General features: G+C 41.4%; 62 protein-coding genes and 5 pseudogenes (1 of these 67 cut by a window edge). 55 read left to right on the plus strand and 12 right to left on the minus strand.

The window, feature by feature from the left end:
- Positions 1-713, minus strand: partial view of an iron-containing alcohol dehydrogenase gene (locus M5V91_RS03450; protein ID WP_251174974.1) — the 5' portion only. 487 nt of this gene lie to the left of the window's left edge; only the first 713 of its 1,200 coding nucleotides appear in the window; it begins with the start codon at positions 711-713; the stop codon falls past the left edge of the window.
- A gap of 279 nt (positions 714-992) precedes the next feature.
- Here M5V91_RS03450 and M5V91_RS03455 point away from each other — a divergent pair, with 279 nt between their 5' ends.
- The 9 genes and pseudogenes from M5V91_RS03455 to zupT all read left to right on the plus strand — a co-directional run bounded on the left by M5V91_RS03455 (position 993) and on the right by zupT (position 7,805).
- Entirely contained in the window at positions 993-1,421 is a 429-nt protein-coding gene (locus M5V91_RS03455) for a MarR family winged helix-turn-helix transcriptional regulator (RefSeq protein WP_009333587.1), read from the plus strand.
- Between the two features lie 87 nt (positions 1,422-1,508).
- Positions 1,509-2,446 (plus strand): annotated as a pseudogene (locus M5V91_RS03460) (ring-cleaving dioxygenase).
- Between the two features lie 20 nt (positions 2,447-2,466).
- Positions 2,467-3,069, plus strand: a complete 603-nt coding sequence (locus M5V91_RS03465) for an alpha/beta hydrolase (RefSeq protein WP_009333589.1) — start codon at positions 2,467-2,469, stop codon at positions 3,067-3,069.
- A 111-nt stretch (positions 3,070-3,180) separates the two neighbouring features.
- Positions 3,181-3,792: an NAD(P)H:quinone oxidoreductase gene (wrbA, locus tag M5V91_RS03470; protein WP_019382520.1), complete on the plus strand. Its 612-nt coding sequence runs from the start codon at positions 3,181-3,183 to the stop codon at positions 3,790-3,792.
- 64 nt (positions 3,793-3,856) lie between these two features.
- Positions 3,857-4,702, plus strand: coding sequence for a pirin family protein (locus tag M5V91_RS03475; protein WP_019382521.1), 846 nt, complete (start codon positions 3,857-3,859; stop codon positions 4,700-4,702).
- 119 nt (positions 4,703-4,821) lie between these two features.
- Positions 4,822-5,241 (plus strand): DUF1801 domain-containing protein, encoded by a 420-nt coding sequence (locus tag M5V91_RS03480; protein WP_019382522.1) that lies wholly within the window; start codon positions 4,822-4,824, stop codon positions 5,239-5,241.
- Between the two features lie 382 nt (positions 5,242-5,623).
- Positions 5,624-5,866 carry a glycosyltransferase family 2 protein gene (locus tag M5V91_RS30880; RefSeq protein WP_439649957.1) on the plus strand — a complete coding sequence of 81 codons (243 nt, stop codon included), beginning with the start codon at positions 5,624-5,626 and terminating at the stop codon, positions 5,864-5,866.
- The gene (locus tag M5V91_RS03485; protein WP_439649972.1) at positions 5,854-6,738 is read left to right on the plus strand and encodes a glycosyltransferase family 2 protein; all 885 of its coding nucleotides are present in this window, start codon (positions 5,854-5,856) and stop codon (positions 6,736-6,738) included. The genes M5V91_RS30880 and M5V91_RS03485 overlap by 13 nt, the downstream gene beginning before the upstream one ends.
- A gap of 257 nt (positions 6,739-6,995) precedes the next feature.
- Positions 6,996-7,805 (plus strand): zinc transporter ZupT, encoded by an 810-nt coding sequence (gene zupT, locus M5V91_RS03490; protein ID WP_009333594.1) that lies wholly within the window; start codon positions 6,996-6,998, stop codon positions 7,803-7,805.
- Between the two features lie 51 nt (positions 7,806-7,856).
- Here zupT and M5V91_RS03495 read toward each other — a convergent pair whose 3' ends face one another.
- Entirely contained in the window at positions 7,857-8,723 is an 867-nt protein-coding gene (locus M5V91_RS03495) for a YitT family protein (RefSeq protein WP_034296760.1), read from the minus strand.
- A gap of 149 nt (positions 8,724-8,872) precedes the next feature.
- On the opposite strand from M5V91_RS03495, the gene M5V91_RS03500 reads away from it, so the two are divergent.
- Complete coding sequence (locus tag M5V91_RS03500; protein ID WP_251174972.1) at positions 8,873-9,376, plus strand: NUDIX hydrolase; 504 nt, start codon at positions 8,873-8,875, stop codon at positions 9,374-9,376.
- Here the strand turns inward: M5V91_RS03500 and M5V91_RS03505 are convergent.
- Positions 9,371-10,432 carry a DUF3231 family protein gene (locus M5V91_RS03505; RefSeq protein WP_284521719.1) on the minus strand — a complete coding sequence of 354 codons (1,062 nt, stop codon included), beginning with the start codon at positions 10,430-10,432 and terminating at the stop codon, positions 9,371-9,373. The two genes, M5V91_RS03500 and M5V91_RS03505, sit on opposite strands and share 6 nt — an antisense overlap.
- 116 nt (positions 10,433-10,548) lie before the next feature.
- Between M5V91_RS03505 and M5V91_RS03510 the strand changes: the two genes are divergently transcribed.
- Positions 10,549-11,082, plus strand: coding sequence for a DNA topology modulation protein (locus tag M5V91_RS03510; protein WP_019382527.1), 534 nt, complete (start codon positions 10,549-10,551; stop codon positions 11,080-11,082).
- 30 nt (positions 11,083-11,112) lie between these two features.
- On the opposite strand, the gene M5V91_RS03515 is transcribed toward M5V91_RS03510, so the two are convergent.
- Complete coding sequence (locus M5V91_RS03515) at positions 11,113-13,161, minus strand: molybdopterin-containing oxidoreductase family protein (protein ID WP_251267118.1); 2,049 nt, start codon at positions 13,159-13,161, stop codon at positions 11,113-11,115.
- A 189-nt stretch (positions 13,162-13,350) separates the two neighbouring features.
- On the opposite strand from M5V91_RS03515, the gene M5V91_RS03520 reads away from it, so the two are divergent.
- The 3 genes from M5V91_RS03520 to M5V91_RS03530 all read left to right on the plus strand — a co-directional run bounded on the left by M5V91_RS03520 (position 13,351) and on the right by M5V91_RS03530 (position 15,783).
- On the plus strand, positions 13,351-13,557 hold the full coding sequence (locus M5V91_RS03520; protein ID WP_251174970.1) for a response regulator: 207 nt from the start codon (positions 13,351-13,353) through the stop codon (positions 13,555-13,557).
- Positions 13,558-13,808: 251 nt separating this feature from the next.
- A complete protein-coding gene (locus tag M5V91_RS03525; protein ID WP_009333602.1) occupies positions 13,809-14,576 on the plus strand; it encodes a hypothetical protein in 768 nt (255 codons plus the stop codon).
- 145 nt (positions 14,577-14,721) lie between these two features.
- Positions 14,722-15,783 (plus strand): SDR family oxidoreductase, encoded by a 1,062-nt coding sequence (locus tag M5V91_RS03530; protein ID WP_009333603.1) that lies wholly within the window; start codon positions 14,722-14,724, stop codon positions 15,781-15,783.
- Positions 15,784-15,823: 40 nt separating this feature from the next.
- Here M5V91_RS03530 and M5V91_RS03535 read toward each other — a convergent pair whose 3' ends face one another.
- On the minus strand, positions 15,824-16,930 hold the full coding sequence (locus M5V91_RS03535; protein ID WP_284521720.1) for an aromatic acid exporter family protein: 1,107 nt from the start codon (positions 16,928-16,930) through the stop codon (positions 15,824-15,826).
- Between the two features lie 199 nt (positions 16,931-17,129).
- On the opposite strand from M5V91_RS03535, the gene M5V91_RS03540 reads away from it, so the two are divergent.
- Positions 17,130-17,645 (plus strand): YbaK/EbsC family protein, encoded by a 516-nt coding sequence (locus tag M5V91_RS03540; protein WP_251174968.1) that lies wholly within the window; start codon positions 17,130-17,132, stop codon positions 17,643-17,645.
- Positions 17,646-17,742: 97 nt separating this feature from the next.
- Complete coding sequence (locus M5V91_RS03545; protein ID WP_251174967.1) at positions 17,743-18,921, plus strand: M20 family metallopeptidase; 1,179 nt, start codon at positions 17,743-17,745, stop codon at positions 18,919-18,921.
- Between the two features lie 53 nt (positions 18,922-18,974).
- Here the strand turns inward: M5V91_RS03545 and M5V91_RS03550 are convergent, their stop codons facing one another.
- Entirely contained in the window at positions 18,975-19,184 is a 210-nt protein-coding gene (locus M5V91_RS03550) for a hypothetical protein (RefSeq protein WP_009333607.1), read from the minus strand.
- Positions 19,185-19,305: 121 nt separating this feature from the next.
- Entirely contained in the window at positions 19,306-20,205 is a 900-nt protein-coding gene (locus M5V91_RS03555; RefSeq protein WP_019382535.1) for a LysR family transcriptional regulator, read from the minus strand.
- 195 nt (positions 20,206-20,400) lie between these two features.
- Here M5V91_RS03555 and M5V91_RS03560 point away from each other — a divergent pair, with 195 nt between their 5' ends.
- The 16 genes and pseudogenes from M5V91_RS03560 (at position 20,401) to M5V91_RS03630 (ending at position 34,371) form a co-directional block, all read left to right on the plus strand.
- Positions 20,401-22,212: an assimilatory sulfite reductase (NADPH) flavoprotein subunit gene (locus M5V91_RS03560; protein ID WP_251175014.1), complete on the plus strand. Its 1,812-nt coding sequence runs from the start codon at positions 20,401-20,403 to the stop codon at positions 22,210-22,212.
- 25 nt (positions 22,213-22,237) lie between these two features.
- Complete coding sequence (cysI, locus tag M5V91_RS03565; protein WP_217025517.1) at positions 22,238-23,959, plus strand: assimilatory sulfite reductase (NADPH) hemoprotein subunit; 1,722 nt, start codon at positions 22,238-22,240, stop codon at positions 23,957-23,959.
- 229 nt (positions 23,960-24,188) lie between these two features.
- Entirely contained in the window at positions 24,189-25,193 is a 1,005-nt protein-coding gene (locus tag M5V91_RS03570; RefSeq protein WP_009333611.1) for a nuclease-related domain-containing protein, read from the plus strand.
- A gap of 53 nt (positions 25,194-25,246) precedes the next feature.
- Positions 25,247-26,407 carry a pyridoxal-phosphate-dependent aminotransferase family protein gene (locus M5V91_RS03575; protein WP_251174966.1) on the plus strand — a complete coding sequence of 387 codons (1,161 nt, stop codon included), beginning with the start codon at positions 25,247-25,249 and terminating at the stop codon, positions 26,405-26,407.
- A 14-nt stretch (positions 26,408-26,421) separates the two neighbouring features.
- A complete protein-coding gene (locus tag M5V91_RS03580; protein ID WP_251174965.1) occupies positions 26,422-26,895 on the plus strand; it encodes a GyrI-like domain-containing protein in 474 nt (157 codons plus the stop codon).
- 62 nt (positions 26,896-26,957) lie between these two features.
- Complete coding sequence (locus M5V91_RS03585) at positions 26,958-27,479, plus strand: DinB family protein (protein ID WP_009333614.1); 522 nt, start codon at positions 26,958-26,960, stop codon at positions 27,477-27,479.
- A gap of 125 nt (positions 27,480-27,604) precedes the next feature.
- A complete protein-coding gene (locus M5V91_RS31075; protein ID WP_500797316.1) occupies positions 27,605-27,721 on the plus strand; it encodes a glycine zipper domain-containing protein in 117 nt (38 codons plus the stop codon).
- Between the two features lie 13 nt (positions 27,722-27,734).
- Positions 27,735-28,379, plus strand: coding sequence for a hypothetical protein (locus M5V91_RS03590; protein ID WP_251174963.1), 645 nt, complete (start codon positions 27,735-27,737; stop codon positions 28,377-28,379).
- Between the two features lie 30 nt (positions 28,380-28,409).
- Positions 28,410-28,886 (plus strand): GNAT family N-acetyltransferase, encoded by a 477-nt coding sequence (locus M5V91_RS03595; RefSeq protein ID WP_019382542.1) that lies wholly within the window; start codon positions 28,410-28,412, stop codon positions 28,884-28,886.
- Positions 28,879-29,625 (plus strand): class I SAM-dependent methyltransferase, encoded by a 747-nt coding sequence (locus tag M5V91_RS03600; protein ID WP_019382543.1) that lies wholly within the window; start codon positions 28,879-28,881, stop codon positions 29,623-29,625. The genes M5V91_RS03595 and M5V91_RS03600 overlap by 8 nt, the downstream gene beginning before the upstream one ends.
- A gap of 22 nt (positions 29,626-29,647) precedes the next feature.
- Positions 29,648-30,136, plus strand: coding sequence for an NUDIX domain-containing protein (locus M5V91_RS03605; RefSeq protein ID WP_251174961.1), 489 nt, complete (start codon positions 29,648-29,650; stop codon positions 30,134-30,136).
- Entirely contained in the window at positions 30,133-30,882 is a 750-nt protein-coding gene (locus M5V91_RS03610; protein ID WP_284521721.1) for a GNAT family N-acetyltransferase, read from the plus strand. Before M5V91_RS03605 ends, M5V91_RS03610 begins: the two co-directional genes overlap by 4 nt.
- A gap of 81 nt (positions 30,883-30,963) precedes the next feature.
- Positions 30,964-31,527, plus strand: a complete 564-nt coding sequence (locus M5V91_RS03615) for a histidine phosphatase family protein (protein WP_019382547.1) — start codon at positions 30,964-30,966, stop codon at positions 31,525-31,527.
- A 15-nt stretch (positions 31,528-31,542) separates the two neighbouring features.
- Positions 31,543-32,568: a DUF2332 domain-containing protein gene (locus tag M5V91_RS03620; RefSeq protein ID WP_009333623.1), complete on the plus strand. Its 1,026-nt coding sequence runs from the start codon at positions 31,543-31,545 to the stop codon at positions 32,566-32,568.
- A 134-nt stretch (positions 32,569-32,702) separates the two neighbouring features.
- A pseudogene (gene trhO, locus M5V91_RS03625) lies at positions 32,703-33,651 on the plus strand (oxygen-dependent tRNA uridine(34) hydroxylase TrhO).
- A 100-nt stretch (positions 33,652-33,751) separates the two neighbouring features.
- Positions 33,752-34,371: pseudogene (locus M5V91_RS03630) on the plus strand (LysE family translocator).
- A gap of 75 nt (positions 34,372-34,446) precedes the next feature.
- Here M5V91_RS03630 and M5V91_RS03635 read toward each other — a convergent pair.
- The gene (locus M5V91_RS03635; protein ID WP_251174957.1) at positions 34,447-35,193 is read right to left on the minus strand and encodes a uracil-DNA glycosylase family protein; all 747 of its coding nucleotides are present in this window, start codon (positions 35,191-35,193) and stop codon (positions 34,447-34,449) included.
- A gap of 102 nt (positions 35,194-35,295) precedes the next feature.
- Here M5V91_RS03635 and M5V91_RS03640 point away from each other — a divergent pair, with 102 nt between their 5' ends.
- The 4 genes from M5V91_RS03640 to M5V91_RS03655 all read left to right on the plus strand — a co-directional run bounded on the left by M5V91_RS03640 (position 35,296) and on the right by M5V91_RS03655 (position 40,116).
- Positions 35,296-35,760 carry a hypothetical protein gene (locus tag M5V91_RS03640; protein WP_009333627.1) on the plus strand — a complete coding sequence of 155 codons (465 nt, stop codon included), beginning with the start codon at positions 35,296-35,298 and terminating at the stop codon, positions 35,758-35,760.
- 119 nt (positions 35,761-35,879) lie between these two features.
- Positions 35,880-39,098 carry a DEAD/DEAH box helicase gene (locus tag M5V91_RS03645; RefSeq protein ID WP_284521722.1) on the plus strand — a complete coding sequence of 1,073 codons (3,219 nt, stop codon included), beginning with the start codon at positions 35,880-35,882 and terminating at the stop codon, positions 39,096-39,098.
- 13 nt (positions 39,099-39,111) lie between these two features.
- Entirely contained in the window at positions 39,112-39,321 is a 210-nt protein-coding gene (locus M5V91_RS03650; protein ID WP_217032161.1) for a helix-hairpin-helix domain-containing protein, read from the plus strand.
- Positions 39,322-39,669: 348 nt separating this feature from the next.
- Positions 39,670-40,116 (plus strand): GyrI-like domain-containing protein, encoded by a 447-nt coding sequence (locus M5V91_RS03655; protein ID WP_217032159.1) that lies wholly within the window; start codon positions 39,670-39,672, stop codon positions 40,114-40,116.
- Positions 40,117-40,144: 28 nt separating this feature from the next.
- Here M5V91_RS03655 and M5V91_RS03660 read toward each other — a convergent pair whose 3' ends face one another.
- Positions 40,145-40,771 carry a metal-dependent hydrolase gene (locus M5V91_RS03660; RefSeq protein WP_019382551.1) on the minus strand — a complete coding sequence of 209 codons (627 nt, stop codon included), beginning with the start codon at positions 40,769-40,771 and terminating at the stop codon, positions 40,145-40,147.
- Positions 40,772-40,994: 223 nt separating this feature from the next.
- Here M5V91_RS03660 and M5V91_RS03665 point away from each other — a divergent pair, with 223 nt between their 5' ends.
- Positions 40,995-42,161 (plus strand): TraB/GumN family protein, encoded by a 1,167-nt coding sequence (locus tag M5V91_RS03665; RefSeq protein ID WP_019382552.1) that lies wholly within the window; start codon positions 40,995-40,997, stop codon positions 42,159-42,161.
- Positions 42,162-42,286: 125 nt separating this feature from the next.
- Here the strand turns inward: M5V91_RS03665 and M5V91_RS03670 are convergent, their stop codons facing one another.
- Positions 42,287-43,450: an ABC transporter permease gene (locus M5V91_RS03670; RefSeq protein WP_251156832.1), complete on the minus strand. Its 1,164-nt coding sequence runs from the start codon at positions 43,448-43,450 to the stop codon at positions 42,287-42,289.
- A complete protein-coding gene (locus tag M5V91_RS03675) occupies positions 43,410-44,339 on the minus strand; it encodes an ABC transporter ATP-binding protein (protein ID WP_251174955.1) in 930 nt (309 codons plus the stop codon). The genes M5V91_RS03670 and M5V91_RS03675 overlap by 41 nt, the downstream gene beginning before the upstream one ends.
- A gap of 224 nt (positions 44,340-44,563) precedes the next feature.
- On the opposite strand from M5V91_RS03675, the gene M5V91_RS03680 reads away from it, so the two are divergent.
- Together M5V91_RS03680 and M5V91_RS03685 are read left to right on the plus strand one after the other, a co-directional pair.
- The gene (locus M5V91_RS03680; protein WP_251174954.1) at positions 44,564-45,010 is read left to right on the plus strand and encodes a nucleotidyltransferase domain-containing protein; all 447 of its coding nucleotides are present in this window, start codon (positions 44,564-44,566) and stop codon (positions 45,008-45,010) included.
- Positions 45,007-45,351: an aminoglycoside adenylyltransferase domain-containing protein gene (locus M5V91_RS03685; protein ID WP_251174953.1), complete on the plus strand. Its 345-nt coding sequence runs from the start codon at positions 45,007-45,009 to the stop codon at positions 45,349-45,351. Before M5V91_RS03680 ends, M5V91_RS03685 begins: the two co-directional genes overlap by 4 nt.
- 37 nt (positions 45,352-45,388) lie before the next feature.
- Here M5V91_RS03685 and M5V91_RS03690 read toward each other — a convergent pair whose 3' ends face one another.
- Positions 45,389-45,730, minus strand: coding sequence for a hypothetical protein (locus M5V91_RS03690; protein WP_009333636.1), 342 nt, complete (start codon positions 45,728-45,730; stop codon positions 45,389-45,391).
- A gap of 159 nt (positions 45,731-45,889) precedes the next feature.
- Between M5V91_RS03690 and M5V91_RS03695 the strand changes: the two genes are divergently transcribed.
- The 16 genes and pseudogenes from M5V91_RS03695 (at position 45,890) to M5V91_RS03765 (ending at position 57,402) form a co-directional block, all read left to right on the plus strand.
- Positions 45,890-46,702, plus strand: coding sequence for a pentapeptide repeat-containing protein (locus tag M5V91_RS03695; RefSeq protein WP_251175013.1), 813 nt, complete (start codon positions 45,890-45,892; stop codon positions 46,700-46,702).
- Positions 46,703-46,722: 20 nt separating this feature from the next.
- Complete coding sequence (locus tag M5V91_RS03700; protein ID WP_251174952.1) at positions 46,723-46,878, plus strand: NUDIX hydrolase; 156 nt, start codon at positions 46,723-46,725, stop codon at positions 46,876-46,878.
- A 364-nt stretch (positions 46,879-47,242) separates the two neighbouring features.
- Positions 47,243-48,370 (plus strand): DNA polymerase III subunit beta, encoded by a 1,128-nt coding sequence (dnaN, locus tag M5V91_RS03705; RefSeq protein ID WP_251174951.1) that lies wholly within the window; start codon positions 47,243-47,245, stop codon positions 48,368-48,370.
- A gap of 266 nt (positions 48,371-48,636) precedes the next feature.
- A complete protein-coding gene (locus M5V91_RS03710; protein ID WP_009333640.1) occupies positions 48,637-49,329 on the plus strand; it encodes a response regulator transcription factor in 693 nt (230 codons plus the stop codon).
- Positions 49,307-50,014 (plus strand): hypothetical protein, encoded by a 708-nt coding sequence (locus M5V91_RS03715; RefSeq protein WP_284521723.1) that lies wholly within the window; start codon positions 49,307-49,309, stop codon positions 50,012-50,014. The genes M5V91_RS03710 and M5V91_RS03715 overlap by 23 nt, the downstream gene beginning before the upstream one ends.
- A 62-nt stretch (positions 50,015-50,076) precedes the next feature.
- Positions 50,077-51,525, plus strand: a complete 1,449-nt coding sequence (locus M5V91_RS03720) for a sensor histidine kinase (protein WP_284521724.1) — start codon at positions 50,077-50,079, stop codon at positions 51,523-51,525.
- A 16-nt stretch (positions 51,526-51,541) separates the two neighbouring features.
- Positions 51,542-52,042, plus strand: coding sequence for an RNA polymerase sigma factor (locus M5V91_RS03725; protein ID WP_019382559.1), 501 nt, complete (start codon positions 51,542-51,544; stop codon positions 52,040-52,042).
- Between the two features lie 204 nt (positions 52,043-52,246).
- On the plus strand, positions 52,247-52,726 hold the full coding sequence (locus M5V91_RS03730) for a hypothetical protein (protein ID WP_019382560.1): 480 nt from the start codon (positions 52,247-52,249) through the stop codon (positions 52,724-52,726).
- Positions 52,727-53,496: 770 nt separating this feature from the next.
- Positions 53,497-53,862: a DUF805 domain-containing protein gene (locus M5V91_RS03735; RefSeq protein WP_009333644.1), complete on the plus strand. Its 366-nt coding sequence runs from the start codon at positions 53,497-53,499 to the stop codon at positions 53,860-53,862.
- Positions 53,863-53,965: 103 nt separating this feature from the next.
- Positions 53,966-54,510, plus strand: a pseudogene (locus M5V91_RS03740) (general stress protein).
- A 20-nt stretch (positions 54,511-54,530) separates the two neighbouring features.
- Positions 54,531-54,916, plus strand: a pseudogene (locus tag M5V91_RS03745) (cytidine deaminase).
- 24 nt (positions 54,917-54,940) lie between these two features.
- Positions 54,941-55,510: a hypothetical protein gene (locus tag M5V91_RS03750; RefSeq protein ID WP_369425928.1), complete on the plus strand. Its 570-nt coding sequence runs from the start codon at positions 54,941-54,943 to the stop codon at positions 55,508-55,510.
- Positions 55,511-55,524: 14 nt separating this feature from the next.
- Positions 55,525-55,776 carry a hypothetical protein gene (locus M5V91_RS30260; RefSeq protein ID WP_369425929.1) on the plus strand — a complete coding sequence of 84 codons (252 nt, stop codon included), beginning with the start codon at positions 55,525-55,527 and terminating at the stop codon, positions 55,774-55,776.
- Between the two features lie 23 nt (positions 55,777-55,799).
- The gene (locus M5V91_RS03755) at positions 55,800-56,153 is read left to right on the plus strand and encodes a VOC family protein (protein ID WP_251174949.1); all 354 of its coding nucleotides are present in this window, start codon (positions 55,800-55,802) and stop codon (positions 56,151-56,153) included.
- A gap of 13 nt (positions 56,154-56,166) precedes the next feature.
- A complete protein-coding gene (locus M5V91_RS03760) occupies positions 56,167-56,376 on the plus strand; it encodes a hypothetical protein (protein WP_251174948.1) in 210 nt (69 codons plus the stop codon).
- 483 nt (positions 56,377-56,859) lie between these two features.
- On the plus strand, positions 56,860-57,402 hold the full coding sequence (locus tag M5V91_RS03765; RefSeq protein ID WP_009333649.1) for a DUF1572 family protein: 543 nt from the start codon (positions 56,860-56,862) through the stop codon (positions 57,400-57,402).
- The last annotated feature ends 39 nt before the right edge of the window (positions 57,403-57,441 follow it).

A 57,441-nucleotide genomic window follows, 5' to 3' on the forward strand; every position in this document is an offset into this window, starting at 1 on the left:
AGGCGGACTGCATTTATGCTGAATTTTCTAGTCTCTGCTGTATTGCTTCTGCCAATGTAGGCTTCGATGGCATGGGTTAGTGCATCCATACCGGTTGCAGCTGTTATATGAGGAGGCATTTTTAATGTAATCAACGGGTCAAGAACTGCATAATGCGGGATTAAGTTCAAATCAATAATCGCATATTTCTCGTGTGAGCTGCTGTCAGTAATGACCGCTGCAACGGTGGCTTCACTTCCAGTACCTGCCGTGGTCGGGACTGCAAAAATGGGAGGGAGCTCTTTTCTAACCTTAAATTGGCCTTTCATTTGTGAAATGCTTTTCTCTGGCCTCATAACTCTTGCACCAACTCCTTTGGCACAATCCATCGGAGAACCCCCGCCAAAAGCAATAATCCCCTGGCAGTCATTCTTTTTATATACCTCAAGTGCTTCTTCTATATTCGTATTTGTAGGATTTGGAATGGTTTTATCATATATATAAAACTCAATGTTCTTTTTCTGTAAATTTGAAAGCAAACCATCCATTAGGCCAAGACCACTGATGCCGCTGTCAGTTACAATCAGAATTCTGCTGATCTCATTCTTCTTAATAACATCAGGAAGCTTGTCCAGGCTATTGGGACCTTCTAATAATTCCGGTTTCCGCCATGGCAGAAAAGGCGATGCCAGCTTGAAGGTTTTTTGAACCATTCGGCAGTATGTTTTATACATTCCCTCACCCCTAAACTTATCGGAAAATTCTAATATTATAAATCATATATACCTTTATGTTAAAGAAGAAGTCAATATGCTGAATGATGTAAAATAATCAGTGATTAAAAATGAGTTAAAACACTTGGCTAAATTAATTCAGCTTTCTTCCCTGCCTTTCTCGTTTTCAATGCGGAATGATGAAAGAGTTCAATCCGGATGATTGACACAATCATAAATGTATTTTATAATTATCTCGAAATCAAGATAAATTAATTCGAAGTATTGGCAGGTGATAATATGAAAAGGCCTTGCCCTAACCCGGCATTCCTGATTCTCATGCAGACATCCAAATCCATTCATGAATGCATAAAGGACAGTATCACCAATTATAGCCTTAGCATGACCGAGTTTTCAGTGCTGGAAGCTCTATACCACAATGATATGCAGACGATACACGAAATTGGAAAGAGGATATTAATTACGAGCGGCTCGATGACTTATGTAATTGATAAGCTTGTGGAAAAGGGATATGCCAAAAGAATCGCATGTCCGAATGACCGCCGGGCGATTCATATTGGTTTAACTGACAAAGGAAATAAGTTATTGGAAGAGATTATGCCGAAACACCAGCAAAAGGTGAATACTTTTTTTGAAGAACTGAATTCAGATGAGCTGGATGATTTAATAAATTTACTTGAAAAAGTTAAAAAGCGGACAGAGATTTAAATTAATATCTTGAATTAAAAATATTTGAATTGAAATGAGTTTTATTGGCTGAATTTAGGATACATTAAATAGGAAGAGGTGTTTACAGTGGGCAGAAAAACTAGCGGGATCCATCATATCACTGCCATCGTCGGCCATCCGCAGGATAATGTCGATTTTTATGCAGGTGTACTAGGTTTGAGAATGGTCAAGCAGACCGTAAATTTTGATGACCCCGGCACTTATCATCTGTACTTTGGCAATCAAGAAGGAAAGCCGGGGACAATCATTACTTTCTTTCCATGGGCAAATGCTTTCCAGGGAGTTATAGGGGATGGCCAGGTTGGGGTCACCTCCTATGCCATTCCCAAAGGTGCCCTTGGATTTTGGCAAGACAGATTTAAGAAATTTAATATTTCTTACACAAGGGAAAAAGATTCGGAGAAGAATTGATAAAGCTTCTTGATCCACATGGCCTTGTATTAGAGTTGGTAGAAAGAGATGAGGGAGAAATAAATACATGGTCTTTTGGAGGCATCACTCCAGATGCTGCAATAAAGGGATTTGCTGGGGCGACTCTTTATTCATCCCAGCCTGAACAAACGGCAAACCTGCTTGAAAGGGTAATGGGCCTTGAACGTATTGGGGAAGAGGAAGAAATGATCCGGTTCCAATCCACTGCCCAAATCGGCAATGTCATAGACCTGAAAAAGGTTTCCGGCAAGCGCGGCCAGATGGGTGTCGGTACAGTCCATCATATCGCCTGGCGGGCAGAAGATGATGAGGATCAATTGGAGTGGCAGGAGTATGTGAGGTCAAATGGATATAGTGTGACGCCAGTCAGGGATCGGAATTATTTTAATGCCATTTATTTTCGGGAGCAAGGGGAAATTCTGTTTGAGATTGCAACCGACCCTCCTGGATTTGCGCATGACGAATCACCTGGGAAAATGGGAGAGAAGCTGATGCTTCCTGAACAATATGAGGATATGAGAAATCGCATCGAGCGGAAATTAATCCCAATTGAAGTTAGGGAACTGGATTAAAACGAAGAGGGGAAGATACTATGAAACATATTTTTCAACAAGGAAAAGATCCTTCTAAACCTGTATTATTGCTGCTTCACGGAACAGGAGGTACAGAAACTGACCTGCTTCCGCTTGCAGGGCATATTGATCCGGAGGCCTCTGTTCTAAGTGTGCGCGGAAATGTGCTGGAAAATGGTATGCCGAGATTTTTCCGCAGACTGGCAGAAGGTGTCTTTGATGAAGAGGATTTGATTTTTCGCACTAAAGAATTAAACGGATTTTTAGATGAAGCTGCACAGAAATACAAATTTAAGCGTGAAAACATAGTGGCAATTGGCTATTCCAATGGAGCTAATATTGCAGGAAGCTTATTATTCCATCATGAAAACTCCTTAAGAGCAGCGATTCTGCACCATCCGATGGTTCCAAGGCGTGGTGCTGAATTGCCTGATCTTAGCGGAACATCAGTATTTATCGCTGCAGGAACCAATGACCCGATTTGTCCCGCAGAAGAATCTACTGATTTACAGTCTTTATTGGAAAGTGCAGGAGCGAAAGTCGAGCTTCACTGGGAAAGTTTTGGACACCAATTAACCATGGGTGAGGTTCAAGCTGCAGCCCGCTGGTATAAACAAATATAAAATTAGTTAATGCAATGAATTAATAGGGAAGACTATGAAAGAATAGGCGGTGCTGATATGGGTATCCTATCAAGGTTATTTGGAAATTCAACTAAAAAGGAGACGATTAATATGGAAAATGTGAAATTGGCCGTAATTTTTTACAGCATGGGCGGAACAAACTATCAATTGTCTAAATGGGCGGAGGAAGGCGGCAAAGAAGCTGGTGCGGAAGTCAGGGTTTTTAAGGTTCCAGAATTGGCACCGCAATCTGCAATTGAAGGCAATCCTGTATGGAAAGCAACTGTCGAGGCAACAAAGGATGTGCCTGAAATCAAGCCGGACGATCTTGAATGGGCAGATGCCATTATATTCAGCGTGCCGACCCGTTTCGGCAATATGCCTTCCCAAATGAAGCAGTTCCTTGATACAACTGGCGGTCTTTGGGCGAAAGGAAAGCTTGCGAATAAGGCAGTAAGTGCAATGACATCAGCCCAAAATCCTCATGGGGGGCAGGAAGCAACAATTCTTTCCCTTTATACAACAATGTATCATTGGGGAGCGATTGTCGCTGCTCCTGGATATACAGATCCGGTTCTCTTCGGAGCAGGAGGCAATCCGTATGGAACTAGCGTAACAGTTGACCAGGATGGAAAAATGATTGAAGATGTGAAGGAAGCTGTTAAGCATCAGGCGAAAAGAACCGTCACAGTTGCCGGGTGGATAAAAAAAGGTAATCAGTAAACATAATAGATGGAGCAATTGTTATTCAATTGCTCCCTTTACATGTAAAGGGGAGAAATGGCGTATGGAAAATGAGGAGATTACTAAGCGGGAAATTGCTTCAATCAGGAAAGTATATCTGCAGGAGCATAGCCCCATTCATGCAGCAGGCCCTGTGATAGAACCAGGGAATTGGGAGAAGTTTGACCCATTCCTTCTGATGATGGAGGATAAATTTCAAAAAGGTGCGTTTGACATCCATCCCCATCGCGGTATAGAAACCGTAACTTATGTTATTGAAGGGGCTATTGAACATTTCGATAGTCATTCCGGTGAAGGAGGCGTGTTAGGGCCAGGAGATGTTCAATGGATGACAGCAGGCAGCGGTGTCGTTCATAACGAAGTGCCATCAGAAGGAATAACTGCCCATTCGCTGCAGCTGTGGATCAATCTGCCCAGCGGGAAGAAAATGACAGCGCCTAGATATCAAAATCTTAAAGGCAGTGAAGTTCCTGTCAGAGAGGAAGATGGCGTTATTTTTAAAGTCTTCTCCGGATCCTCAAAGGGGGTTGTATCTCCTGCCTTAAATCATGTGCCTGTAACGATGGTTGAAGCTAACATGAAAAAAGGAGCGGAAGCCTCGCAAGATCTGCCTGGAAGCTACAAGGGCTTCATCTATATTATAGAAGGCAGCGGGGTTTTTGGAGAAAATGAAGCATATGCAGCAAAAGGCCAGGTTCTTGAATTGGGAGATGGCGGGGACGCTGGAAGCGAAATTTTCATCAAAGCCGAAGAGCCTTTGCGCTTTTTACTATATGCAGGCGAGCCAGTCAAAGAACAGGTTGTTGCCCGTGGACCGTTTGTTATGAACACGGAAGAAGAAATACGAACCGCATATAAGGAGTATATGGAAGGTACCTTTCTAAAATAAGAAGAGGGTGAGGAGCAATCATATGGTTGCTCTTTTTTTGCCGGGAGTATTGGTTTTCAGAAACATTACCTGTATTTTAGAGAAGTACTAATCAAATCCAAATAAGGAGTTGGCCTATAATGTATGAAGTTAAAACCAAAGAGAACGATAACAGTGTATTTGAATTCATAGAAAAAGTTGAGAGTCCTAAAAAGAGGGAGGATGCATATAGGCTGCTGGATATCTTTACAGAAACGACAGGCTATCAGGCAAAAATGTGGGGACCAAGCATCATTGGCTTTGGTTCGTATCATTATAAATATGCAACTGGTCATGAAGGGGATGCACCACTTGTTGGCTTTTCGCCAAGAAAGGCAAAAATTAGCCTTTATTTTGCACCCGGGGATAGAAAAAGAGATGAATTGCTTGAAAGGTTTGGGAAACATACCACCGGAAAAGCTTGTGTTTACATAAATAAGATTGCAGATATCGATGTAGAAGTGCTAAAGGAATTAATTGTTCAATCAATTGATTTTTTAAGAGAGACTTACCCGGAGTAATAGGAAGTCCAGTATGTAAATACTCTCGGATCCATGAGGCAGAAACACTTATTCATCCGCCCGGAGATCTGGTGTTATTTACCAGGTTACTTGACTCTCAGAATGATATATTTTTTAATTAAGTATATCATTTTGAAGGTGAGCCTATGAAGCCAAGTCTAACACCCATCGAGCCGGCAGCAAGACACGGAAGAAAAAATTATATGTCTCCATTAATAAAAAGTTTGTACTCAGCCACCTCTCTTCAGCAGTATGGCTGACTTTTTCTATATATCTATCGCTGCCATGGCTGAAGGACTTATCGGAAATTGTCACACTCCCGATCAGTATTCTTATTATTGGCGGTATTGCCTATTTACCTGGCTATATGAATGCCTTTCTGGTGATGAGCCTGCTTTTGGACAGGCAGCCTTCATTTAAAAATCCGGATCCTGATAAGGAAGTGACATTGCTGGTAGCTGCCTTCAATGAAGAGAATACAATCTTTCAGACGTTAAGCTATGTGGCAAGCCAGGATTATAAAGGCAAAATTAAAGCTATTGTCATAGACAATCGTTCTTCAGACAATACCTATTGTGAATTAGTAAGGGCTCAAAAGAGCTTAACCTTGAAATCAAGGTTTTAAAGGAATCTAAGCCGGGAAAATTCCATGCGTTAAACAAAGGGCTGCAGCATGTGACAACAGAGTATGTTATCTCGCTTGATGCCGATACCCTGCTTCATCCTTCAGCGGTCCGCTTTTTAGTGGCACGCATGGAAAGCAGTCCTGAAGAAGTGTGTGCCGTAGCAGGCTCCATGCTTGTGCGCAATAGCCGTGAAAACCTATTGACTAAAATACAGGAGTGGGATTATTATCTGGGGATTGCTTCAATAAAGAGGCTGCAGGGGTTATATCAGGGAACACTGGTTGCTCAAGGGGCCTTCAGTTTGTACAAAACAAATTCCGTCCGCCAGGTAAATGGCTGGCCCGATGCCATTGGCGAAGATATTGTCTTGACATGGAGACTTCTTCAGAAAGAATGGAAAGTGTATTTTGAGCCGCTGGCTGCAGCATTTACGGATGTTCCTTCCAATCTATCACACTTTGCAAAGCAAAGGTCCAGGTGGGCAAGGGGAATGATTGAAGGCCTGAATGAAATTAAACCATGGAATCAGCCCCAAATTTACACAAAATACTTAACGGGCGTTAACCTTGTTATGCCATATCTGGACATGGTGTATACTTTCTTCTGGATCCCTGGATTAATACTGGCATTCTTCGGTTATTTCTGGATAGTTGGTCCAATGACCTTATTTGTCCTGCCGCTTACAATTCTAAGTTACGGTATCTTATATATGTATCAAAAGCATTATGTTTTTAAAAATCTTAATTTGAAAGTAAGAAAAAATATATTAGGTTTTTTTGCATTTATCCTTTTTTATCAAATGATTATGTCGCCCATATCTGTATGGGGATACTTTCAGGAACTTTTCAAGTTAAAGCGTGTCTGGGATTGATCTTCGCTGTGGCAAGTAGCGGAGGTTTTTTTGATTTTTTTAATGCACATTTTCCTCAATCATTCTTATAATATTGAAGAAAAAGAATTGCGGAGTCATTTTTATTGCTTTTGGTTTGCGTTGGAGATAAAATGTTTACCAAAGTAAACTTTTTAAGTTAGGCGCATATACTTTTAGTAATCTAGGATATATATTTTTTTAACGCAAAAGTTGCCCCAGTGAAACTTTTTGGCAACAGTGAAAAAGGAGAGAGTGAAATGTCGCAGGAAGTATTATTTGCATTAGGTCTCACATTGTTTGCCGGCTTAGCGACAGGTATTGGCAGTTTAATGGCTTTTTTTACTTCTAGAACGAATACGAAGTTTTTATCATTGGCACTTGGATTTTCGGCAGGTGTAATGATTTATGTCTCCATGATTGAAATATTTGTAAAAGCAAAAGATGCACTTGTAGGAGCATTAGGTCAAGTAAACGGCAATTGGGCAACAGTTGGAGGTTTTTTTGGGGGGATAGTCCTTATTGCACTAATAGATCGGTTTATTCCTAAAAAGGATAACCCGCATGAAGTAAGAACAGTTGAAGAGATGAATGATGCAGGCAAGGTTGTCGAAGATCCGGCCCTCTTAAAAATGGGGACCTTTGCCGCTTTGGCGATTGCGATTCATAACTTCCCGGAAGGAATTGCAACTTTTACATCTGCACTTCAGGACCCATCGCTTGGAATCGCCATTGCGGCGGCTATCGCGATCCATAATATCCCAGAGGGGATTGCTGTCTCAGTTCCTGTCTATTATGCCACTGGGAGCAAGAAGAAGGCTTTTAAGCTCTCATTTTTATCAGGGCTCTCAGAGCCAATTGGCGCATTTGTCGCATACTTGATTTTAATGCCATATTTAAACGATGTAATGTTTGGAGTCATTTTTGCTGCAGTTGCCGGAATAATGGTGTTCATTTCTCTAGATGAATTATTGCCGGCTGCCAAGAAGTATGATGAAGCCCATACTTCCATTTATGGACTTGTGGCAGGAATGGCCGTCATGGCGCTCAGCTTGCTGCTGTTTTTATAACAAAGAAAGCAGTCTCCTATTGTGCAGGAGGCTGCTTTCTTCATTTCACAATTAATGAGCTGTGCCTTTGTCAAAGTTGCTGCCGCTGACATCGGCAATATTTTCTATAGCCACTAATGCATTCGGATCGATATCTTCCACAATCGAACGGAGCGTAGATAATTCAATCCGTGTTACAATGGTATAAATGATTTTTTTCGGCTCCCCGGTAAAAACACCCTGGCCCTGAATATAGGTCATCCCCCGCCCTAATTGCTTCATAAGCTCTGCAGAGATTTCTTCAGGCATATCGGAAATGATCGTAACCGACTTCAGCTCTTCCATACCTTCCACAACGATATCAATCATTTTATATGCAATATAATAGGTGATAATGGAGTACATGGCAGTTTCCCAGCTGAAAACGAGGAAGGCCGCAAGAATAAATATAAATACGTTGACAATCATGATGAATTGGCCGACAGACACTGGGCGCTTCTTGCTGACTAGGATGGCGATAATTTCTGAACCGTCCAAAGCTCCGCCAGTCCTGATCACAAGGCCGACCCCTGTACCGAGAATGACAGCTCCAATGACCGTCGCTAAAAATAAATCATTGGTTACCGGCTCAAAATGATGCAGATAAGCGGTACTGGCAGATAAAACAATAACACCGTATAACGTATGTATCGTAAATTTCATTCCTATTTTACGGAAGCCAATATAGAGAAATGGCAGATTTAAAACAATCAGGAATATACTCATGGTTAACCCGGTCAGTTCAGCAGCGATAATGGAAAGACCGATAACCCCGCCATCGAGAATATTATTGGGAACAAGGAAAAACTCAAGTCCTGCCGCTGCAATCACCGCACCTAGCGTAATCATGATGAGCTGCCTTATCTCTTTTATTATCCGTTTTTTCTTTGTCATTGCCAATATGATCAAGCCCTTCTTTTTTAAATACTTTCATATTATAGCACTTATATAGAAAAATCTTTAAGCAGGAACCACTTAGCTGCAAAAAAGGAAATAATACGGGAAGCGTTGAATGTAATTAATTGGATTAAAAAAAGCGAGGTAAATATATGACTGCTGCTAACGTGGATTGGGGCGGAGCAAGGATAAAATTAACCTGGAAGGAGGCAGCCTATCTTCCGGAGAGAGAATTTATTACGAGCGCTCATGGGTTTTGCTTTTTAGAGGGAAAGGTTTTATTAGTGAATTTGCAGAACCGGGGGTGGGATATTCCCGGCGGCCACATAGAAAAGGGTGAAAGCCCGAAGCAATGTTTTAAGAGAGAAGCCATGGAAGAAGGCTATGCCGAAGGGCAGTGCGCACAATTGGGATATATTATCGTAGACCATAGCGAGAATCTGCAGTGGACTGAAAGCAGCGTATATCCCAAAATAGGCTATCAGGTTTTTTATCATATGGAAATAGAAAGAATGTATGACTTTGAAGCCCGGTATGAGTCATCAGAAAGGAAGCTGGTCGATCCTCTGCAAATAACTGAGTTTTGCAAGGGATGGCATGAAACACTTGCTGAGGCTTTAAACTCAGCAATGAAAAGGAGCTCCTCCATTTTATGAACCAAAACGAAATAGAGCATGACTGCTCCTTTTTCCATTATGATCCGTTTTTATTCTGGGCCAATTTTTTCGGTCTTTTGTGCCGGGCGGCTTTTCCATCCAATGATGTTTAATCATAATGTCTGCTCCCGTTTTGGCATATTTGGCAATCTCAATGGACAAGCGTTCATAATTCATGGCCAGGTCGCTGCGCTGGCTGGCAGCTGCTGCCGTAGCATAATTTCCGGTTCCTGCTGCACTTATTAAACTCATATGGAACATGATCAGCTTATCTGAAAAAGTCTGTGTAACCGAATTGCTGACACTGACATCAGGCAGACGGGGTGTTGGAATATCATTTTGCAGCAGAATATCTGAGAAGATTTTAATATGTTTGTTGGCTATTTCTGCACCTCTAAGCATAAAATCTGAGACCTCTTTTGTCGATGAGGTCTGAGCAAAACTGAGGCTTAAGTTTACCCCCATGGCATTGGTCATGACATTCATATACAAATGAGATATTTCTATTGCATTTAACGGCCTTTTATTCGCCAAAGGATTCAGCCCGCTTAAATAATTTTTGCTATCTATATATTCAGTCACATCCGGAGTTTCAATATAAGGGTGCCTTGCAAGCAGGCCTTTGCTGAGGGCAATCCGGGTTGATTTATTATATAAAACGGAAGTTTCATGAAGCCCATTTGTAAAGTATTCACACATGTCTTCCCTTGAACTCATGGAAAGAAAGCCGCCATAAGAAATAAGACCTGTCCGAGCCATATGGTTAATATACGTTAAACAGAACATATCGGAAAAGAGCCATGGGGCAGACATAATGACGTCGTTATCAGAAAAACCATTAGGCACCGGCATCTCATTCTGCTGAAAAAACTTGACAAGTTTTTTTAAATGGGTGGTGGTCAAATTATATGCGTATTGGACCACTCCCTTAATTTCTTTGTCATCGAGATCTTTAAGCATAAACCCTAAAATGCACTTAGCCATGCTGTCATTCATATAGGAAGTCCACAAAGATGCAATTTCAGCGGCTGTGAGACGTGTCTTATTCTTTTGCATTGGATTGCCTCCATTATACGATTATTGACTATGGTTGATATTTTTTCCTTTAAAGTGGTTCTTATTCTTTTTCCGTATTAAGTCATCAATCAGCATTTTGAAAGGGGCCTGATTATTTGAGAAGAATTATGGTGATTGGGATTTCAGCGGGCGCAGGAAAATCAACCTTTGCCAGAAAGTTGGGAGAAAAAACAGGCATTGAGGTACATCATCTGGATGCTGTGTTCTGGAAGCCCGGCTGGGTGGAAAGCAGACTTTCGGAATTTTCGGATGCCCAGCGTGAACTTGTGAAAAAACAGCAGTGGATTATTGAAGGCAATTACAGCAATACTTTTGAAATCAGGGCAGCTGCTTGTGATACAGTCATATATCTGGAACTTCCCCTGTATCTCTGCCTATACAGGGTATTAAAGAGGTGGCTGACCAATCTTGGTAAAACACGTCCGGATATGGCAGCCGGGTGCAAGGAGAAAATGGACTGGAAATTTATTAAATTCATACTGACAACATACAGAACCCGCAAAAAGAAAATGGCTGAACGGCTTGACAGATTTGCAGCAGAAGGTAAAAAAGTCATTGTACTGAAAAATAAACCGGATATTGATTCATTCATAGAAGATTTTGATGTTAAGACTAACAATGCTTCATAGAAACAAAAACCCCTGCATTTTTTGCAGGGGTTATTCTTTCCTGAATTTCGAAACATTTACCCGGCCTGAAAAGAACACGGCACCGCCGCCCATATCGGAAAGCCGGTCCGGAGTCAGCGAATTGACCAGATGTTTTGTTCCTGGGGCGTCAGCCCATAACCCCTGTGAAACAACTGTACCAGGAAGGACAAGTTCTCCGACAGCCGCTTTGAGTTCGCATTCTCCTCGTTCATTCCAAATACGAACCAAGTCACCATCTTTAATTTCAGCATTTGCAGCATCCCTTGTATTTATGTGAAGACGCGGTTCCTTCTCCATCGCTGCATGTTTTGTATTATTTGAAAAAGTTGAATTCAAAAAGTTATGGTTCGGTGCAGGCACAAACAGAAAAGGGAATTTATTTTCTTCCTTCAGCGGTATGTATGCCGGCAGAGGAGGATACCCATCATCTTTCATTCTCTGCGAGTATAATTCTATTTTTCCGCTAGGCGTAGGCAGCCTGCCAGGAAAAAGCGGTTTTACCCTCGCTTTGATAAACTTGTTTTTCTTCAGAGATTCAGCATTGATTTCTTTGATTAGGGGGTTAGCTGGAAAATCTAGTGCGGCATCAATCATTTCTTCTTCTGTTTCTTTAAATACGGCATCATGAAAGCCCATTCCTTCTGCAAGAAGCCGAAACACTTCGACATTGGATTTTGACTCGCCGTATGGTTCTATGACTGGCTCCTGAATTTGCATGTAGTGGTGCCAATAGGATGAATAGATGTCCGTATTCTCAAAAGAAGAAGCTGCCGGCAGAACAATATCGGCATACTTGGCCGTTTCGGTTAAGAACAGATCATGGACAACAAGGAACAAATCCTCCCTCTGCAGCCCTTGACGGACTTTATTCCCCTCTGGTGCAACAACAGCAGGGTTGGTTCCATAGACATACATAGATTTAATCGGTTTTTCCAGTTCAAGGAGTGCCGAACCGATCTGATTCATATTAATGATGCGTGTATCCTTTTTGTGCAGGAGGTCAGGCCTTTGAAGGGCTCCAGTATTAAAAGCAAGATAGCCGGAGTTTCCCTTGATGGCACCGCCGCCCTTTAAGAGCCAGTGTCCTGTAATTGCAGGAAGACATGAAATGGTGCGGATGCACATTCCGCCATTGTCGTGATGCTGTGGCCCGTTGCCGATTCGGATAAAAGCAGGGGAAGTCTTTCCATACATACGGGCTAATTTCAAAATATCATCTTTGGGCACACCTGTTATGCCGGCTACTGTTTCAGGATCATACTCCTTCACATGTTCACGAAGTTCCTGGTGGCCAACCGTATACTTTTTCAGAAAGTTCTCGTCGGCCAGATTTTCGGCAAACAAGACATGCATCATGCCAAGGGCCAGAGCAGCATCAGTGCCGGGAGTAATCGGTATAAACCAGTCGGCCATTTTTCCAGTCTGGTTTTTATGGACATCAATCACAACGATTTTCGCACCGCTCTTTCTTGCTTTTTGTGCGAGAATCATTTGATGCATGTTCGTGCTGACTGCATTAATGCCCCATAGAATAATGAGCTTTGAATGGATGGTATCTTCTGGATCTATTCCAAAGCTACCGCCCATTGTGTACGTATATCCAGCTGTACCGGCAGATTGGCAAATCGTCCTCTCAAGGCGTGATGCTCCGACTTTATGGAAGAAACGGCGGTCCATTCCTTCTGCGTTTAATCTGCCCATATTTCCGTAGAAACTATATGGCAGGATGCTTTCAGGGCCATTATTGACAATTAGCTCCTTCCATCTGGAGGTAATTGTGTCTATCGCCTCTTTCCACCCAATCCGTTCAAAATGACCATCACCTTTGGTGCCAGTACGCTTCATTGGATATTTTAGGCGATCCTTATCATAGATCCTTGAAGGCATGCTGCGGACCTTATTGCATATATTCCCCTGTGTTACGGGGTGATTGGGATCTCCTTCAACTTTTACGATTCTTCCTTCTTTTTTATGAATGAGAAGGCCGCATTGATCGGGGCAATCCAGGGAGCAAACGGATGGGAAAACACCATTTAATATTTTGCTGTAAGAGTTCATGTCCACATACTCCTTCATCATAGTATTTCGATCATAACATAAAATTCAGATTATTTGATGGGTGTCTGGGGGCATCCATCAAATTTTTATAGTGAAACACCAAGCCTCATATTTGAAATTATTCTTTGTAAAAAATTTTATAAAATAGGTTGGTAGATTCAGAATACATCCGGGCAGGTGAACAGAGAAATGGCGATAAAAATTGCGATTGCAGATGATCATAAGCTCTTCAGAGAAGGGGTCAAACGGATACTGGAAATGGAAGAGGACCTTGAAGCAGCTGCTGAAGGGGAAGATGGCCGTGATGCTCTCATAATTGATAAGAATTATAGGCCTGACGTTATGATTATGAATATTCGATATGCCTATTATGAATGGCATCTAAGCAGTGGATAAGCTGAATGAATACAGTCATTAGTTTATTTTTTTATGATGATGAGAATTATGCACGAGGGTGCCTGGATAAAGAGATGATCTCTCCCTATGAAAAGCAGGATGAGTCGTACACATAAGGAGACGCCTTCAAGCTGGAGGTGTTTTTTTAATTTAAAAAACTTGTTGATTTTGATAATCATTATCAATTAAAATGAAGATAGGTGATAATCGTTTTCAATCATACATAGTTTTGATTTTAAGGAGGCGAGGAGTTGATCAAAAACCCTCAAGTATCCGTCCGCACAATGACTGACCAGAATTTAACGGATTTTATCCGGTGTCCTTATAAATTTTATTACGCACATATTGAAAAGAAAAAACATCCTCTTGGCTGGCGTCAGGCCATTCAGCATATTATCAATAAAGTTGTTTCATCCTATTTTCAGCTGCCGCAAAGCCATCGGACCCCTGCAAACGTTTTGATGCTGATCGATCAATATTGGGGAAGGCTGGAGCTGCGTATGTTTGATTCCCAGCTCCAATATTATATGGCTGCAGCAGCTATAACTGATGGTTTAATGAGAAACTTAAGCAGTGAATCTGAAATAGCACAGCCGCTGTTTTTGTATGAAAAGTTCAGAATGAATCTTAAAGAACTGAATGCAGATCTTTCTTTAACTTTTGATGTCGCGGAATGGCAGCAGGATTCTTTTATAGTGAAGAAATTCCTGGTAGATGCTGATGAGCAAATGCTTGAGCTTTATTGTCACTTAACAGTGGTTTTTTCAGAAAAGGTATTTGGAATAAGTCCGGCCAGAATTGAGGTCGTGACATTAATGGATGGTGAGAGGCATGTATTCAATCCAAATAAAGATAGCCTTGAAGCGGGATTAAACTATCTGCAGATGATGAAGACGCTTCTTGAAGACACAAAGCAGTTTTCGGATTTATACAATATGAATGAGTGTCCAGCCTGTCCTTTTCAGGGAGTCTGTGACAGGGATGAAAAGAACGAGAGAAAACCAAAATACTTATCTTAAAAAAGGCGCCTGGGGAAAACCAGGCGCTTCTGTTGTTTATGAATATGCACAACCGATTTAGGGTGAATGTATTTCCATTGCTTTTAATTGAATTTCCCGCTAAAGTTTTTACAGGGATGTTAGATAGAAAGGTTGAGATTCTTCTTTGAATATACTAATTACAGGTGCAAACGGTTTTTTAGGGAAAAAGCTTTCATTAAAGCTTTTGGAACAGGGGCATGAACTTTATTTATTAGTCAGGAGCAGAAAGCGGCTGGATGCCTTCATGCAAGGCGAAGGAAGCGATTTTTCCAGACAGATTCATATATTGGAAGGCGATGTTACCGAAGAACATCTTGGATTAAATAGAGAACTTATGAATTCATTAAAAGGAAAGTTGGATGCCTTATACCATAGTGCAGCACTTCTATCATTTGATGAAAAGGATCGGGATAAGACTTATAAAGTGAATGTGGGAGGAACAGAAAATGTTCTGAATCTTGCTTTGGAAATAAATTGTCCAAAAGTTTTATATATCAGTACCGCCTATACGGTTGGGACAGATACTCAGGGGGCGGAGGCTCTTTACTCTGTGGACAGGCGTTTTGTAAATCCCTATGAAGCTTCCAAGTGCGAGGCAGAACACCTCGTATATACATTCCGGGATAAACTGGATATTGTTATTCTCCGTCCCGGTATTATCATCGGTGATTCCAGAACAGGTGAAGCTGATACAAACTTCGGCTTATATGGATTTCTAAAAGGCATCAAGATCTTGAAAAAACGGGCCATGCGAAGACAAGACGGCCAAACGTGCAGAATCTATTTGGATCCTGAAGTTGCCCAGAATTTTGTGCCGGTGAATTATGTTATAGATACACTGGATGCCGCCCTGATTCATGCAGAAAATGGCGGGATCTTCAACATTACAAATCCTAATCCGCCTCTGCAATCAGATGTATATGAAATAGTAAGAGAGGTACTGAATTTTCCGCAATTGGAGATGTGTATCCCAGGATCATCTGCAGAAATGACTAGTGAGGAAAAGGCTTTTCATAATTCAATGAGCATTTTCCACAGTTATTTCCAGCGGACCATTGATTTTCCATCAGACAATACGGAAAGGATGCTTGCAGATGCAGGAGTTCACATGCTGCAAATGGACCGTGATGTATTAACAAGAATAATAGCAGGATATTTACTCGATGAAGCGGGTATACCTTCCTGACGAAAGAAAGACCGGGGATTGAATTCCCGGTCTTTCTTTATCATTCATGTCTGTTCCCCGTCTTTTTGGGCACCTGCTTCAAGGGGGCTTTTAAAAGCTTCCTGTGCTTAATTTCCATAGTCTGAATTTGATTCAATTCCTCAATTAAGTCATGGATGGAGAGAACCTCATATAGAATGGCAGTTTCGGGCTGGACATGGTGGTGTGTGCGCGGTTTTAAGCCCCCCGCAGGGTTCAGCTGTTTTTGGTCAATAAACCACTGTGTTACCTCGCTGATTTTTTTATGATGGCTTTCTGTAATAAGAAAGACCGGGTCATATAGGCTGTTTTTTATATCCTCAAGAACAGCAGCGGCAGCCTTTTTCCTGTCTTCCTCCAGCTCCGGAAGGCCAGTTGGCAGAAAGATCAAGTTCCCCACGTGATAGGTAATCTGCCTTAAAATAGTCAATTTTTTATATTCATAATGAAAGTCGCGCATGTCTTCACGGCTAAATCGGTGATACCTATATTCAGCTTTTTGATAATGGCATAAAGTTTCCGTTTTATCGATATCTTTAATAAGTCTTTGAAAATCAGAACGGACAGTGCCATCAGATCCCTGTGAATTGAAAATTTCAAGTCCTCTTTTATGTAAAATGTCACCGGATCGTCTGTAAAGGGCATGTATGTTTTTTATGATGGATGTTGAGTAATTGGGCGGCATGACAAAAAAGTTAACTGCTGTGGAAACGACAATTCCGGTAGTGGTAGTCCCCAATCGAATGAAAAAAGAGGACAGATAATGGTCCTGTACCGTTGAAATCATAGCGACACCTGTTAATGTAGCCACCAGCATCCCATCATGAAGCTTCAGCTTATGGCAGACTATGATTGTCGTAAGCGAAACGGCAGCATAACTGTATGGGCTGTCCCCGAAAATGAACGTAAATAATACAGCAAAGCCCGCACCAATGGCTGCCGCAGGAAATCTGACATATGCTTTCCGAATGGAGTCCGCAACAGTAGGTTCAATCGTTACGATGGCCGTAATCACAGCAAACATGGCTGGCCAATCCAGCATATGGCAAATAAAAGCTGTTATAAAAACAGCCAGTCCGGTTTTGGCGATTCTTCCTCCAATAAAATTATATGGAATAGTCTGTTTCATACATAATCCTTCTTTAAATCGTGGTTTCAATATTAAATTTATATTAGTGCAAGAAACCAATAAGAGCAAATGCGAATCTTCTGACAAAAAGAAATTATCCCGGTGACATCATCTGATAGTATGTTAAAATAGACAACTATAAAGTATAAATACTGAATATATATAAGATTTTACGGACTTAGAGGAAGGGTGAGTTTGAATGTCAATTAAAAGTGTGAAAGCCCATTTCAAAAAATGGGATCGGGAACAGGATGTAATGGAGTTTGATTCTTTAAGCGCAACAGTGGAACAGGCTGCTGAAACAATCGGTGTCAGCCCTGCACAAATTGCCAAGACTCTTTCCTTCAGGGGTGATGGGGATGAAGCAATTCTTGTGGTGGCAGCAGGCGACGCCAAAGTGGATAACAAGAAGTTCCGGAAAACGTTCGGTCTCAAAGCCCGGATGCTTTCAGCTGAGGAAGTCCTCGAACAGACGGGCCATGCCGTAGGCGGAGTGTGTCCATTTGGACTGAAAAATAATCTGGATGTATATCTGGATGAATCTATGAAAAGATTCGAGACCCTTTTCCCTGCATGCGGAAGCAGCAATTCCGCCATTGAACTGACACCTGCTGAAATTAATACATATTCAGATGCAAAAGCCTGGGTGGATGTGTGCAAGGACTGGGAAGAGGCGCTGATCATTGAACGGCCACTGGAAAAAATAACGAAATAGAAGTGATATTTACGTGCCGAAATCAAAAATGTGTTGTATGATTATAATTATTAATGAATAAATATATAGATTTGCGGATTAGGAGAGCAGATAATTCATGGGAAAGAATCTGATTATTAAACATATTGATGAACTTCAGGATGACTTTAATAGAATAAGCACTTATATCGGCGAGAATCCCGAATTGGGCCATGAAGAGTACAAGGCATGCAAAGTATTGACAGAGGAGCTTGAAAAGCATGGCTTTTCTGTAGAAATCGGCATATGCGGTTTACCGACTGCTTTTACCGGAACTTATGACAGCGGAAAAGAAGGTCCTGTGATTGGATACATGTCTGAATACGACGCATTGCCTGAAGTGGGGCATGCATGCGGTCATAATCTAATCGGGACAATGGGGATTGCTGCAGGAATAGGACTAAGTAAAGTGATTCGTGAAACTGGAGGAAAGGTTATTGTCTTTGGCACGCCTGCAGAGGAGACGAAGGGCGGTAAGGTGACCATGGCTGAAGCTGGTATTTTTGATGTTTTGGATGCAGCGATCATGGTTCATCCCCTTGACAATTTTGTGAAAAGCGGGACATCACTGGCAATGGATGCTATACAGTTTGAGTTTTTTGGCAAATCAGCACATGCAGCTGCCAGCCCTCATTTAGGAATTAATGCGTTGGACGCTGTCCTGCAAACGTTCAACAGCATAAACGCTCTGCGTCAGCATATCAAACCTGATGCCAGAATCCATGGCATTATTACGGAAGGTGGCAAAGCCGCAAACGTGGTTCCGGACTATGCGGTTGCCCAATTTTATGTTCGTGCATCCAAACGTGAGTATGTGAATGAACTTGTAGAAAAGGTCAAGAAATGTGCAGAAGGGGCAGCTTTGCAGACTGGTGCCGAAATGAAGTGGTCATTTTATGAGTTTTCTTATGATGATATGGTTACGAACAGCCCTTTATCAGAAGCATTCAATAAAGAACTGCTTTCTCTTGGTGTGAATGAGGAGGAAATTCTGGAACAGAAGAATGGGTCAGGTTCTCTTGACATGGGGAATGTCAGCCAGGCAGCCCCTTCCATCCATCCTTATATTAAAATATGCAATGAGGCATATGCTTGCCACACCCATGAATTCCGGGAAGCTGCTATGAGTGAGCAGGCTAAAGAAGCCATGATCCTCGGGGCCAAGGCAATGGCACTTACGGGGTATGAAGTGTTAACCAATCAGGAGCTTTTAAAACAGATTAAAGAAGAATTCAAGTCAAACAAGGCATTAGCTTAAAATCCAAAATAAGGCCATGATCCATAAGAAACATACGGATCATGGCCATTATATTATGATAAACTATCCCATTCTGAATACAGTCCGGTTCCATTGCAGCCCTGGCAGTCAAATTGGTTGGCATGATAAGCGAATTCATTCCCCGGATAGAGTGAAAAACCCCTGCCGTAACAGTCAGGACACTTGTTTTCTTCCTTCATGCGATTGACATGATTTTGATATCTGCTTTCGCGCCATTCATTAAAGGCATTCAATAATCCCATCTTTTTCACCTCAGCCATTTTTTCCTTATTTTGAATAAAATGGGCAGATTTTATACACTTCGGTACTATAGTATATGAATAAAGTGGGACTAGTGTGAAAAAAAGCTTGTTCTAAAAATGACTATTTTCCCTTAGGGTGCTTCCATTTTTCGCCGAGTGCTTCGATAAAAATGCTGACATTCTTTTTTTCCTGCATGATGGGGGATAGAACATAGGAAAGAGTGCGTTTGAATTCCTGATTTTTCACTTTGATTATAGACAGGTTATTTTGTTTAACGTCCCTTTCGACGACGCTTCCGGAAAGAATGCTTATTCCCAGCCCGTTGATGAGTGTTTCTTTTATCCCCTGGTTGCTGCTGATCGTTAAAAGTGATTTCACCTTAAGGCCATTTGATCTGACTACATGGTTAAAATACTCACGTGTCCCTGACCCGTTTTCCCTCATGATCCATTGCTGATTTTGAAGGTCAGCAATGGTTGTTTCCTCTTTTTGTACCAATGGATGCTGGTTGGAAGTCACAATAAATAATTCATCCTCTAAAAAGGGAGTCACGATAAGCTCTCTTTCATTTGTCTGGCCTTCTATTAACCCTATATCCACATGATGGGACCGTGTTGACTGAACAACTTCCTCTGTGTTGGCAATCGTCACCTGGAGATTAAGCTCAGGATACTGATTCTGCAAATCAAGCAGGAGGGGAGGCAGGATGTACTCCCCTATAGTGAAACTGGCCGCAATTTTCAAGTCTCCTTTAATGGTGTTTTGCTGCTCTAAAATTTCCTGCCTGGTTTGCTCGTAAATGGTAATCATCTGCTTGGCCCGGTCATATAATATTTCACCGCTGGGCGTAATTTTCAAGTATTTTGGAGAGCGTTGAAATAGTTTGGTCTGAAATTCCTTTTCCAGATTTTTAATATGCAGGCTGACACTGGGCTGTGACATTAGAAGGAGCTCGGCCGTCTTCGTAAAATTTTTAACTTCAGCCAATGTGACGAATGTTTTTAACGCATCATAGTACAAAATATCACCCTTTCTATAATTAATAATATTAATAGCTGCGATAATTAATATTTATTTTACTAATGGAATATCATTCGGTAAAGTAATAGATATATATTTTTTGTGTATAAAACCGACTTTTTTTATAGGAAAAGAGGAAATTTAAAGAAATACTATAAAACCAGCCTTTTGCGCTGGTTTGCGAGGTGGATCATGTTGCAACTTCAGGTAATGAACAGTCCGTTTAATCAGGAGCAGACAGAGCTCCTTAATCGTCTTCTTCCGACTCTGACAGAGACACAATCTCTCTGGCTGAGCGGGTATCTTGCCGCAATACAGTCTTCATCATTACAGGCTGCCCCAGCAGTGGAAGAACGTCCCGCACCTGCAGCGGTAAGGGCCATTCCAAAAGAAGTGACCATCTTATTTGGATCACAAACCGGGAATGCGCAGAATCTGGCAAAGAAAGCTGGAAAAACGCTTGAGGAGAGAGGTTTTCAAGTAACGGTTTCAGCAATGAGTGACTTTAAGCCCAATAATCTTAAAAAGGTCAAAAACCTGTTAATTGTCGTAAGTACCCATGGTGAGGGAGATCCGCCTGACAACGCTTTGACATTCCATGAATTTGTTCACGGAAAAAGGGCGCCCAAACTGGAAGACTTCCGATACTCAGTTTTGGCACTTGGCGACAGCTCATATGAATTCTTCTGCCAAACGGGAAAAGATTTTGATAAACGTCTGGAGGAACTTGGCGGAACAAGAATAACGCCAAGAGTGGACTGTGATCTTGATTTCGAGGAGCCTGCAGCAGAGTGGACGGAAGCAGTTTTAGCCGGATTGAGCGAAGGGGAAAGCAGCAATCCTTCTCCTGCAGCAGCAGCTTCAGTTTCAGCCTCAGCACCTGCTGAGTCAGTCTATTCCCGGTCCAATCCTTTCCGGGCAGAAGTTCTGGAAAATCTGAATCTTAATGGACGCGGCTCCAATAAAGAAACCCGCCATCTCGAGATTTCTTTAGAAGGTTCCGGTCTGACTTATCAGCCTGGTGACAGCCTTGGGGTATACCCTGAAAACGATCCTGAATTGGTTGACCTGCTTTTAGCTGAGATGAGCTGGGATCCAGAGGAAACAGTCAGAGTGAAGGAGGAAACAGTAACGTTAAAAGAAGCGCTTACGGCTCACTTTGAGATTACTGTCCTGACTAAACCGCTTGTTGAAAAGGCTGCAAAGTTTTCTGGAAATGAAGAACTGCAACAGCTAGTGTCAGACAGCAATCAACTGAAATCTTATATGGTTGGGCGGGACTTAATTGATTTAGTCCGTGACTTTAAACCATGGAACGGTTCGGCACAGGAGTTTGTTTCTATACTGCGTAAGATGCCTGCGCGTCTTTATTCCATTTCCAGCAGCTTCAAGGCGAATCCCGATGAAGTCCATTTAACAATCGGTGCTGTCCGCTATGATGCCCATGGCCGTGAACGCAAAGGTGTCTGCTCCATATTATGTGCAGAGCGTCTCCAGCCTGGCGATACACTGCCAGTATTTATTCAGCACAACGAAAACTTTAAACTGCCTGAGAATCCGGACACACCAATCATTATGGTTGGTCCTGGAACCGGAATTGCACCGTTCCGATCATTTATGCAGGAGCGTGAAGAAAGCGGCGCTGATGGGAAATCATGGCTATTCTTTGGCGACCAGCATTTTGTGACTGATTTTCTTTATCAGACTGAATGGCAAAAGTGGCTCAAGGATGGAGTCTTGACGAAGCTGGATGTCGCTTTTTCCCGTGATGGTGATGAGAAGGTTTATGTTCAGCATAGAATGCAGGAAAATAGCAAGGAATTATTCCAGTGGCTTCAGGAAGGAGCAGCCATCTATATCTGCGGCGATGAGAAAAACATGGCGCATGATGTCCATAATGCACTTATAGATATTATTGAAAAAGAAGGCGGTATAAGCCGCGACCAGGCTTCTGAATATCTTGCCGATATGCAGAAAAATAAACGCTACCAGCGCGACGTATATTGATTTGGAAGGAAAGGAGTTTTACAGCATGGTAAACCCAAACTTAAAAGCACCGGATGGCCCTCCGAGTGATGTTGAGGGAATTAAGGATCGAAGCAACTATTTGCGCGGAACGCTGGCGGAAGTTATGCAGGACAGGATCAGCGCCGGAATTCCCGATGATGATAATAGATTAATGAAGCACCACGGGAGCTATCTGCAGGATGACCGGGATCTGCGGAATGAACGCCAGAAACAAAAGCTTGAGCCTGCCTACCAGTTTATGCTCCGGCTGCGCCTTCCTGGAGGGGTCGCAACACCTGAACAATGGCTTGTGGTGGATGATTTAGCTGAGAAATATGGGAACGGCACATTAAAACTGACAACACGCCAGACCTTCCAGATGCATGGAATCTTAAAATGGAATATGAAAAAGACAATTCAGGCAATCCATTCGACGATGCTTGATACGATAGCGGCATGCGGCGATGTGAACCGTAATGTAATGTGTATCTCAAATCCCGATCAATCGGAAATTCATTCAGAAGTGTATGAGCTGGCAAAGATGCTAAGTGACGACCTCCTGCCCCGCACACGTGCCTATCATGAAATTTGGCTGGATGAAGAAAAAGTAGCGGGCTCTCCTGAAGTGGATGAAGAGGTTGAGCCGATGTATGGCCCGCTTTATTTGCCCCGTAAATTTAAAATCGGGATTGCTGTACCGCCTTCCAATGACATAGATGTCTTTTCCCAGGATCTCGGCTTCATTGCCATTGTGGAAAACGGCAAGCTGTCAGGCTTTAACGTGGCAATCGGCGGCGGAATGGGCTTCTCCCATGGAGATAAGGCGACCTATCCGCAGCTTTCGAAAGTGATCGGCTTTGTGACACCTGATAAGATTTACGAAGTGGCTGAGAAGGTCATAACGATTCAGCGTGATTACGGCAACCGCTCAGTCCGGAAAAATGCCCGTTTTAAATATACGGTAGACCGCCTTGGTCTGGAAACAGTTATTGTAGAGCTGGAGAACCGTCTGGGCTGGAAGCTGGATGAAGCTCGGGGATTCAAGTTTGATTCCAACGGAGACCGCTACGGATGGGTAAAGGGTGTCCGCGGAAAATGGCATTTTACGATGTTCATAGAAGGCGGCCGTGTGGCAGACTTCGACGGATATAAATTGAAGACAGCATTGCGTGAGATTGCCAAAGTTCATAAAGGCGATTTCAGGCTGACCGCCAATCAGAACCTCATTATCGGAAGTGTATCAACTAAAGATAAGGCAAAGATCGAGGCGCTGATTAAGGAGTATGGCTTAACAGACGGAAGCCGCTATAGTGCATTGCGCCGCGGATCCATGGCCTGCGTGGCCCTTCCGACATGCGGTCTGGCGATGGCCGAGGCAGAACGCTATCTTCCTGTATTGGTCGATAAAATTGATGAGATTGTTGACGAAGCAGGCTTGCGGAACGAAGAAATCACTATCCGCATGACGGGCTGCCCGAACGGCTGCGCCCGTCACGCACTCGGCGAAATCGGATTTATCGGCAAGGCGGTCGGCAAGTACAATATGTATCTCGGGGCAGCATTTGACGGAAGCCGCCTCAGCAAAATGTACCGCGAAAACATTGGCGAAGAAGAAATCCTGAACGAGCTGCGTGCCATTCTGCCGCGCTACGCCCGTGAACGTCAGGACGGCGAGCATTTTGGCGATTTCGTGGTCCGGGCAGGGATTATTGAAGCGACAACGGACGGGACTAATTTTCATGATTGAGCTGAAGAAAGATGGGGCGGGGGCCCTGTCTTTTTTTGTTTGTGTGCGGGGCCGAATGCACGTAAATATTTCTATCCGCACATATTTTCTGTCTATAAGCACACAAAATTGTCTATCCGCACATAAATTTTGGCTATCCGCACATAAACATTCCCTTCGGATTTTTTCTTAGAGGATTTGAAGGAGTATTGCAGAATTTTTTAGTATAAAACAAGAATGGAGTGAAAAAATGATCCTCAAAGAACGAAAAGTTCCTCTTTTAATCCGTAAAACAGAAGCTCTCCTCCGCAGGCTTCCAGCTCATCACCCAAAAATTCCTATCATTAACGAAGAACTGAATAAAAGACTTGCAGGCTATAAAGGAGAAGTTTCATTGGATTTTCCTCTTGATTTTCTAGATAATAAGGTATATTTTATCCTTCATGATCTCCGCCTGCCAGATAATGATCGATTTTTCCAAATCGATACTCTTATACTTACAAAAAAGTTTGCTCTAGTAATTGAAGTGAAAAATATAACAGGTATCCTGCATTTTGATACGGTATATAATCAATTGATTCGTATAAAGAATGGAAAAGAGCAAGTTTTTCCCTGCCCTTTAATTCAGGTGAATAGACAGGCATCGCAGCTTAGAAGTTGGATTAATGCCAATGTCAGTATTGAAAATTTACCGGTCTATTCATTTGTAGTCATAAGTAATCCGCATACAGGAATTAAAGTCATTCCTCCTCATATTGACCTCAGCCATAAAGTTATACACCGAAATACTCTTCCTATAAAAATTGAGCAAATAGAAAAATCCATTAATAGAGAAATCAGTGATAAACTCCTTAAAAAGGTCATTCGTTTATTTAAAAAGCAAAATACAGAACAGGAAAGTTCAATACTATCAAGATTCCAGATTAATCAATCTGAAATTCTTACGGGCGTATTCTGCCCTTCTTGCACCTATCTGCCTCTTGAAAGAGTGATTCGCACCTGGAGATGTCCTAAATGCAAGATAACCAGCAAAGAAGCGCATATCAAAGCATTGCATGACTATAGCCTTCTGCTGGGGGATACCATCACGAACAAGGAGCTCAGAAACTTTCTGCATATTCCTTCTTCCTATACCGCAACCCGACTCCTCCAATCCCTCAACCTCCCGCAAACCGGCGCTCATAAAAATAGAAGATATACACTGATTTTCTCCGAAGGAAACACCAATCAAAAGGTAATTAAAAGAGGTATTTGATAGTAAATGTCGAAACATTTAGATATCTATAAACCTATCAAGGAGGAATATTCATGCCAAACGAGGAAATGCTTTTGATTCCAGGGCCGACACCTGTTGCGGATTCGATTTATGAGGCAATGGCACAAGAGACACGGGGGCATACGGATCCCAGGTTTGCAGCAATTTATAAAAGTGCGATTGAGAAGACCAGGGAGATGCTGAAGACGGATGGGGAAGTGTTTGTAATCTCTGGCTCAGGAACGATAGCAATGGAAATGGCTCTGGTCAACACGGTTGCAGCTGGAGAAAGGCTTTTGATTATAAGTCAGGGCTTCTTTGGTGATCGTTTTCAGCAGTTAGCCAAGGCGTTCGGAATCCAGGCAGAAATCATTCAGTCCGAATGGGGAAAGCAGGTGGATCCCGCAGCTGTTGAGGAAAAACTTGCGTCCCATTCCTATAAAGCTGTGACGATTACCCATGCTGATACTTCAACTGGTGTTGCGGCAGATTTGGATACATTAGTGCCTATCATTAAAAAGCACGGGGCTCTTGTTATTTTGGATGGGGTCTGTGCGACAGCGGCAATGGAGGAGGATATGAGCAAATCGTATGGCGAAGGGAAAATTGATGTCGTTTTGACAGGTTCACAGAAGGCGATTGGTGTCCCGCCAGGTCTCGCTGTTGTGGCATTCAATGGGACTGCACTGGCTGCAAGGGAACAAATGGAACGGGTTCCTGCCTACTATTGCGATATCTATAATTGGATTCCCATTATGCATGACCCCAAAAAATACTTTGCTACACCGCCTGTTAATCTGATTTATGCCTATGATGAGGGCATGAAACTGGTCTTGGCTGAAGGAATGGACAATCGCTACAAGCGCCATGAAGCATATGGTAAAGCGGTCAGGGCTGCTCTTGCTGAATATGGAATGAGGGCAATTGCCGATGAAAATGCAGCAGCAGCAACTCTCAGCTGTATCCTTTACCCTGAAGGAATGGATGATGCTGAATTCCGTGCATCTCTTGCGAAAAAAGGTGTGATTGTTGCGGGAGCACTGGCTCATCTGGCAGGAAAAGCGTTCCGAATTGGCCATATGGGGATTACGTCTGAAGATATGCTTGAAAAAGCCATTGTGCTGATCGGTGAAACAATGAACGAAGCGGGATTTGAAGCAGATATCCAAAAAGCAGTTGATAGGTTTAGAGAACTTGCATTGCCTGTTGCTTGATAAGGAGGGAAAAGATGTCTGATTTGACTTTGCGAGCGGCTGAGACAGAACTTGGAGAATTGAAACTTATAGGGATCCGCGTCTTATGCCCGCCGGATCAGTATCTAGCCGAAATTCCGCAGGCTATAAATCTATTATTGGGCCGCCTTACAGAAATTAAGGGAGCTGTAAATCCAAATCGGCTTGTTGGTGCCTTCAAAGTGGAGGAAGACTCTACTGAAGAAGACGGATATTGGATTGGCATTGAGGTGAAGGAATTTATAAGTGTACCTGATGGTATGTTCTCATTAGAAATTCCACCGCAAAAATATGCTTCTGTCCGGCACAAAGGACCTAATGATGAGATTGGAAATACCTATAGGGAATTGCACAGCTGGATTGAAGAAAAGGGATACAAGCGGCTGAAAAATAAGTGGCACATAGAAATCCATCATAGCTGGGAGAGTATGGAGGATTTAGATATAGAGCTGCTTGACACGATATCATAATGTTAAAAGACTGCCTTCCCGGCAGTCTTTTCCCTGAAAAAAGAAGAATGGAGAATTTAAAAGTGATAGATTATCGAATTAAGCATATGAAGGGCTACGATGAAAAAATAGGAAATCTTGTATCAATGCTTGAACATGCCAGGTCTGTGACTCTCAAAGATGTTGCTGGGTTGACACAGAAAGAGCTGGATTTTCTTCCCGATGAAAACAGTAATTCAATAGGAGCACTTCTGAAGCATATTGCTTTTGTTGAATATGTTCACCAAATCATTACTTTTGAAAATAGAGATCTTAACGAAAAAGAACTTTCAAAATGGGCCGCCGCTTATGAATTAGGTGAGAAAGCAAGGAATGAAATTAATAATCATCCTCTTGAATTTTACTTGGAGGAACTGTCAGCAATTAGAGAGAAAACGCTAAAACTTTTAACATCTAAACAGGATAGCTGGCTATACCAAGAAGGAAAGTGGAGCAACGGATTAGCCTTTAATAATTATTGGTTCTGGTATCACGTCATGGAGGATGAAATTAGCCATCGCGGACAAATCCGGGTGATAAAAAGACAGCTGGCAACTCAGAGGTGATAAGCTGACCGTCTGGTTTTTCCAAAAATATGAAACTATAGTTCCTTTTGTTCGTATATAAGGTAAAACATTTAAAGGCGGTTAAAAGTTATGAACAAAAAAATTGGGCCCTTTCAACAAGCGGAATGGCATACGGTCTGTCGCTGGGACTAGTTTTTGGAATGCTATTTGAAAATTGGGCATTGGGTATTGCCGTGGGAGTCGCCTTTGGGGCATCCTTTGAATCCTCAGAAAAGAAGTAAAGGAGGATCTGCCTTGATTAAAAATAAAAAGCTCTTTCTGACTTCAATTGTGTTAATCGTTATTTCCATGGCATTAAACTTTCCTTTTCCACATGAAAATCGACTAGTTAATGCAGGGGTTATGATTTTAAATATTCCAATTAATTCAGCGGATGGATTTCATTATACAGGGATTTTTATTCTCCTTTTACTTCTGCTGGGTATGGTCTTGCTTCATCGTTCACTCGAAAAATATCATTTGCGATCATTTTTTGCCGTTATCATCATCGTTTCCCTTCTTCCTCCTTCTCTGGCAGAGGCTTGTCAAAAAACGCTGGCAAATGGCATCAATGCCGTTTCCTATATAAAAGATGAAAGTCAATGTAAGTTTGTAATGATTGGTGAAGATACTTTGCAGGGAACTTGTGAGCTGCCATTTGAAAATTACAGCAATGATGAAGTGTCTTTTACTATCGGCTTTTATGACACATATTTATTTGAAGAGGATGTAAAGATGCTTTCACTGATGAACAGCGGTAAACCTAGTAACGTTAAATTGCTCCCAAACGAAGCTAAGGTTGTCCGGATTGAGAAAGAGATCGATGTGTCAAAAATCAAAAACCACGTTGAAAATGGAGAGGCCGCTTATGTAAGCATCATTATTAAGTCAGGTGATTAAAACAGGAAATTATAAGAAGGTGCTGAAGAAATGAACATAAGATTAAAACCCGTCACAAGAGACAACTGGGAAGAAGCCATTAAGATGAAGGTAAAAGAATCGCAGCGTGACTTCGTTCCTTCAGCGGCTGTTTCACTTGCAAAGGTATATATTAAACCAGATGGGGATGCAATAGAGTATATCCCATTTTCTATATATGACAATGAACAAATGGTCGGTTTTATCATGCATGCCTATGAACCGGACACGGCTAACATGTATTGGATTAACGGTTTTTTTATTGACAAAAATTATCAGGGCAGGGGATATGGACGGCCAGCATTAGCCGAGATGATCGGCTGGATAAAAACTAAATTTCCGCAATGCGAGGAAATCCGCTTGACTGTTCATAAAGATAATCATCACGCAAGGAATCTGTATAAAAACTTCGGATTTTCCCCGACTGGAGAGATTTGGGGAGAGGAAGAAGTTTACTATTTTTCTGTAAAAGGAGATATTTATGATTAATGAAACACTAAAAATAAATAAGCAAAGCTGGGATGAAGCGGCTGAAAGGTTTTATGGGCGCAATCCGCTGCCTGAATATGGACCGCTGGCACCAACTGAAGATGATCTTCAATTGTTCGGAGATGTGCGCAGCTTAAAGATGCTGGAGATTGGGTGCGGAAGCGGGCATTCCCTAAAATATTTGGACCAGCGCGGAGCGGGTGAATTATGGGGATTGGATCTGTCTTCCAGGCAAATCGAATCCGCAAAGGAACTTCTGGTAAATTCATCTTCACGAGTAAAGTTGTTTGAATCCCCGATGGAACAAAATCCGGGAATCCCTGCTGATTACTTCGATTTCGTTTTTTCCATTTATGCGATTGGCTGGACCACGAATTTAGACTGTACGCTTAAAAACATTCATCATTACCTAAAATCAGGCGGGGTGTTTATATTCAGCTGGGAACATCCGATGTATAACCGGATTAAGGCTGAAAATGGAGCATTAATTATGGATAAATCCTATCATGAGGAAGGCTCCTATCAGCATATAGCCTGGAACCAGCCTGCCATTATGCAGCAATATAAACTAAGTACATATATCAATTTATTAATAGAAAACGGGTTTGCGATTGAAAGGGTAATTGAAGATGCCAGCCTTACTGAAGAAGATGTTCAGCGGCATTCCAACCGGTGGTATTCCTATGAAAAAACGAAAGCTATACCCGCTGCTTTTATTATTAAATGCAGAAAGCTATAGAAGAAAAGGCGGATGAGACCGAATGACCTATCATATTAGAGTCAGAGCAGGTGCAGTCATTATAGAAAACAATTCGATTCTGCTGATTGAGTTTCAGGATGACAGAGGCCTTCATTACAATTTGCCTGCAGGAGGGGTTGAACCCAAAGAATCTGTTATTGATGCAGTGAAAAGGGAAGCGAAAGAAGAGGCATCTGTAGATGTGACGGTCGGCCCATTGGCATTCGTTTATGAATATGCCCCTAACTTAAATGCATTCAGGTATGGGCAGATACATTCATTGGGCTTACTGTTTGAATGTCAGTTAAGGGAAGGCTCATTGCCTAAAATGCCTTCAGCCCCGGATCCTAACCAGACAGGAGTTAGATGGGTGCCGCTTTCTGAACTGTCCAATATAGTATTGTATCCTAATATGAAAGCTCACATCTTGGAATATGTTAAACATAAAAGAAACATAGATTTGATCGAAGAACACACACTGGATGTGTACGCAATGGAGAAGAAAAAATGAACGAAGAAATAATGATCGATTGCGGTGAGGTCATCCTTAGGGAATACAGGATGGAAGATGTGCCAGAGCTTTATGAAATTACTTTACAGCCGGAAGTATATAAGTTTATTCCGGGTGCACAGGCTACGCTTGAACAGCGTATGAACTGGATGGAGGATTATGAAATTCCTGCGAATAAAAAATTCAGGTCCTCGATGCCTGCCCTGAAAGATGCAGGATATTTGAATTTGGGAATCATACTAAAGGAAACTGGAAAGTTTATTGGCTTTTGCAATACAGGAATAAAAGATGAATTGCCTGAGCCGAACAGGGAAATTGGCTATGCCATCTCAAAACACTACCGAAATAAAGGATATTCCACGCTTGCTGCAAAAGGGCTAATGGGATTTCTTTTTGAAAAAACAGTTCTTGAAAAACTGAATGCCGTTGCATTAACAAGCAATTCCAGTTCCATTCGCGTTCTGCAAAAGTGCGGATTTCAGCATGCTGGAGAAATGGAAATCGACGGAGAGCGATATTTCCATTACATCATCAGAAAAAAGGATTGGGCATCAAATTCAAAAAAAGCCGTAACTGCAAAGACACCCTCCATCCACTGTGAGGGTGTCCCGTCATTCCATTATCTATCTGATTTAGAGTTTGTATTAAATGTGCCATTTCTGTTTTCCTGTTCATGTCCACGGACCTGGTCTCCGCCATTTCCTTTTTCGTGTACCTTTTTGCCGCCGAGTTTTACGTTTGGATAATCTTGTTCCTGCATGGTATTCACCTCCATGTTAATTAAATTATCCATAAAGGAAAAAATATATAAATTTTGGGGTTTTTAAATGGAAATAACACTTATCAGACATGGCAGGTCATCGCAAATGGATAATCACCGCATGAATAGCCGTGAATTTAAAAAATGGGTTGAAATATACAACCGCTTAGGGATTCTTGAGGGTGAGACTTGTTCTTCTGACGCAATTGAAAAAGGGAGTTCAGCATCTTTTTTACTTACAAGTGATTTAAAAAGGTCAATCGAGTCGGCCAAAAGCATAAATCCTTCTGCAAAGATACAGACAGATCCATTATTCAGGGAAACTGAATTGCCCATACCTGCCGATAAATTTCCGGGTATGAGATTGAAGCCAAATACCTGGGCTGTGGTATTAAGGCTACTATGGTTATGCGGCTATTCACAGGGCTGTGAATCATACAGGGATGCAAAATTACGGGCAAAGCATGCATCATCAACATTAACCTCTATTGCAAAAGAACATCACTTTGCTGTTCTCGTAGGTCACGGTTTTTTCAACCATTTAATTGCGAGGGAACTTCAAGAAGCCGGGTGGATCGGGAAGAGAAAAACAGGTTCAAAGCATTGGAATGCGGATACTTACATCTTTTAACGGAGGGGAAGTAGAATGGTAAAACCTAATCTGGCAACCAGATTCAAAACATTTGGACAATATGAATGTCATGGATCCAGTGGGCTTTATGAGTTCTTGTCTTACAAGATTGCAGAGGATGAAGAATTGCTGGTTTTGGCATCTGAAGCGAGAGAAGGCCAGCCTGTGCCGAATTTATTTCTTGGAGCCATTCATTATCTGCTTTTAAGCGGGAAAGAGCATGAACTTAAGGAATATTATTCAAGCTTAGTGGAGAATCCAAGAAACCCTCTTGAATCTTTCCAAAGCTTTAAAGATTTCTGCAGGCTAAATTCACAGGAAATTAAAGAAATAGTAAAAGCAAAATTAGTCCAGACGAATGAAGTTAGGCGCTGTGCTTACTTATACCCTGTGTTTGCCTGGATCTTTCAGCAAACCGAAAAGCCCCTGGCCTTGATTGAAATAGGAACAAGCGCGGGCCTGCAGCTTCTTTGGGATAAATACTGCTACACATATGGTACAGAAGAAACTTTTGGAAATCCAGCCTCGAATGTTCAATTATCCTCTGAAATTAAAGGAGGCCATGTCCCGATTTTACCGCCAGAAATGCCGCCGGTAGCTTCAAGAACTGGAGTTGATCTGCATATAAATGACCTGAATAATGGGGAAGACTTTCTATGGCTGAAATCACTTATCTGGCCAGAACACCAGGAGAGAAGAACTTTATTCGAAAAAGCTGCCCAATGTGTGAAAGAAAATCCAATCAGCCTGTTTGAAGGAGATGGTGTTGAGCTTTTGCCCAGTCTGATTGAAGGTATACCTGATGAACACACAATCTGTGTTTTCCACACCCATGTGGCGAATCAAATGCCCGCTGATGTAAAGGAGAATCTGCTTGGAAAAATAAAAGCAAGCGGACAAAGCAGGGATATCTTTCATATTTATAACAATATCCAGGACCGGAATTTGCATCTGGATTATTATCTGGATTCCAAAGAATATAAGAAATTGGTCGGCCAAACCGAGGGGCATGGACACTGGTTCACATGGGAATTAAATTAAGCTTCCTTACTATTTCGCACCTCTAAAATTTTGAAACTTGACAGCATCTGTTATACTTATCTAGGTAAGTATATATTGTTTTAACCTATTAACAGATATATCTTGCAAATATTAAGTGATAGGTGGAAATACAAATGAGTCAAAAACCATACAGAGTTTTACTTTACTACATGTATGTTCCGATTGAGGACCCTGAGGAGTTCGCAGAGGAGCATAAAGCTTTTGCAATGAGCTGGGCCTAAAGGGGCGTATTCTTGTTGCGAATGAAGGCATAAACGGGACTGTTTCCGGACCAGTGGAACAGACCGACAGGTATATGGAAGCAATGAAGCAGGATCCGCGCTTTGCGGAAATGGTTTTCAAAATAGATGAAGCAGATGGACATGCATTTCCTAAGATGAAGGTTCGTGCCCGTCCCGAGCTTGTAACTCTTCGCCTTGAAGACGATGTGAACCCGAACGAGGTTACAGGCAAATACCTGGAGCCAAAAGAGTTCTTCGAAAGACTTCAGGATGAAGACACAATTGTGTTAGATGCACGAAATGATTATGAATTTGATCTTGGCCACTTTAGAGGTGCGATCAGGCCGGATATCAAAAATTTCCGCGATCTGCCGGAATGGGTCCGTGAAAATAAAGAATTGCTTGGTGATAAAAAGATCATTACGTATTGCACAGGCGGCATCCGCTGTGAAAAGTTCTCCGGATGGCTTGTAAAAGAAGGATTTGAAGATGTAGCCCAGCTTCACGGAGGAATTGTCACTTATGGAAAAGATCCTGAAGTACAGGGAGAGCTTTGGGACGGCCAGCTATATGTATTCGACGATCGCATTGGCATTCCGGTTAACCAAAAGGAGCATGTAATCGTAGGCAAGGACTACTTCACAGGCGAGCCATGTGAACGCTATGTCAACTGTGCAAATCCTGCATGCAATAAAAAATCCTATGCTCTGAAGAAAATGAGCATAAATATATGCGCAGCTGTTCTGATGAATGCCGCACGCATCCTCGGAACCGTTATGTTGCTGAACACGGCCTTTCCGAGTCAGAAGTGGAAGAAAGATTAGAAGAAGTAAGAGCATAGATGTTTGGAGCAGATTTTCCTTTATGGAATCTGCTCTTTTTTTATTGGAAATTTCATGAAAACTGATATAATATTCTTAAAATTTTTAGGTGGGTGGGATATGGAGAATTTACTGTTATTTCTGTTTATGTCGTTTCTGCTTGTCATTTTGCCGGGACCTGATACTGGCATCCTAATTCAAAACACGATTTCGAGCGGGAAAAAAGCGGCATTAAAACGATGTTCGGATCTGTCGCCGGGCTGATGGTCCATACAATGGCCGTTGTATTTGGCTTATCGGCATTAATTGTAAAGTCTGCTTACATTTTTTCTTTTATTAAGTATGCTGGTGCGATATATCTTATTTATTTGGGCATCGTTTCGTTAAAGTCTCTATCAAATAAACAAGAATCAGCGGACATGGTGAGAAAGCATAAGAAGAACAAGTCCCATTTTCTTCAAGGATTTTTCACTTGTGTGTCCAACCCAAAAGTAGCTGTATTCTTTTTAACATTTTTTCCTCAATTTTTAAGTACGGAAGGGAATCACTTTGCGCAGTTTCTTGCGATGGGCTTAATATATAGTCTTATCACAATTATCTGGTTCTTTTTCTACGTATATTTGATTGACTTCTTCAGGGCCTGGCTGAAAAAACCTTCTGTTAATAATGCCATCCAAGGCGTTTCTGGTGTGGTTTTAATGGGCTTTGGCATTAAATTGGCACTTGAGAAACAGCCTTAAGGAAGGGACTGCTTAACCTCTAATATAGGTTAAAGCAGTTTTTTTTATGTTTTAAAGGAGGAATTATACCTTTGATTATAGCTGTTCTCCCCATCTTCTAATTAAATCTGTCATAGCATATTTGTTCTGTTCGAACTGCTTAGCCCGGTGCCCATTTGCGCCAGAAGGATGCGGAAAGCCTGATACTATGATATGTCCTGTAAGTTGTTTGGCTGTGTATAGATGACGGATGATCCTTTCGGCGGTTATTCCCAGCGGGATAATGAGTGCATGGCTATTGATTTGAGCCAGCTCTTCTGGGAATACTTCTGTTGCGTACTCGGCAAGCATCGCTGTTTTTAAAAGATCAGGCTGGTGTCCGGTATAATTATTGCCACGGAAGAAAACCGGATATTTTAGAACAGATGTGGTGTGAAGGAGCGGTCTATTTCGCTCGAAAAGTGTATCAGAGCCATCAATGTGCAGTGCTTCATATAAACCGCATTGATCTAGCATGCTTATTAAATTTCTCCTCATCCCTCCTGAAAAGCTGGCTGCCTTTTTGGTCTCCTTCAGGATTGCATTAAGCTCTTTTTCAGCAGCCAGTCCTTTCATGAATGATTCAAAGGCAATCCTCATTTGGCTCCATCCAGGAGTAATCCCGACGATCACAATTTTTGCGTCTTTATTGATATATTCGTTGTGCGGAGCATAATATATGTCCAAATCCCCACCCTGACTTATTAAGAACTCTTCAGTCATTAATTGATCCTTTGTCAGCGGCTCGCCTTTTGGCAGCTTTTCAATGGCCGGAAGATACTTTGAAAGTAATGAACACTCCATCAAGATCTCCTTCTAATATGAATTGGTATATGAATAATGTTACCAAATCATGAATAATAAAAGCCATCTAAGAGACATTAACAAATAAAAAGGATTCTGCTCATGATTGGACTGATAATAGCTGCCATTCTTTTTAATTTCATTGCATTTACAACAAAAAAGCGTCTGACTAAAAATCAAATTTTACATATATGGACATTCACAATTTCAGCTCAGCTGATATTTGATGTCATGATTGAGTTTAAATATTGGGGATACTGGTACTTTGACAAGGAGCCAAACTGGGCAGGATTGATGGCACATATTGTTCTTGTACCCCCGGTTAACATGATGTTTCTGAATTGGTATCCTTTCAGAGGGGATCTCATTAAACGATTTTCTTATATTATCTTTTGGGTAGTTGCCATTTTGCTGTATGAAGTCATCGCTTTATTGCCCGAGCCCTGGGGATATTTTAATTATGGCTGGTGGAGATTATGGCATGCAGCTTTACTTGATCCCATGCTGCTTTTATTGATGGTCAAATTCTATAAGCTGATTACGAGGTTTGAAGGGGAACTTAAATAACAGTATAAAGGATGATCTATAAGGGGGATGTGCTCTCCCTTTTTGTGTTAGATGAAATGATTTATGGCAGATGACTGTGATACAATTTAAGTATACATATTCCCGGAAGGAGAACATTTGTGGATATTAAATTGAGTCACAAATTGATAAAAGAAATGTGCGGTACTGTCTCCTTCAAAAGAGGGGACGCTTTTTTCCGTAATAAGAAGGTAACGATAAAGAAATACAATGATGATATTTGTGAAGCAACAGTATCTGCTGGTGAGGATTTTTTCGTTTCGGTCGAGAAAACATCCGGAAACAGTTTTAAGACATTGTGCAGCTGTCCAAAGCTAGCTTCGTTTGATAAAGAATGCCAGCATGCAGCGGCTGTGCTGCTGGAAATTTATGATATGCAGCAGCACAGATCGCCCATGATAAAGGATTCAGCAGGCACCCTTGGGGTTTCTCCCGAACACGCCTTAACGGATGGTCTCATGACACTTTTCAGTGAACAGCCAAGAAGGTCAAGCGGTCACCAGCTTCATTTTGAAAACAGGCAGGTGCTACATCCGGAATTCACATGTGTGCCTGTTCATTTGGGGAAGGGGCATTATTTGTTAGCAATAAAATGTACCATCGGCCCAACAGCTGTCCTTGATATCCGGCAATTTCTTCACTCCGTTAAAGAGGGTGAACCAAGCCTATTATCATTATCATTTACCTATGACCCCGCTTTGCATTGTTTCCCGCCAGAATCTGATGCAGTCCTTCACCAGCTGATACAGCTGATACACGATGAATCCATTTATATAAATGCTTTAATGGATGATTTCGATTATACTGCGACCAAGCATATGCTCTTAATCCCTCCATCATCGTGGGAACGTTTGAAGCCTGTTTTGGCGCTCGCTGAGATAGTAAGGCTTGAGATAATGGGAAAAACATTTGAAAGGATGGCTTTTTCAAAGGAACGGCTGCCTTTAAGGTTTGAGCTTAGCGAAAAAGAAGAGAAATGTTATTTAAATGTTTTTGGCCTGGATCGAATGCTGATCCTGGATTCGTATTATGCTGTTCTATCTGGCGGCAAATTAATCACGCTCAATAAAGAAGATTGCCAGCGTTTATATGATTTAACACAAATGCTGGAGTCAGCCGGGAGAAGCCAGATTCCGATTGCTGCTGAACAAATGGAACTGTTTCTGGAAAAAGTGGTCCCTGGACTGAGAAAGCTGGGGGATGTCCATATTTCTGAAGACATGTCACAAAAATTTATGAAAACACCTTTGGTTGCCAAGCTATACTTAGATCGCCTGCGGAACCGGCTTCTGGCAGGAATTGAATTTCACTATGAAAATATCGTGATCAATCCGCTTGAAAGCAGAGAGCCGAAAGGCGGTACGCGGATTATCAGAGATGTGGAATTAGAGGATGAGATCCTTCAGCTTATGGAGGAAAGCTCCTTTGCAAAGACGGATGGCGGCTACTTTCTGCAAAATGAAGAGCTGGAATATGAATTCCTTTATCATGTTGTCCCTAAACTGCAAAAACTGGTGCAAATATATGCCACTACGTCTGTCAGAAACCGTATTTTCAGGGAGAATGCCAAACCGCAGATACGGATAAAAATGAAAAAAGAGCGGACGAATTGGCTGGAATTCAAGTTTGAATTGACCGGTATAGCTGATCAGGAGATACGGGATGTATTATTTGCACTTGAGGAGAAACGGAAATTCTATCGCCTGAAAAATGGCGCGCTCCTTTCTTTGGAAACAAAAGAATTTGAGGAAATCCAGCGTTTTCTGAAAGCTGTGCCTGAACAGGCTGAGGATCTGGAGAGCGGTTTGAACATGCCGATTGTATCTGGTCTTAGAATGCTGGAGGCAGCTAGTGATCAGGAGATGTTCCGTCATGAGGAATCCTTCAGGGAGTTTTTAGAAGAGCTTCAGAATCCATCATGCCTCCAGACTCCTGTGCCGGAAATCCTGAATCCTATTTTGAGGGAATACCAGAAAAACGGCTTTAAATGGTTAAAGACAATGGCGCATTATGGATTTGGCGGCATTTTGGCTGATGATATGGGACTGGGGAAGACGCTGCAAAGCATTGCTTTTATTCAGTCTGACCTTAAGGAGATTCGGGAATATACCGCTCCTGCACTTATTGTGTGCCCTTCATCCTTAACATATAACTGGTTAAGCGAACTGACGAAGTTCACACCGGACATCCAGGCTATTGTCATCGATGGAACTCAAAATGAACGGGCTGAGCTTCAAACGGATTTATCTGGCATTGATGTGGTGATTACTTCCTACCCCTTGGTGCTTAAAGATATTAAATGGTATGAAATGCAGGATTTTTACACTGTTTTTTTCGACGAAGCACAGGCATTTAAAAATCCGGTAACCCAAACAGCGAGGGCAGTAAAGAAAATTAAAGCCAAGTATCGCTTTGCTTTAACAGGCACACCCGTTGAAAATTCAGCGGAAGAACTGTGGTCTATTTTTCATGTTGTCTTCCCTGAATTATTTGGCGGCTTAAAGGATTACGGAAATTTAACACGGAAGACGATTGCCAGAAGGGTTCGTCCCTTCATGCTCAGGAGGCTGAAAGAAGATGTTCTTTCAGAGCTGCCTGAAAAGATGGAGCTTATTGATTCTGCTGAATTGCTGCCGGATCAGAAGAAGCTTTATGCAGCTTACCTGGCAAAACTGAGAGAAGATACCTTAAAGCATTTAAATAAAGATACACTCAGAAAAAACCGCATAAGAATCCTAGCTGATTTGACACGGCTCCGTCAAATTTGCTGCCACCCTGCTTTATTTGTGGATGGATATAAAGGGAGTTCAGCAAAATTTGAACAGCTCAAGAGAATTATCGAAGAATCCAGATTGTCTGGAAGAAGAGTACTTATTTTTTCGCAGTTCACTAAAATGCTTGATCTTATTGGCCGAGAACTTGCCCTTCTGGATCTGCCGTTTTTCTACCTTGATGGACAGACACCTTCCGCGGAAAGGGTGGAAATCTGCCGCCGATTTAATGAGGGAGAGCGCGATTTTTTCCTGATTTCATTGAAGGCAGGCGGTACGGGTCTAAATTTGACTGGTGCAGATACAGTCATCTTATATGATTTGTGGTGGAACCCCGCCGTTGAGGAACAGGCAGCCGATCGGGCTCATCGCATAGGACAGAAAAATACCGTCCAGGTAATAAAATTATTGTCGAGAGGCACCATCGAAGAGAAGATGAATGAACTTCAGGATAAAAAGAAAAACTTAATTGAAGAAATCATCGATTCGAATGAAAGTGCAGCCGGAAGACTGACGGAAGAAGATATACGCGAAATATTAATGATCTAAAAGGAGAGACCCCATGCCAGAAAATAATCTAAAGGGGAGCAGATTCCCTGAAAAGCTGGCAAAGCCAGCAGTACGTGCACTTGAAGGGGCAGGCTATTTTTCACTGGAACAGCTAGCCGCTGCCACTGAAGCAGAATTGCTGGAACTTCACGGAATGGGACCGAATGCCATGGAAAAACTTCGCAAGGCAATGGCGGACAATGGTTTGTCATTTAAAGGTTAGTTTGGAAGACGCGACTCTTGAGGCGCGTCTTTTTTTGGCTGTCGTATATTTAGGTTTTTTTAATTACTTAGTTTAATTTGCTGAGTTGATCTTCGCTGTGGGCACTTGATCTCGAAAATGCTGACGCATTTCCTTCGTGCGGTGTTGATTCGAGGAAGTTTATTCAATGTCCTGCGGGATCACCGCACGCCCCGCAGAAAGCAAGTGCCCCGTGCTGAAATCAACGGGCAGAATTCATAGGCAACAACGACAATCTATGAGAAAAAGTCTTCTTAATCTATCAGATTAAAGGAGGGATTTTCCAATAGTTAGAGAAACTCTTAGTATTAAAAGTTTGGAGGGATTCCTATGTGTAAAGTTGTTTCGCAGGAGTTTAAAGCAGTAGTCATAAAGAACAAGGGTCTTTTTAAGGATTATGCCGGCTTGGTGCCTGAAGCAGCTCAGAGCTTCTTGAAGCATGGCCATCTTGTACAGCATAGCAGCGGACTGGAAGTGACCATTTATGAACCTAAAAGAGGGGAAGACCACTTAGAGGGAATATTTTTTGTCGGTTACTTAGTTCATGAGAAACCTGATACGCTGCCAGATGGGATGGAATATATAGAGGTACAGCATACTTATGCATCAATCAGAGGAAAGGGAGCTGACATGGGCGGCCTGTATGCGCGTCTTAACAATTGGATTAAGGAGCAGGGCAATACGCAGGATTCCGCTGATCATTATATTTTGGAAGTTTATTATCCGGTTGAAAATGAGGATGAGGATGTAGAAGTATACATTCCAGTCAAAAACTAACCGCTCAAATTCTGAGCGGTTGTCTGTCTTAGATCTCTTTCGACGAAATCGGGAGAAAGAGCTTTATGCCCCTTTTATTAAATGGAAGCAATTTAAAATCGGCTATCAAATGACTTATATAACCCGCAAGGCATGTATAGAATACACCCTCTATGCCAAGTGATGCTTCAAATTTCGCAGAGATGAATCCAAAAAAAATAACACCCAGGATGGAATGAGTATAACTGCGGTGGGAAACGAAGGAAGCTATTAATATATAAACCCCAAATAATATCAGCCAAAGTTCCTGCAAAGAGATGCCTCCCGCCAGGACGCCAATTCCGGTAATGGTCAGCATATGCTTTTGCCTGATTTTCGCAGAAATGGCAGTCATACTGATCCCTATAGCGATTCCCAGCCATTTCTCTTTCGGCGAGCCTTCATAGAAGCTATAGATGATCATTAAAATTCCTATGATTTGTGCAACTGTCCGAACGACTTCATGTGAAAGTGTAAGCCGGTCACGAAGTTTTCCATCAATGTCGAGGTCCGGAATTAATCCAGAAACGCTGCCGAGTCCTACTAATAATAGAGTTGTGGATGGGCTGGCATGAACAGTGTTCGCAACCACGTATCCTGCTGCTGCTCCAATAGCTGCATGGGCGGTACCATTCAATATAATTTCCACCTTTATAATATATTTGCATTTTTTTCATGCATTCTTATATTATATCAAAACATTTGTTCTGTTTAGGGGTTAATAGATTATTTTGTTATTTAGGGCTAAATTCCCCTCAGAGTTCATTATCCTGGGCATACTTAAAACAGTTCATGGTATAATGAACAATACATTGAGCTATAAGCATACAAAATAGAATTTGTATCTAAGGAAGGTATTTATGTCAGAGGAAAACATAACGAGGATTCATTTAGACGGCAAGGAATACATACTGATAGGAACAGCACATGTTTCAAAGCACAGCGCGGAACAAGTGAAGGAAGTCATAGAGGCTGAACAGCCTGACTCTGTTTGTGTGGAATTGGATGAACAGAGATATCAATCGATTACAGAAGGCAGCAAGTGGAAGGAAATGGATATCATCCAGGTAATTAAGGAGAAGAAGGCATCACTGCTTTTAATGAATCTGGCGATTTCATCCTTTCAAAACCGCATGGCTGACCAATTCGGCATTAAAGCCGGCCAGGAAATGATTCAGGGAATTGAATCAGCAAAGGCTGCCGGGGCAAAGCTTGTTCTGGCCGACCGGAATATCCAGATTACCTTTGCAAGGATTTGGGGTAACCTCGGATTAAAAGGAAAATCCCTGCTTCTTAGTCAAGTAGTAGCAAGTATTTTCAGCAAGGATACGATAACTGAAGAAGAACTTGAGAAAATGAAAAATCAGGATACGATAAATGCGATTCTAAATGAATTTACAGATAGTTTTCCGCGATTAAAGAAACCGCTCATTGACGAACGGGATCAGTACCTGGCACAAAAAATTAAAGATGCACCAGGAGAAAAAATAGTAGCGGTGCTTGGGGCAGCCCATGTACCGGGGATCAAAGAGGAAATCAAAAAAGAACAGGACATGGCCAAATTGACTGAGCGCCCTCCAAAATCCAATGTTCCAAAGATAATTGGCTGGAGTATTCCGGTGTTCATTTTAGCCATAATCGCCTATACATTCTTCGCAAATCCTTCTGCGGGTCTTGCGCAGACTATCAGCTGGATTATTTGGAATGGCTCCTTGTCGGCGCTGGGGGCTGCCATTGCAATGGGACATCCGCTCACCATTTTAACTGCCTTTGTTGCAGCGCCAATTACATCATTGAATCCCCTTCTTGCAGCAGGCTGGTTTGCCGGACTGACTCAGGCTTATATAAGGCGTCCGAATGTAAGGGATTTTGAAACCTTATCTGAAGATGTCTTCAGTGTTAAAGGATTCTGGAGAAACAAAGTGAGCCGGATTTTATTGATTGTTGTCCTGTCCAATCTGGGCAGTTCGCTGGGAACCTTCATTGGGGGAGCCGATGTAATCAGAGTGTTTTTTGAAAATTTATAAGAAAGCTTTTCTGGGATGAAATCAAAATGATTTCATCCTTTTTCAATTTTAATGAATTTTTTATACTTCCAAAAAAATAATGAAGAAGGCCAGATGGCCGATTTTGGCAGCTGGCACTTCTTTCATTATCTGTCAGCAGCAATCGCTTTTCTCTTATAAAGCAAGGACCCCAAAAGAAAAGTAACGGCTCCCCATATCACCATCACGCCAATTCCTGCCCAAAGTGCTGCTGTAGCAATGCCGGTTTCATACACCATGCTTTCCCTTAAGCCTTCAGCAAAATAGGTTAGCGGCAGGATGCTGGATATTGGCTGGATCCATTCAGGCATCGTTTCAATAGGGAAGAACACTCCGCTTAAAAACATCATGAGAAAACTGCAGATATTGGCTACTCCCATATAAGCTTCTGTCGTTTTGCTGAAAGATGAGAAGAAGTAGCCAAGTGCATTAAAGGATAAAGCACCGATCAGGAATACGATAATCAAGGTAATAGGATTAATATAAAGATTGGCGCCAAATACGAGGACACCTATTAATGAAAGCAGGATGATCTGCACAATACTGAACAACAGCCTCATAACCATATCACTTAATCCGAAGATGCCCATATTTGCCGGTGTCATACGCAGCCTTTTGATTAATCCCTTTCTGCGCATGTCCACCAGGTCCACCATGCCAAACATCCCGCCCTGGGCAATGGATAAAGCTATCATCCCAGTTAAAAGGAAATCTGTATAATCCAATTCATTGGTGCCGGAGGTTATCGATTCATATTGCAAATCATATTTCGGAGAAGCACCTGCAGCCATTAAATTGGCCTGCTGGACAAACTTATCCAGAATGCTTGAAACTGCCTGGGCTGCGGCACCCTGTTCATTTTCTTTGTTTATTACAAGGAAAACAGAGGAAGCCTCTGCCGACTCCGGCAGGATGATGGCGGCATCCACTTCCTGATCTTTTACCCATTCCTCCGCTTTATCCCTCGTGACAGGCTTTCCTGATTTGACTTCCAAAACGGGAAGTCCGCTGATTTGAGAAAGCATCATCTCTGAAGCTGGATTCGGGCTTGGATCCACAACAGCCACTTCGGTTTTAAACTCTTCATCTGAATTTCCGCTGAAGATGACCATGAAGATAACCATTAGAATAACCGGGAAAAAGATGCCCCAGAACCATGCCTGTTTTTCTCGAAGAGTTAATTTCAGCTGTGCCAAAAACATCATTTTAAATTGATGGTATCTATTAATCTTAATCCCTCCATTCTTTGCCGGTAAACGCAATAAACACATCTTCCAGGCTCATTTCCCGTATAGAGACCTGTTCCACCCCGAATGAATTTTCTTTTGTAAACTTAAATAAGTCCAAAAGGGTTTCTTCAGGCTTTGCTGCCCATATTTTTAGAGTTGCTCCTTCCCGTTCCGTTTTGGATACAGATTCCAGATCCTTCGAAAACATATCAGCATTTTCTGCAGCACTTACGCCATCAAGAAAACTCAACCTTATTTCCCGTTCATCTGTAAGCTTCTCTATGAGTGCGGAAGGGGAGTCAAGTGTGATCACATTCCCCTGATCCACGATGCATACACGATCACTTAATTTTTCTGCTTCTTCCATGTAATGAGTGGTAAGGATGGTTGTTTTCCCTAGTTCTTTAAGATGAAGAATGATATCCCAAATATTTCTTCTGGCCTGGGGATCAAGGCCGGTAGTCGGTTCATCCAGAAAAATGATTTCAGGGTCACTAATCAGCGCCAGTCCAATGGCAAGTCTTTGCCTCTGACCGCCTGAAAGCTTTTTTACATGATTTTTGCGGTGCTCCGTAAGATTGACTATTTCCAGGATTTCTTTGGCTGGCCGTGCATGGTCGTAAAAGGATGCAAAAAGGTTCAGGTTTTCTTCTGGTGTCAATAAATCAAACATGGCACTTGACTGTGGCTGGACGCCAATTTTCTTCTTTATTGAAACTGCATGCTTATTCCAATCGAGGTCGCCAAAATGGATTTCACCGTTATCGGGTGAAACAAGGCCCTCAATCATTTCCAGTGTAGTTGTTTTGCCAGCTCCGTTTGGACCGATAATAGTGAAGACTTCCCCGGCATTAACCGAGAAACTTATATCCTGGACAGCCTTTATTTGGCCAAAGGACTTTTGCAGATTTCTTACTTCTAACACAGTCATTCGTTTTCCTCGCTTTCATGACAAGTTGGATATCAGCATCATGCAAATTTCTAACCTTTTATTTAATACGTTACTTTTTTTGAAAAAATTCATTTTTTTAGTAAACTTAATAATATCGATACTGGTACCATAATGTGGGACAAACCGATATAGAAAAGATGAATGCTGAGTTTGAAAATGATATGAGAAGGCTTTTTCTATTAGAAGTTAGGGGAGAAGTGTAAATGCGAGAACTTCCAATAGTGGTTAATGATTTATTAAATGAGTACATAGATCTAGTAAATGAATATATGCCCAATCAGCTTGAAGGCCTTTATTTGCACGGGTCGCTTGCACTGGATGCTTTTGTGGAAGGATCAAGCGATATTGATTTTATTGCGGTTACACAAAGCGGTTTAACTGAATCAGAATTAAAAAAAGCTAAGGAAATCCATAGGATACTAGCAGACAAATATCAGTTTCCTAAGATGGATGGGGTTTATTTAACTCAAAATGACCTGGGAACGCTTTGTGAATGTTTCTACTATAATAACGGGATAATGAATTATGGGCATTTTCTGAATCCAGTCACCTGGTGGCTTTTAAAGAAGAATGGTATTGTCATTTATGGGGATGTTCCGGTTATAGAGATAAATGCCAATGATTTGGTTCGTACACTTATGAGAACATGAATACATATTGGGCAAATCGAATCCAGTCATACGAGGAATCGATTGATGAACTTACACAAACAGCCGACTCTGCGATTGATAAAGAAGTTGAATGGACGGTGCTCGGCATTTTGCGTCAGTTTTACACATTGAGAGAGAAGGATATTATCTCTAAGCAAGGGGCTGGGGAGTACTCCTTAAAGCATTTGCCGGAAAAATGGCACCCAATCATAGTGGATGCCATCAATATTCGCAGAGGTGAGGAAAATAGACATTATACAAGTAAGCGTGATCGAATTGAGGAGACTATTAAACTGTCAAAATATCTTATAAGCCAATCAGCAGCAATTAAAAATAAGTGAGCTTCCCTTGATGTGAAGCTCACTTGACTGAAGGCCGTTACGTTATCCTCATTGGAGTATTCAAGTTATGGGAATCCCGATAAGATCGATAAGAGACAAATCTTTTTCCGTGTGAGGATCCATCCAATTGAAGAATCCTTTCATTAATTGTTTCCATATACAGAAAGTCATCATTCGCATTTAGACGATAGAAAGTGTAGGTGTTTCCAAGGAGTTCTTTCTTTGTTATTTGCGTATCGGGATGCTGCTGGATGAATTCTGACAGCTGCTTAACAGAAACTGAAGGAATCTCTGCCATTTCATAAAGCCTTCCTTTAAGGCTGGCTTTTAGCTTGCCTACGGCACTCATTGCCTTTTCTTTATATTTATTCCTGGACATGAAGTCACTCCTTTATAATGAGATATTAAGAATAATTTCCATTTGCAGAAAGAATAAACATTACCGGCAGGAAAGTCAAGAACAGTAACAACTGAAAAAATATTGCTGAAATCTTTCCTGTACTATGAACGATAGGAAGTGCGCGTTTTGCCTAAACAGATGAGTTATTTAATACCCGATTGTGAAAATTGTTTTGGGCTTTGCTGTGTGGCCCTCCCATATGCAAAATCTGCTGACTTTGCTTTTGATAAGGAAGCAGGTAAACCATGTCCCAATCTGCAAGCTGATTTTCGCTGTCAGATACATGCAGACCTAAGGGGAAAAGGCTTCAGAGGATGCACTTCATTTGAATGCTTTGGAGCAGGCCAAAAAGTATCCCAAAACACTTTTATGAATAGAGACTGGCGCACACATCCCGGACTTAAGAAAGAGATGTTTGATGTGTTTCCCATTATGCATCAGCTTCATGAAATGCTTTTCTACTTAACAGAAATTCTATATTTGGAAGCCGCTAGGCCTATTCATGGTGAAGTCAGAGAAATTTTGGACAAAACAGAGGATTTAACTAATATGGAACCGGGTGTGATTATGGGTACTGATGTCCAGTCACATAGGGGTGAAGTTAATAAGCTGCTTCTGAAAGCCAGTGAGCTTGTCAGGAAGAATTCAGGATTGAATCAAAAATCCGCGAAAAAATATAGCGGCCGGAGAGATTTTATCGGAGCCAGATTAAGCGGTGAGGTGTTGTGCGGAGCAAATTTAAGAGGTTCCCTGTTTATTGCTGCTGACCTGCGCAAAGCTGACTTGAGATATACGGATCTTATTGGTGCAGACTTGAGGGACGCGAATTTAAGCGGAGCTAATCTAATGGGAAGTATTTTTCTTACACAGGCTCAGGTTAATTCAGCAAAAGGGGACATGTATACGAAGCTGCCAAAGGGTTTACAGAGACCTCAGCACTGGGTGAATTAAAAGGAAAGAAGAGATACCGAATGACACAGAACGAAATCGTGCTTGCTGCCAGCACATCAATTCTACAGGAAGGCAAAGTGCTGATGATAAAAGAGAATAAACCCATTGTAAAGAATAAATGGAATTTCCCGTCCGGCCGTGTTGAAAAAGGGGAAGATATCCTTGCGGCTGCCTGAAGAGAAGTAAAAGAAGAAACGGGCTTGGACGTAAACCTGACCCATACAACTGGTATCTATAACTTTACCAGCAGTACAAACCATCAGTCATCTTATTCCCTTTTATTGCTCAAATAAGAGGGGGCTTTTTAAACCTTCAGGAAGAGGAAATTGCCGATAGCTTGGTGAACCTGTCAAACCTTAATCGCTTAAAAGACGAGGCACTTCGCGATGCCAAAGTGATAAGGCAAATCCTCCATGCCGTAAAAGCTGATAAACTTATTCCCTTGGAGCTGTTCAAACAAAGTTATGCTGATAAGGTAAAAGGAATTTTCAGGAATTTTGTCGAAAGAATATCCTATCGATAAAATTAGGTGGGGTATGAATGGAGTTTAAAATTAAGAATGAATATTTTAATAAAGCCGTTGGAGAAGTAAGCAGTGCAATTTCTGCCAAGACACCTTTTCCGATTTTAACCGGGATAAAGCTGACTGCTTGTGAGAACCATTTAAGACTCACTGGAAGCAACTCTGATATTGTGATTGAAAAAGTCATTCCTGCTGCTGATAAAGGGGCTGAACTGGAAATAGTAAAGACTGGCAGTGTTGTAGTAACATCCAGATACCTGACAGAGCTAATTAAAAAGCTGCCGGGTGACATACATATCAAAGTGAATGAAAAGCATAACGTGACAATCATATCAGATGAAATTATCACATACATAAATGGTTTTCCAGCCGAACAGTATCCAAAACTTCCTGAATTTGATAATTCGCACGAGATCCAAATTTCTTCTGTAAAATTATCAGCAATAATAAAGCAGACCGTGTTTGCAGCTTCGAAGAATGATACAAGGCCGGTGCTCACAGGAGTGCATATGATTGTTAAAGAAAATCACTTTTCGTGTGCGGCAACTGACTCACATCGTTTAGCGTTTCTGCAGACAAGGATCGCTTCTGCTTCCAAAGGGTCTTTCATTGTTCCAGGCTCGAGCCTAAAGGAACTTTTAAAGCTATTGGCTCATCAGGAAGAAAGTGAAGTACAAATCTTCTCATCAGAGAGCTATTTAGTTTTCAAAACAAAATCGATCATGCTCTGTTCACGGCTTATTGAAGGCAAGTATCCTGATGTAACTGGACTCATCCCGAATGAAGCGAAAACAGTTATAAAACTGGACGCAAAAAAACTATTAAAGGGAATTGACCGTGCCTGCCTGTTTGCCCTCGAATGGAAGAATAACAATGTCCTCCTGGAGATAAAAGAAGGGGCATTGAAAATATCTTCAGTTTCCTCTGCCATTGGAAAAATTGAAGAAACACAGCCTCTGTTAGAAATCACCGGCGAGCGGGAACTATCCATATCACTTGATGGGAACTTTTTAATGGATGCCCTAAAAGCTATTCAGGAAGAGCATGTACTTTTAAGCTTCAGCGGTTCAATGAAGCCGGTTATAATCAAGCCTGTCAGCGGCGAATCTTATATTCAGCTTGTTTCGCCCGTCCGTTCGTATTGAGAGCAGTCTTCTTACAGAATAAATGACATTTCTAAATCACTTTTTGCACCATTCACCAGCTGGGACAGCTGGCGGATGGTGCTTTTTTATGACTTACCATTACAAGTCTATATTTCCATTTCCATCCATTATAAAATAGAAGGGATGTAAAACTTAAGAAATGCAGATTCAATCTTAAGAAATTCTTAAGATTTCTATTACATTAATGTTAAGATTTTGCGTTTAGTATAAAAATATGAAAAGAGCACCTTGAAAGCAGGGGGATTATGGATAACTATTATGTACTCGTTGTAGATGATGAAAAAGAGATAAGAGATGCTATAGAAATTTATCTTAAAAATGAAGGCATTACTGTATTAAAAGCGAAAGATGGAATCGAAGCTCTGGAGATATTGAATGAGAATCAGGTGCATCTGATTATTTTGGATGTCATGATGCCAAAGCTGGATGGCATTTCAGCTACATATAAAATTCGCGAAAAGAAAAACATCCCGATTATTATTCTGAGTGCCAAAACAGAGGATACAGATAAAATCCTGGGGCTGCAGGTTGGAGCTGATGATTATGTGACCAAGCCTTTCAATCCTATGGAATTGGTTGCCCGTGTGAAATCACAGCTGAGAAGATATGTGACATTCGGAACGTTTGAAGGAGTCAAAAAAGTGATTGATCTGAACGGTCTCATGCTGGATAAGGAAGCAAAAGAAGTGAGTGTTAATGGAGAGCCAGTGAAAATGACTCCGATCGAGTATAAAATTGTGGAACTTTTAATGACGAATGCCGGACGCGTTTTTTCCATTAATGAAATTTATGAACGGGTATGGAACGAGCCGTACTATAACGCAGAAAATACGGTGGCAGTCCATATTCGGAAAATCCGTGAAAAGATTGAAATCGACCCGAAAAATCCGAGATATTTAAAGGTGGTATGGGGAATTGGATACAAGATGGAAAAATAAATTCATCATTGCGATGATAACGGTTTTATTTGCTTACGGAGCGAGCGGCGTTTTGTCTGTTCTAATAAACGGAAGGGAATATGCAAACCCGGACTATTTTCACACAAATCAGTTTAGAAGTGATTTGGATCAATATGCCGGATACCTGGAAATGTTCGAACTGAATAACCTTACCCTCGAAAAAGCTAAGGAAGCCATCGAGGTGTCGGAAGAGGACATCCATGAACATCGCTATCGTTATGGGACTCTGCCTGAACAAATAGATAATATTAGAAGCCAATATGAATATAGAATCCAAGAGGCAAAGGACACTGAAAATAATGAATTTGCCAAGGCTTTAACCGATCAGATGAACAAAAGAATCGAGGATATTACGAAGAACTTTGAGAGCGATGAACACGTACGCCCCAAAGTGATAAAAGAAAAAGAAGAAAAAATAGAAGAGTTTTTCAAGGAAAAAGAACAATTGCGGGATCAGTATGACTTTTATGAGGATTCATTTACTTATTATTTTGAGGACACTTCCACTGGTGAAGTATACACCAATTTAACTTTGTCCAAAAATGAGTCTCCGGATGAAGTAATGAAAAAAGAGATGGTTTATCATACCGATTACACCATGGACAAAAATTACTTCCTTCATATTATTATGGGGGGTATGAGGGGTTTGAACAGTCGCTGGTAGAATCGCAATCAGGCTACTTCAAAGGACAAATTGGCCTGGCTAAAAATCTTCCTGATTCAAATATGTTCATTGACCAAAATAATCTTTTCAAACAAAAGCAGATTGTATTATTAATCTATGGCGGCTCAGCGGTTTTGGCTGTTATCGCTGCATTGATTGCTGGCAGAAGGTCAAAGGCCCTGTCTGCTGAAATCAAAAGGTGGGAGCCTTTATATAATAAGCTCCCTATTGATTTAAGAATAATCTTCTTGGGATTGACAGTAATAGGGAGCAGTTTAGCTCTTTTTCTGATAAATGATTTTTTAATAGACTCCTACAATATCCTGCCGCGTGTTATTGAATTGATTATTGTGCTACTTGGAGCATCTGTTCTATGCGGTCTGACAATTGTTCAGCTCAAATATATCGCGGGTGAATTTAAGGACTTGGAAAACGCAAAGGCAGTTTTGAAAAAGAGTCTGGTTTATAGAACGGCTGGCGGTTTGAAAACCAGCCTGCAGGAAGCCTTTTTAAACCGGAGTACAGGAACGCAGCTGTTTGTTGTTCTAATAATCATCTTTGGAATGGGAATGGGTTCAATTGTCATGTTCTTCCATCCGCTATTTGCCCTGTTTTATGTAATGCTCTTAGCGTTTGCAGGTATTCCGCTGGTTATGGCACTAATCAGGCGCTTAGGCTATTTCAACCGAATTGTTGAGACCGCAAATGAATTGGCAACGGGTCACATGGGCCAGGACTTGCCGGTTAAAGGAAAAGGTGTTCTGGCTTCACTCGCAGGAAATATTAATGTATTGAAGCAGGGCGTCAAAACTTCCCTTAGCGAGCAGGCAAAAAGCGAAAGGCTGAAAACGGAGCTGATAACAAATGTCAGTCACGATCTAAGAACACCATTAACTTCCATTATTACGTACACGGAGCTGCTGAAGTCAGGTGAGGTTTCTGAGGACGATCGCTCTGCCTACCTTGAAATCATTGACCGGAAGTCTAAACGTCTAAAGGTTTTGATTGATGATTTATTCGAAGTCTCGAAAATGGCTAGCGGCAATATTGAGCTCCGGAAGGAAAGAGTGGATCTTATCCAGCTGCTGCAGCAGGCTCTCGCGGAGCATAATAACGCTATTAATGAATCCAATCTGCATTTCAGAGTAACCAAACCTGATCATCCGGCAATCGCATTTGTAGATGGCCAAAAGCTCTGGCGAGTCTTTGATAATTTAATTGGCAATATACTGAAATACTCATTGGAAAACTCAAGGGTCTATATTGCGATAGCGAAAGTGAAAGGCCAGGCAGTTATAACGTTTAAAAATGTTTCTAAATATGAATTGGACGATCAAAGCGAAGAACTGTTCGAGCGTTTCAAACGAGGAGATAAATCAAGGCATACAGATGGTTCAGGCCTGGGGCTTGCCATAGCCAAATCGATTATTGATCTTCATGATGGAAATCTTGAAATAGATACAGATGGTGACTTGTTCAAGGTGAGCATTTCACTGAATATAGAGGAGTAAGGGAAGAGGATGGATTATGGATATTACCGAGCTGTATACGTGTCATTATAAACGCCTTTATCATATATGTTTCTCAATGACAAGAGACGCTTATCTTGCGGAGGATATCGTTCAAGAAACTTTTATTAAAGCCATGAAGAAAGCGGAAACGATTATCGATGAAGAAAAAGCGGGGGCATGGCTGTCTGTCATTGCCCGAAGGACTGCCCTGGACGCTATTCGGAGAGAAAGGCGGAAGGCTGCTGTGCCGATGGAGCAGGACATGCTCGAATGTCTCGGTGTTGCTACAAAACAGAATGTCGAGCAGGAAGTTGAATCCGGCTTTGCTGCTGAGGAAATCACCGGGGCTGTAAAGAAGCTGACAGGCAGCTATAGAGATATTCTTTTGCTGAAAATAGACCGGGGATTAAAGGAAAGGGAAATAGCGGCTATGCTTAATTTAAATCCTTCAACTGTAAAAACCAGAATCTTCAGGGCTCGAAAGCAGCTGAAAATGATGGTGAAAATGGGGGCATAATAACGAGCAATTGGCCAATAAGATTGGCCGCTTGCTCTCTTTTACATTTATCCTTCCGGCATGGGTGTCGTAGCAGACTCGAATCCGATGGAATTGTACTTCTTCATATCAGGTCAATTGTCTTCGCCTCCTTTGCATAGCAGACGTCCGAATTAGTAAATAATAATAATATAAACTTTCGAGAAAGAGATATAAGGAATAACTATGATCTTACTTATAGCTTCAATAATCGCCTTTAATATGATTGCCTTCAAAATAAATAAAAAAATGACTCCCAGCCAAGTATTGCAAATCTGGACTTTTACAATAGCTTTTCAGATGTTATTTGATTTAGTTGTTGAATTTAAACATCATCATTATTGGTACTTTTCTCCAGGTGTTGAATGGGCAGGCTTGCTGCCGAGGTTATTTTTAATTCCGCCGGTAAACATCATTTTTTTGAACGGATACCCTTTTTCAAAAGGGATTATTAAAAAAATGGTTTATATGTTTTTCTTTGTTGCGGCAATTATCCTTTATGAAATGGCGGCTCTGCTTCCTGAACCCTGGGGTTACTTTAATTATGGTACATGGAAAATATGGTATTCGATTATGGTAGATCCATTTCTTCTGCTGTCTCTCGTTTTATTTTATAAATTTATGATTTTATTAGAGCAGAAAAGTTCTTTCCATCAAAAGTATTGAAACAATAAAAGGCGGTTCATTGTATGTATTGGTTTCCTTATCTTTCCTTGCCAAATAATCTGATAAAAGCTCTTATCGAAAATAGAAATTTACGTCAGCTGGGTTGTCATTGCTTTAATTAACTTAAGAACGGATGCAATGCTAAGTTTATATTTTCGCCTATATAAGCTAAAAAGCGGGGAAGCGTAGCTGGGAGTCCGTATCATTGAACTGACTCTTGAAAGCATCATTTGGGATTATTTTTTTAAATTTCATGCCAGAAAGCAAGCCTCTTTTTTCTTCTATACAGCAGCCTGGGTCATTTTTTCACTTCTTTTCGACTGGGTTACAGTCAAGAATTATTTCTCCTGTAAAAGTGGTATCATGCCCCCTATTTTTATGTGTTTGATTTGCATATTATTAGGTGAAATTAAAGCTTCCTGCTTGTGCCGGAAGCTCATTATCTGTTTGGGAGCCTATCTTTATGCCTGGCCATTCTGTTATCGAACAATTTTTTTGCCTCGTGCTTTATCAAACCTCGAAGTGTTGTCAGTATTTTCATGTTTATCACCACTATAGAAATATGCCGCAAAAATCATTCAGTGCAAGTCCTTATATCTGCTAAGGTGAGGAACAAAAGACTCCTGCTCCGTTAATTAGAGGCAGGAGTTTTTTATTTCATTTTTGGGGAGAACATTCAATTTTCGATAAAATCCATATTTTCCCCTGCTGAAAAAGGGTTTTTATTATTGATATAATAGATGGATGTGTACAGCGGAGGTGAAAACAGCATGAATGCATTTATTAATGTGGTTAAAGAATCATTTAATTTCAGCGGAAGATCCAGACGAAGAGAATATTGGATGTTTATTTTGTTTACATTTCTCATCTCAATCATTTTAACTATTATTGAGATGATTTTTGGATGGGAGATTACAGAGGACATTGGAGTCCTTACAACTCTTTTCTCTCTGATTATGTTAATTCCGAGTCTTTCTGTAACTGTCAGAAGGCTGCACGACACCGGGAAAAGCGGCTGGTGGATTCTAATTTCTTTGATTCCTTTAATCGGGGGGATTATAATCCTCATCTTTACTCTAATGGATAGTGAACCTGGATCAAATAAATACGGGCCATATCCTAAAAAAGCAGTATAATAAAAATCTTCAGCCGCCTTGGCTGGAGTTTTTTTGAAACCTTTTTTTAGAAAATTCGTATTACTAATAAGTGGTACTCTTTACCCGGAAGTGAGGAATTTTGGTGAGGAATCGAATATTGAAGAGATTTTCCTATCTTTTTACTGGTGAAACAACGAGTCTCATAATGTTTGTTTTTGTTAGTTATATGGTGAATTATGCTTATCCTGATCTCCATTTATATTCACTTTTTCTTTCTGGTCATCGTTTCTGCTGCTGGAGTTTTTACTCCTTCAAGGCTCCATTTATTGGTTTGTAAAATGGAAGCGGTTAAAAAAAGAAAATACAGCTGCTGCACCGATAAGGCTGATTAAACAGTTAAGGGCCATAAAAAAATGGAACATTGCTATCATAATAATTATTCCTGCTGCCTTCATAGCAGATTATTATATGTGGCAACCATCAACACCTCAGGGACTGACTATTGCCGCCTTTATCTATATCTTTGCCATCCTCGAGTATGTTAACTATTTTCATATTCAGTTATCTTATGATAATCGCTCTGACATTAACAGCCTCAAGCAGTCAAAGCGCTTTAAACAATCATGCTTGAGCAAAGACTTTAAAAGACTGAAAAATTTAAAAGCAAAAAGCAGGAATTTAGGGTGAGCATACTGAACACACATGACATGGAAATGATAGAATCAGCAAATAAATTAATGAAGAAATTATACCAGGAAGGAAAACATCATGTTGCCGCACCAGTCAGAACCAATTCCGGCAAGGTCTATACTGCGGTGAATCTTGAAGCTTATGTTGGAAGAGCTGCTGTCTGTGCTGAAGCAATTGTACTTGGAAAAGCCATATCAGAAAGCGATCAGGAATTTGAGACTATTATTGCCGTACTATCAAACAGTGAAGGGTCTGATTCCCGTGTGGTCTCCCCATGGGAATGTGCAGGGAACTGGTGAGCGATTATGGGGAAGATATACAAGTGATTCTGCCAGGTAAAGGCGATGTTTTTAGGAAATTTGGGGTAATGGAATTGCTGCCGGATAAGTCTAAAAGAATTTAGTATATTGGAGGCGGATTTGTATGAATGGGATTATATGCTAAATACAAAGGAAGAGATTCTGAACTTCCGCGACATAGAGAAAGAATCATGCATTCTATTGAAAAGGATTTGATACTTGATCAAAATGTATTATCTGTTTTTTATGGCGGTTCCATAGGAGAAAACAGTACGGATTTATTTTCAGACATTGATCTGCGGATTATCGTGAATGATAAGGTATTTGAGGAATATAGGCTTAATAAAAAGGAAAGGGCGAAAAAATGGGGAAATGTATTATTCTTCGAAGATAATCCCCGCGCATCACATACAGTTGCACACTATATTAATTTTATTAAAGTAGATGCATTTTATTATCGTTCCCAACAGCTCCAGCCATCTGTATGGCTTCAGAATATAAAGATTGTTCATGATATGGCTGGAGTAATGCTTGCATTATCGGAAAAGTCAAAAGGTTTAACTTACCAGCCCGCTCTTGAGGAAGTAGAAAGCTGGAGAAATAAATTTTTTGCCTATGTACATGAGATATACAGAAGAGTGAGCCGGGGGAGATATATTATGCTCTGCACTGCCTGGACAATCTCCGGTTATCCATAGTAACAGCATGGCATATGGAAGCAGGGCTGCAGCCAAATACCTTTGGAGACTGGGCCAGATTGCAGGGAACAAGGAGCAAACTGGAAACCTGGCAGCTAAAACTACTGGAGGAATGGTTCAGCAGTCCGGAACCCTCTGAAATTATGAAGGTAATGACAAGCATGTTCCCGGAATTCAGAAGAGTTCATGCATGTCTTTGTCACAAGGTTGGGCTGGAAGAAAATGATGATGTTTTGGCGGAAAAGGTACTAGGAATGGTTAATTAAGACAAAGAAAGCAGGCGAGACCAATGGCGAAAGTAATCGGATTTGAATTAAACAGCCAGGATCCGGAAAAAGCAGCTGAGTTTTATTCCAATGTTTTCGGATGGGAGATTGAAGAACCGAATTGGGGATATTGGCCAGTCAAGACAGGAAATGACCAAAATCAAGCTGTAAATGGGGGCATCAGTAAAGGGCCAAACGATTATCCGCATGGAACCCGTATTCAGATAGAAGTGGAATCGATTGACGAATCCATTTCTCTTGCAAAGGAAAATGGGGCAATGGTGGTAAGGGACAAAATGGAATTTGATGATTTCTATCTTGCCTATCTGGTGGATCCGGTCGGGCTTGGGTTTGGGCTTATACAGAAAAAGGGATAAGAGTGATGTTTTAGTGGCGTCCCTCTTGCTTTCTGTCATGATAAAGGAGGTTTTCAATATTCAGCCGCCTGGTAACGATTCCATGGGAATGGCGGAATACATGATTCAAGAACTAATAACGACGAAAAAGACGAAGGTCGAAGGAAAATGGGAGTTAATCGAGAAGAATAACGACGAAAAAGACGAGTGTCGAAGGAAAATGGTAGTTAATCGAGAAGAATAACGACGAAAAAGACGAAGGTCGAAGGAAAATGGGAGTTAATCGAGAAGAATAACGACGAAAAAGACGAGTGTTGAAGGAAAATGGTAGTTAATCGAGAAGAATAACGACGAAAAAGACGAAGGTCGGAGGAAAATGGTAGTTAATCGAGAGGAATAACGACGAAAAAGACGAAGGTCGGAGGAAAATGGGGGTTAATTAAGAATAATAACGACGAAAAAGACAGGGGTAGAAGGAAAATGGTAGTTAGTCGAGATGAATAATGCCCAAAACGACGAGGGCCGAAGGAAAATGGGAGGTAATAAGAAGAATAACGGCGAAAATCCGAGTGTCGAAGGAAAATGTAGTTAATCAAGAAGAATAATGACGAAAAAGACAAGGGTAGAAGGAAATGGTAGTTAATCCTGCGTCTCTTCAAAAAACGATTTCACAGGTATAGGTCCTAATGAGTCCCAATCTTACTGAAGTTAAAAAGGAGGCCATATTATGAGTATAGGTGCAAATTATCTAATGATCGTAAAGAAAAGATTCCAGGCAGTGAAGGAATTAGCGGATATAACCATTCAGCGGCTTTCCAATGAGGAATTGAATTGGGCTTGCAATGAAGAGTCCAATAGTACAGCGGTAATTATCAGGCATATGAGCGGCAATATGGTTTCACGGTGGACCAATTTTTTGACATCAGATGGAGAAAAGCCTTATCGAAACAGGGATGAGGAGTTTTCAACAGCCACAGCCACAAAGGATGAACTATTATTGATTTGGGAAAAAGGGTGGAAAGTACTGTTTTCCGCTTTAGATAGTTTAAAAGAGGAGGATCTGCTTAAAAATATCACTATTCGAGGCGAGAGCCATCTAGTTATGGATGCAATAGAAAGGCAGATGGCCCATTATTCTTACCATGTTGGACAGATTGTTTATATCGGCAAGCTATTAAAAAACGAAGAGTGGGAAAGTCTCAGTATTCCGAGAGGGAAATCCGATGAATTTCTTAAGGAAATGCTCGACAAGCACGATGCCGGAAAATAGGATAGGCAGTGCATTATTTGCAATTGAGGAGGGAAATCA

Origin of the sequence: Cytobacillus pseudoceanisediminis (genome assembly GCF_023516215.1) — a bacterium.
Lineage (GTDB): Bacteria > Bacillota > Bacilli > Bacillales > Cytobacillaceae > Cytobacillus > Cytobacillus pseudoceanisediminis.

Excerpts from the sequence above, each read along its gene's own strand:
- M5V91_RS03720 (WP_284521724.1), top strand. The coding sequence starts at position 50,077 with ATGTTCATTGACCAAAATAATCTTTTCAAACAAAAGCAGATTGTATTA.
- M5V91_RS03675 (WP_251174955.1), bottom strand. The coding sequence starts at position 44,339 with ATGACTGTGTTAGAAGTAAGAAATCTGCAAAAGTCCTTTGGCCAAATA.
- M5V91_RS03700 (WP_251174952.1), top strand. The coding sequence starts at position 46,723 with ATGACACAGAACGAAATCGTGCTTGCTGCCAGCACATCAATTCTACAG.
- M5V91_RS03680 (WP_251174954.1), top strand. The coding sequence starts at position 44,564 with ATGCGAGAACTTCCAATAGTGGTTAATGATTTATTAAATGAGTACATA.
- M5V91_RS03655 (WP_217032159.1), top strand. The coding sequence starts at position 39,670 with ATGTGTAAAGTTGTTTCGCAGGAGTTTAAAGCAGTAGTCATAAAGAAC.
- M5V91_RS03735 (WP_009333644.1), top strand. The coding sequence starts at position 53,497 with ATGAATGCATTTATTAATGTGGTTAAAGAATCATTTAATTTCAGCGGA.
- dnaN (WP_251174951.1), top strand. The coding sequence starts at position 47,243 with ATGGAGTTTAAAATTAAGAATGAATATTTTAATAAAGCCGTTGGAGAA.
- wrbA (WP_019382520.1), top strand. The coding sequence starts at position 3,181 with ATGGAAAATGTGAAATTGGCCGTAATTTTTTACAGCATGGGCGGAACA.
- M5V91_RS03545 (WP_251174967.1), top strand. The coding sequence starts at position 17,743 with ATGGGAAAGAATCTGATTATTAAACATATTGATGAACTTCAGGATGAC.
- M5V91_RS03520 (WP_251174970.1), top strand. The coding sequence starts at position 13,351 with ATGGCGATAAAAATTGCGATTGCAGATGATCATAAGCTCTTCAGAGAA.
- M5V91_RS03465 (WP_009333589.1), top strand. The coding sequence starts at position 2,467 with ATGAAACATATTTTTCAACAAGGAAAAGATCCTTCTAAACCTGTATTA.
- M5V91_RS03595 (WP_019382542.1), top strand. The coding sequence starts at position 28,410 with ATGAACATAAGATTAAAACCCGTCACAAGAGACAACTGGGAAGAAGCC.
- M5V91_RS03685 (WP_251174953.1), top strand. The coding sequence starts at position 45,007 with ATGAATACATATTGGGCAAATCGAATCCAGTCATACGAGGAATCGATT.
- M5V91_RS03515 (WP_251267118.1), bottom strand. The coding sequence starts at position 13,161 with ATGAACTCTTACAGCAAAATATTAAATGGTGTTTTCCCATCCGTTTGC.
- M5V91_RS03615 (WP_019382547.1), top strand. The coding sequence starts at position 30,964 with ATGGAAATAACACTTATCAGACATGGCAGGTCATCGCAAATGGATAAT.
- M5V91_RS03605 (WP_251174961.1), top strand. The coding sequence starts at position 29,648 with ATGACCTATCATATTAGAGTCAGAGCAGGTGCAGTCATTATAGAAAAC.
- M5V91_RS03455 (WP_009333587.1), top strand. The coding sequence starts at position 993 with ATGAAAAGGCCTTGCCCTAACCCGGCATTCCTGATTCTCATGCAGACA.
- M5V91_RS03610 (WP_284521721.1), top strand. The coding sequence starts at position 30,133 with ATGAACGAAGAAATAATGATCGATTGCGGTGAGGTCATCCTTAGGGAA.
- M5V91_RS03580 (WP_251174965.1), top strand. The coding sequence starts at position 26,422 with ATGTCTGATTTGACTTTGCGAGCGGCTGAGACAGAACTTGGAGAATTG.
- M5V91_RS03550 (WP_009333607.1), bottom strand. The coding sequence starts at position 19,184 with ATGGGATTATTGAATGCCTTTAATGAATGGCGCGAAAGCAGATATCAA.
- M5V91_RS03505 (WP_284521719.1), bottom strand. The coding sequence starts at position 10,432 with ATGCAAAAGAATAAGACACGTCTCACAGCCGCTGAAATTGCATCTTTG.
- M5V91_RS03755 (WP_251174949.1), top strand. The coding sequence starts at position 55,800 with ATGGCGAAAGTAATCGGATTTGAATTAAACAGCCAGGATCCGGAAAAA.
- zupT (WP_009333594.1), top strand. The coding sequence starts at position 6,996 with ATGTCGCAGGAAGTATTATTTGCATTAGGTCTCACATTGTTTGCCGGC.
- M5V91_RS03600 (WP_019382543.1), top strand. The coding sequence starts at position 28,879 with ATGATTAATGAAACACTAAAAATAAATAAGCAAAGCTGGGATGAAGCG.
- M5V91_RS03640 (WP_009333627.1), top strand. The coding sequence starts at position 35,296 with ATGATTGGACTGATAATAGCTGCCATTCTTTTTAATTTCATTGCATTT.
- M5V91_RS03690 (WP_009333636.1), bottom strand. The coding sequence starts at position 45,730 with ATGTCCAGGAATAAATATAAAGAAAAGGCAATGAGTGCCGTAGGCAAG.
- M5V91_RS03650 (WP_217032161.1), top strand. The coding sequence starts at position 39,112 with ATGCCAGAAAATAATCTAAAGGGGAGCAGATTCCCTGAAAAGCTGGCA.
- M5V91_RS03730 (WP_019382560.1), top strand. The coding sequence starts at position 52,247 with ATGATCTTACTTATAGCTTCAATAATCGCCTTTAATATGATTGCCTTC.
- M5V91_RS03710 (WP_009333640.1), top strand. The coding sequence starts at position 48,637 with ATGGATAACTATTATGTACTCGTTGTAGATGATGAAAAAGAGATAAGA.
- M5V91_RS03695 (WP_251175013.1), top strand. The coding sequence starts at position 45,890 with ATGAGTTATTTAATACCCGATTGTGAAAATTGTTTTGGGCTTTGCTGT.
- M5V91_RS03535 (WP_284521720.1), bottom strand. The coding sequence starts at position 16,930 with ATGAAACAGACTATTCCATATAATTTTATTGGAGGAAGAATCGCCAAA.
- M5V91_RS03575 (WP_251174966.1), top strand. The coding sequence starts at position 25,247 with ATGCCAAACGAGGAAATGCTTTTGATTCCAGGGCCGACACCTGTTGCG.
- M5V91_RS03635 (WP_251174957.1), bottom strand. The coding sequence starts at position 35,193 with ATGGAGTGTTCATTACTTTCAAAGTATCTTCCGGCCATTGAAAAGCTG.
- M5V91_RS03665 (WP_019382552.1), top strand. The coding sequence starts at position 40,995 with ATGTCAGAGGAAAACATAACGAGGATTCATTTAGACGGCAAGGAATAC.
- M5V91_RS30260 (WP_369425929.1), top strand. The coding sequence starts at position 55,525 with ATGGAAGCAGGGCTGCAGCCAAATACCTTTGGAGACTGGGCCAGATTG.
- M5V91_RS03620 (WP_009333623.1), top strand. The coding sequence starts at position 31,543 with ATGGTAAAACCTAATCTGGCAACCAGATTCAAAACATTTGGACAATAT.
- M5V91_RS03750 (WP_369425928.1), top strand. The coding sequence starts at position 54,941 with ATGGGATTATATGCTAAATACAAAGGAAGAGATTCTGAACTTCCGCGA.
- cysI (WP_217025517.1), top strand. The coding sequence starts at position 22,238 with ATGGTAAACCCAAACTTAAAAGCACCGGATGGCCCTCCGAGTGATGTT.
- M5V91_RS03725 (WP_019382559.1), top strand. The coding sequence starts at position 51,542 with ATGGATATTACCGAGCTGTATACGTGTCATTATAAACGCCTTTATCAT.
- M5V91_RS03670 (WP_251156832.1), bottom strand. The coding sequence starts at position 43,450 with ATGTGTTTATTGCGTTTACCGGCAAAGAATGGAGGGATTAAGATTAAT.
- M5V91_RS03765 (WP_009333649.1), top strand. The coding sequence starts at position 56,860 with ATGAGTATAGGTGCAAATTATCTAATGATCGTAAAGAAAAGATTCCAG.
- M5V91_RS03480 (WP_019382522.1), top strand. The coding sequence starts at position 4,822 with ATGTATGAAGTTAAAACCAAAGAGAACGATAACAGTGTATTTGAATTC.
- M5V91_RS03540 (WP_251174968.1), top strand. The coding sequence starts at position 17,130 with ATGTCAATTAAAAGTGTGAAAGCCCATTTCAAAAAATGGGATCGGGAA.
- M5V91_RS03570 (WP_009333611.1), top strand. The coding sequence starts at position 24,189 with ATGATCCTCAAAGAACGAAAAGTTCCTCTTTTAATCCGTAAAACAGAA.
- M5V91_RS31075 (WP_500797316.1), top strand. The coding sequence starts at position 27,605 with ATGGCATACGGTCTGTCGCTGGGACTAGTTTTTGGAATGCTATTTGAA.
- M5V91_RS03500 (WP_251174972.1), top strand. The coding sequence starts at position 8,873 with ATGACTGCTGCTAACGTGGATTGGGGCGGAGCAAGGATAAAATTAACC.
- M5V91_RS03475 (WP_019382521.1), top strand. The coding sequence starts at position 3,857 with ATGGAAAATGAGGAGATTACTAAGCGGGAAATTGCTTCAATCAGGAAA.